The following is a 41,362-nucleotide window of genomic DNA, read 5'->3' on the forward strand; positions in this document are numbered from 1 at the left end:
TTATTGTTGTTGAAAACAGTGTTGCCAAGAGTTGATAAAATGACTCCTTCTTTTTACACAATTATACGGACTTAATCACATAGAGGGCGTCTACGTTAAGGAAGCGCGCAAAAATGGCCTTGTTCCTTCACATAGAGGGCGTCTACGTTAAGCAAGCATGAAAAATTGGCCTTGTTCCTTAACATAGAGCATGTCTATTTTAAAAAAGGATATGAGCCAATGGTGGCCCATATCCTTTAGCTTTTACTTGAGCTGTAAATGTTTTTCCCTGACTTCTTTCGTCGCTTGGACAAGATTTTTAAGTGCAGGAATCGTTTCTTCCGGTTTTCTTGTTTTCAGGCCGCAGTCAGGATTGATCCAGAATAATTTAGGATCAATCACTCGAAGCGCACGTTCAATGCTCGTCTTGATTTCCTCCACACTTGGTATTCTGGGGCTGTGAATGTCATAGACACCGAGGCCGATCCCTTTGTCATACTCATGGTCTTCAAAGGTGGAAATGATTTCCCCATGGCTTCTGGCAGCCTCAATTGAAATCACATCAGCATCCAATTGATCGATGGCATCAATGATTTCATCAAATTCTGAATAACACATATGCGTATGAATTTGTGTGCTATGATCCACATAGCTGGTTGCCAAGCGGAAAGCATAAACAGCATCATGAAGATACTTTCCTTTTTTCTCCTCTTTTAATGGTAACCCTTCGCGAATCGCGGGTTCATCTACTTGAATCATCCGAATATCATTTTCCTCAAGGGCATGAATTTCTTTTTTCAAGGCAAGCGCAATCTGTTTGAAGACATCAAATTGACTGATATCATTTCGAACGAATGACCAATTGTAAATCGTAACAGGGCCGGTGAGCATGCCTTTGACCGGTCGTGTTGTCAGACTTTGGGCATAGGTGCTTTCTTTTACGGTCATTGGAGCCTCCAGATCAACATCGCCAAAAATAATCGGCGGCTTGACACATCTGGAACCATACGATTGAACCCAGGCAAAACGGGTAAAAGCGAAGCCGCGAAGTTTTTCACCAAAATATTCGACCATGTCATTCCGCTCAAATTCACCATGGACGAGCACATCGATGTCCAAGTCTTCCTGAATTTTAATCCATTTTGCGATATTTTGCTGAATGAATTGTTCATATTGGCTTTCCGTCCATTCGCCCTTGCGCCATTTTTGTCTTGCTGAACGAATCTCTTTGGTTTGCGGCAGACTGCCAATTGTTGTCGTCGGCAGAAGCGGCAGTTTCCACTTCTTTTCTTGAATCGCTTGCCGCTCAGAAAATGGCAACGGCCGTTTTGGCATGTCATCCCCAAGCGATTGAATTTCTTTTTTAATTGAATCAATGTTTCGATGCGATGAGTGATTTAATGCCTGTATCGCTTCGTTGCTTTCTTTTATTTCTTCAAGGATGGCATCGCGCCCTTCATTCACGCCTTTTACAAGTGCCACGACTTCTTTCAGTTTTTCATCCGCAAAACTGATCGCATTTTTTAAAACTGGCTCCAGTTCGCTTTCTTGGCGGACCGTGACGGGAACATGCTGTAAACTGCAGGATGGCTGAATCCAAAGCCGTTCCTGATCCACAAAATGGAGGAGATCATTTACTTGTTGTAACGCTTCATCAAGATCGGTGCGCCAAATATTCCGGCCATCCACCACTCCCGCAGCAAGTACTTTATCTTCCGGGAATCCGTATTTTTCAAGTGATGCAAGATTAGCACCGTCATCATATACAAAATCAAGACCAATCCCTTGGACAGGGAGAGCTGCCACGTCCTGATAATGATCAACAGATTCAAAGTACGTTTGAAGTAAAAGATTTAAATTGGGAACAGCTTGATGAAAAGCTTCGTATGTTTCTTTGAAGTAGCCAAGCTCTTTCTTGTCAAGCGTTGTGGAAAGAATGGGTTCATCGACTTGAACCCATGTCGCTCCCGCTGTTTGAAGATCGGTAAAGACTTCAATATAAAGCGGGATAAGGGCGCGCAAAAGATTCGGAAAGTCCTTCTTTTCAAACCCCTTTGATAGTTTTAACAAGGTAACAGGGCCCACAATAACCGGCTTTCCATCGATATTCAGCTCTTTCTTCGCTTCAAGATAAAGATTGAGCAAACGATTTTCAGTAATATAAGGGGTAGTGCCGGCGTTTATTTCCGGGACGATGTAATGGTAATTGGTATTAAACCATTTTGTCATCTCGGAAGCGACCGCATTAGAATTGCCGCGGGCTATACTAAAATATGTATCTAAGCTGACAGCGCCGTTTGTATGGTGAAACCGTTCAGGGATCAGGCCGAAAAGAACAGCAGTATCCAGAATGTGATCATATAAGCTAAAATCACCGATTGGAATCAGATCGATACCGCTATTTTTTTGCTTTTCCAAATAACTTAAGCGCAATTCCTTTACCCGTTTTAAAAACGCTTCTTCAGAAAGCGTTTTTGCCCAAAATTGCTCGAGCGCCTTTTTCCATTCCCTTTTTTCTCCGATTCTGGGGTAACCTAAGTTGGAACTTTTTACTTTTGACACATCGTTCTCCTCCTTGTTCGTGACCCTGTATAAGGGGTTCCGCTGCGAAGTTATGGAAAAATACCGAAGTTATGAAAAATACTGAAGTTATGTTTCTTATTGTATACAGGCTGGTGCCTGAATGCAAGGAAAAATTGGATTCGGTGAATACGTCGGGGGATTATTTTCGAGGGGAAATCGTTCGAAATGCCATCTTAAACGGTAAAACCGTACGAATTATCTTTATGCATTCCAAATAGGCGCGGGAATCCGCTGCATATAAGCGCATGCTGGTCCCGCATATCGCCGCACAAAAACAGGCAGCAAGAATTTTGCTGCCTGTTTTCGGCTTACATATCATCTTTGGAAAACGCGCCGGGGAGGAGTTCTCCGACGGTGGTTAGCCGCCTGTCGCCTTTTGTGTTCACGAGCAGGACCGGCATATCTTTCTCGCAAAATTCGCTCATCACTTGGCGGCATGCCCCGCATGGCACAATGGGTTCATCCGTATCTCCGGCGATGACCATGTATTGAAATTCCCTTTCCCCTTCAGATACCGCTTTAAAAATAGCCGTTCTTTCCGCACAGTTGGATAATCCGTATGATGCATTTTCAATATTGCATCCTAAATATTCCTTCCCGCTTTTTGTAACAAGACAGGAGCCAACCTCAAAGTGGGAATAAGGAACATAGGCGGCTTTACGAATTTCAATGGCATCTTTGACCCATTTTTCAACATCCATGTCTCGCACTCCCTTTCTTATTCGCTTACAATTTGCACCGATCCAGCTCTTTGAACGAGCGAATCCCCGATTACGATTCGCTCACAATTTTTACGCCGGAGCTGGCCCCGATTCTTGTTGCGCCGGCTTCAATCATGGCTTCCGCTTCTGCTTTTGTATGGATTCCGCCTGAAGCCTTGACACCGGCTTTGTCCCCGACTGTTTGCCGCATCAGTTTTACATCCTCTATCGTGGCGCCGCCTGTTGAAAATCCGGTTGACGTTTTTACGAAATGGGCGCCTGCCTTGACAGCCAGTCTGCAAGCCAGTTCTTTCTCTTCGTTTGTCAATAAGCAGGTCTCGATAATGACTTTGACCAATTTTCCTTGTGCCGCTTCCACGACCGCACGGATATCCGCCTCAACGGCTTCTATATCTCCGCTTTTTAATGCACCGATATTGATGACCATATCAATTTCATCCGCGCCGTCCTCGATTGCTTTTTTCGTTTCAAAGGCTTTTGTCTCGGACGTTGTGGCGCCAAGCGGGAAGCCAATGACGGTGCAGACTTTCACGCCTGTTCCAGCCAGCTCTTTGGCAGCCAATTTTACCCAGTAAGGATGAATGCAGACAGATGCAAAATGATATTGTGCAGCTTCTGCTGTTAAATTTAAAATGTCTTTTTCGGTTGCTTCTGGTTTTAATAAGGTATGATCAATATACGCTGCAAGGTTCGTCATAAAATTTCCCCTTTCAATAGGATCGATTATTCTGTAATGATTTTATGAATCAGTTTCGGTTCCTCACCGTGATCGGAGATGGTGATATTGTCGTATATTTTTTCTTTTACTTCTTCGACTGCTTCCCGGTTTGCATAAATCGTGGCGAGCGGTTCTCCGGCTTCTACCCGATCCCCGACTTTTTTCCGCAAAACGATTCCTACTGCAAAATCAATTTTATCTTCTTTCGTGGCGCGTCCTGCCCCCAGCATCATTGCCGCAACCCCGATCTGGTCTGCAACCATTTTGGAAACGTACCCGGAAGTTTTTGCCGGGAGATCGATCGCATATTTCGCTTGCGGCAGTTTTTCCGGATGGTCAATCACAGAAGGATCCCCGCCCTGGTTGGCGACAAATTTTTTAAACTTTTCAAGACCGGCGCCATTCGCGATGGCTTCTTTCAGCATTTTCCTTGCTTCTTCCAATGTCGTCGCTTTTCCGGCAAGCACCACCATCTGGCTGCCGAGTGCAAGCACCAGTTCCGTCAAATCGTCAGGGCCCTCTCCTTTTAGCGTGTCGATGGCTTCTTTTACCTCGAGGGCATTCCCGATGGCATATCCGAGCGGCTGGGACATATCGGAAATCACGGCCATGGTTTTGCGGCCGACATGGTTGCCGATCCGGACCATTGTTTCAGCAAGGCGGATGGCATCTTCTTCTTTTTTCATAAAAGCACCGGCGCCTGTTGTGACATCTAAAACAATGGCATCTGCACCCGCAGCAATTTTTTTGCTCATGATTGAACTTGCAATCAGCGGAATGGAGTCCACCGTTGCAGTGACATCTCTTAGTGCGTACAGCTTTTTATCAGCAGGTGCCAGGTCGGCGGTTTGTCCGATAACGGCAACTTTTTCCCGGTTCACCAAATCAATAAACTGGTCTGTCGTAATTTCAACATGAAACCCTTGAATGGATTCCAGTTTGTCAATGGTACCGCCTGTATGCCCCAAGCCCCGGCCCGACATTTTTGCTACCGGGACGCCAAGTGCGGCTACAAGAGGGGCGAGGACAAGTGTTGTTGTGTCACCGACACCGCCGGTTGAATGTTTGTCTACTTTGATGCCGTGGATGGCAGACAGATCAAGCGTTTCCCCGGAATGGACCATCGCCATGGTCAGATCCGCAATTTCCCGATCTGACATATCCTTAAAATAGATGGCCATGGCCAGGGCGCTTGCCTGGTAATCAGGAATGGTGCCTTCTGTATACCCCTTCACAAAAAAGTTGATTTCTTCCGTTGCCAGTTCTCCGCCGTTCCGCTTTTTTTCAATAATGTCGATCATCCGCATGGCTCGTCACCTTTCTTTTCAGCGTAGTTCGTTCAAAAAGCTGGTCCCGATTTTAGGTGCACGGACACCGAAGTTCTCTGCGATCGTTGCGCCGAGATCGGCAAACGTCTGCCTTACAGGAAGGGCGCGACCTTCTTTAAAGCGCGGGGAGTAGACAAGCAGCGGCACGAATTCCCGTGTATGGTCCGTTCCTTTAAACGCCGGGTCGTTTCCGTGGTCAGCCGTAATAATCAGTAAATCTTCTTCCGACAGTTCCGGCAGCACTTCATCAAGCCGCTTGTCAAACGCTTCAATCGCTTGTCCGTAGCGGATCGGATCACGGCGGTGGCCGTATTTCGCGTCAAAATCGACAAGGTTCGTAAAACAGAGGCCGTGGAACGGTTTTTTCAGTTCGTCCACTAATTTATCCATGCCGTCCATATTGCTTTCGGTGTGGAATCCTTTTGTGATCCCGTGACCGCTGAATATGTCGTTGATTTTCCCGATGGCGATGGAATCCAGCCCGCTATCTTTGATAAAATCCATCACGGTTTCTTCCGTTGGTTCCAGCGTAAAGTCTTTCCGGTTGGACGTTCTTGTAAAATTATCGGCAGACGTTCCGACAAACGGCCTTGCAATGACGCGCCCGATCCGGTAAGGCTCATCAATCGTCAACTCTCGCGCATATGTGCAGATTTTGTACAATTCTTCAAGCGGAATGATTTCTTCATGGGCCGCAATCTGAAGTACAGAATCACCGGAAGTGTAAACGATCAGCTCTCCTGTTTCCATTTGTCTTTCACCGAACTGCTTAATGATTTCCGTGCCGCTTGCCGGTTTGTTCCAAAGCACTTTGCGGCCGCTGAAATCCTCGATTTTTTTTATCAATTCATCCGGAAAACCTTCTGGAAACGTGCGGAGTGGGCTCGTGACAGGAAGGCCCATCATTTCCCAGTGGCCATCCATGCTGTCTTTCCCTGCAGAAATCTCCTGCATTTTGGTGAAGAAAGCTTTCGGATGTTCCTGAACCGGTACCCCAACGAGCGGTTTTTCCGGACGGATATTGGACAATCCCATCGCTGCCATATTCGGGATGTTAAGCCCGTTCATTTTTTCGGCAATGTGGCCGAGTGTGTCGCATCCTTCATCGTCGTACTTTTTTGCATCGGGCGCTTCTCCTATTCCGACCGAATCCAGTACAATAATCGATACTCTTTTAAATTTTTCTGCCATTATTGTTCTCTCCTTTATGCCAAAACATAGTTTGAAGAATCACTTGCTTTCATGCTGGTCACTGCGCAGGTAGCCCGTTGTGAAACAGAAGGACAGCCACAGTGAAAGGTCTACCTGTAAAAACGGCTGGCCGGCAGGTAGCAAGGAAGCTCCGAAAAAACAGGTAAAAGTTTTCACCTGCTGTAATCGCTTCCTTTTGCCCCCATCATAGCCCTCTGTTTTTTCTTTGTCAATATCTGGGACACAGTGATATTGGGGATGCCTGTTTTTTCGCGCGTTGCGTCTATTCGACATTGGTTTCGCTAAAAAGTTGGCCGGTCTGGAACATTTGTCCAATTAGCATTCCTGTTTTTCCGTGAATTCAACGGGTGTGCTATATTGCCTGGCCATCACAACGGAGGAAACCGTTTTTTCCCACGCGTTCTTCTTTTACCGGAAATTGAAACCCTTATTTTATCCCTGTTCCATGCCCAGCAATTGTTTGGCGGTATGTTGATCGGTAATCAATACATTTGCATAGCCGGCTGTAAGTGCCGTGTGGGCAGGAAGGACTTTTCGCCTGCCACCCGCAACGAGGATGGACCATTCCTTTTTGCGCAGCTCCGCAAGTTCAATGCTCACCGTCCGCTTGTTAATCGTTGTGTCACATATTTCCCCGTTTCGGTCTATAAACCGTGAGCACACATCCCCGACAGCTTTTTCCATCAGTTTTTCTTTTTCCGCCTCAGTAAAATAACCAAGTTTAAACAGCAAGGCTTCTTCATCTGCAGCACCGACCGTAAAAATGGCTGCCTGGGCTTCCCTGCCTTTCTCGATAATTTTTTGGATGGATTGATCTTGCATGACGATCTCCATGGCTTCCGCCTTTTCAAACAACAGCGGCAACGGAAAATAGACAGGGAGCGTCTGCAGGGCATTGCCGAAAAGCATTAACGTTTCCCATGCGTACGTGTTTACATGCGAAAAACTTGTCCCGCCTTTTAACTGTACCACTTCTGCCCCTTTTACATGCATTTTCGGAAGTTTTGCCGCGACCTCATAGATGGTCGATCCCCAGCTGATGCCGATGCTCATGCCGTTTCGGATCAATCCGCTTACATATTCGGCCGCCCGAATGCTCACATAATGCAAGATGGTTGCCGGATCTGATGCAGGTGAAAACGCGACACAGGCTTCTTTCAGGTGATATTTTTCAGCCAATTGCTGCTCGAGTTGCTGCAAATCCACGAAAGGGTCCGCAATTTTGATTTGTACATATCCCTTTTCTCTCGCGTATTGTAGCAATCTGGAAACCGTCGGACGAGATATTTTTAAATGTTCAGATATTTGCTGCTGGCTGTAGTTTAGTTGATAATAGAGCTCTGCTACTTCAATGCTTAACTTGCTTTTCTCCATTTCTTTCTTCATCAGGTTCCCCTCCCCGGCCTGATACAAAAATGAGCACTTTGTATAAAATTTTTGTGGAAAATCGTGAAACGCGGCAGCACGGCTTGGAATGCAAACATGCAGCAGCTCTTTCTGCCTTTATTTTAACCGTTCTTCTTTACATTTGGCAATCGGGTTTGTGAAATTATTTTCATGTCTGCGTTTACAAACTTTCGCGAGCATGTTATATTGGCACTAGTATTCAACTTGGTTTGACCTTTTTTTCTCCCTTTTGTACAATTCAGACATGCTGCATCCGGTCATTTTGTACGGATGACAATTTCAGTAAAGGAGCATCATAAAATGAGCACACATATTGGCGCAAAACAAGGCGAGATTGCTGACACGATCCTGTTGCCGGGAGACCCGCTCAGGGCGAAGTATATTGCGGAAAATTTCCTTGAGAACGCAGTATGTTATAACGAAGTGAGAAATATGTTCGGATTTACGGGAACGTATAAAGGCAAAAAAGTATCGGTACAAGGCACAGGCATGGGCATTCCTTCGATTTCGATTTATATCACGGAACTGATGAAGGATTATGGAGTGCAAAATTTGATTCGGGTTGGGACATGCGGCGGCATTCAAAAAGATGTCAAAATCCGTGATGTCATTTTGGCCATGGGGGCATCGACCGACTCCCAAATCAACCGGAAAATTTTCGGTGCAATGGATTACGCACCGCTGGCAAATTTTGACTTGCTGAAAAGCGCATATGAAAGCGGCGTGGAAAAAGGATTGAATTTGAAAGCCGGCAATGTGTTCAGTGCGGATTTATTCTATGATGACTACGCCGAACACGAAAAATGGGCACAATACGGCATTTTGGCCGTTGAAATGGAAACTGCAGCCCTCTACACGCTGGCAGCCAAATATGGCAGAAAAGCACTGGCAATTTTAACGGTCAGCGACCACCTGTTAACAGGGGAAGCGACAAGTGCTGAAGAACGCCAGACCACATTCAATGACATGATCCGCGTTGCTTTAGATGCTGCTGTAAAGTAAGCAAAAAATGTTGCCGGCCGGTTTATCGGCCGGCTCTTCTTTTTCCCGGAATCCATTGCCCTCCCTGGTTTTTCTCCCCTTTCCTGTAAACTGAAAATTTAATCTTTGAAAATAATTTTATGTTTGCGTTTACAATTGTTCAATTCGGTGTTATATTCACTTTGTGAAACAGAACACAGCCACCATGTTTTTGTTTGAACTTTTTCCAAAAACATTTGAAGTTTCAGCATAAAAGGAAGTGTACAAACACACTTACGCCTCCATGTTGAAAGCTTCATAAACGTGTCGTTTATCTTAATGGAAAGAAGGTCTATGCCATGTTCGGATATTTGCTTCTCAACATCGTTGGCATTTTGGTATTTATTGGCGTCGCCTATTTATTATCTAAGGATAGAAAGCATATTCAATGGAAATCCATTTCTTTAATGGTTGTTCTCAATATTTTCCTGGCTTGGTTTTTAATCCGTTTTCCGGTGGGGCGCGCCATGGTACACGGGGCAGCATACGGTTTTAACTGGCTTGTGCAGACGGCTTACGACGGTATCGGGTTTGCCTTTTCAAGCTGGGTGCATGTCAAACAAATGGACTTTTTCGTCAGTGCGTTGCTTCCGATTTTGCTCGTCGTTCCTTTATTTGACATTTTAACTTATTTCAATGTATTGCCTTGGATCATCGGCAAACTCGGATGGATTTTGTCCAAAATTACTGGCCAGCCGAAATTCGAGTCGTTTTTCTCTATTGAAATGATGTTTTTGGGCAATACGGAAGCGTTGGCGGTTTCCAGCCTGCAAATTAAAAAGAACAGCCCGGAGCGGAATTTAACGCTGGCGATGATGTCGATGAGCTGTATTACCGCAGCCATTGTCGGGGCCTATACACAAATGGTGCCGGGGCAGTTTGTGCTCTCTGCCATTCCGCTCAATATCATCAACGCTATTATTGTTGTCAACATCTTAAACCCTGTAAAGATCGATCGGGATGAAGATAAAGTAGTGGAAGTCAAAAAAGAAGAAAAAGAACCTTTCTTTTCTTTCCTTGGCGACTCCATTCTGGCAGCGGGCAAATTGATTTTGATCATTGCCGCTTCTGTTATCGCATTTGTCGCACTTGCCGCATTGATTGACAAACTTCTGATGCTCATCGCACCTTGGCTGACAATGGAATCGATTTTGGGCATCATCTTGTTCCCATTCAGCTTTTTGCTCGGACTGCCGGCAGACCAGGCTTTCCAAATGGCACAATATATGGGGACGAAGCTGGTTACCAATGAGTTTGTTGTAATGGGTGAAATTGCGCCAAAAGTCAACACGTTCGCACCGCATTTCCGTGCCGTCCTTTGCACGTTCCTGATTTCTTTTGCGAACTTCTCGACACTGGGAATGGTGATCGGCGCGTTTAAAGATTTGTCGGACAAAGCAACTGTACACCATATTTCGAAAAATGCAGGCTATTTAATCCTTTCCGGTATCCTTGTCTCGCTTTTGAGCGCCGGCCTTGTCGGTTTGTTTGTATGGTGATAGGATGATCATGTGTAAAATTTTCCCTGAAACCAGGGGGCTTCGTTCCGGAAGAACAAATTTTAAAAACTCCGTGCACCCTTCCTGTTCGCGGATGGGGTGTACGGCTCTTTAGATGAGGTCTCCTTCTCTATCTGATACCTGGACAGATGGTGAAGAGATGTCGAAGGAGCCGCTCGTTTTCCGACTTGTTGCTGGCTTTTCATCTTTCTGCTGTTTGAAAAAACGGTTTCTGTCTGTTCATGCCGGCTGGAGGTGTAGCAAACATCCCGTTCTAAACAGGCAGGAATCGGCGGTTGCCAATAGAACATACAAATAAAAAGGGAATGAATCAAAATGTCTCATCACCAGTTCTATCATGATCGTACGCTGTCTTCCGGCCGGCCATCCTTATGGCAGGCCTTTTCTGATAAATCTATTATAAAAAGAGAAATCACGGCCGGGATGACCGGTTTTTTCGCCATTTCGTATATCATCATTGTCAATCCGATGATTTTGGCGGATGCCGGGATCCCCGTCAATTTAAGTGTATTTGCCACCATCCTGTCTTCTGTAGCAGGCTGCCTGATGATGGGGTTTTGGGCCAATGCCCCGATCATCCTAACGCCCGGAATGGGAGTCAATGCCTTTTTTACGTATACGATTGTCGTCAATATGGGATTGTCATGGCAACAAGCGCTTGCGATTTCCATGCTGGCCAGTGTGCTGTACATGCTCGTTGCTTTTACAAAACTGAGCACGGTGTTATCGGCTGCCATCCCGGCTGCCTTAAAAACCGGCATTACAGTCGGAATCGGGTTGTTTCTTGTTGAAATCGGGCTGGAAAAGGCGGCGCTGATCCAGCCGGGGAAAGCTTCCTTAATCGAGCTCGGCTCTCTCACCAATCCGAATGTCCTTCTTTTCTTGTTCGGCCTTTTTGTCAACTTGATGCTTTTTATCAAAAAAGTAAACGGCGGATTTTTGATTGGCATTGCAGTGACGGCGATTGCTGGCATCCTGTTTGGCATCCACGGCAGCCAGTCCGCGCATGTGTCCTTATCCGATTTTACGAGCTATGGCGCAATTGTTGGAAAAGGGGATTTCTCACACCTGTTTTCTCTCCCGTTTTTGCTCGCAGTCTTTTCCATGTCGATGATCCTCATTTTTGAGTCGATGGGCATGTTGGAGGGCATCCTCCCCGATAAAAGGAACTTTAAAAGGACTTTCGAAGGGAGTGCTACGACAAGCTTGATTTCGGGGATATTGGGCACAAGCCCGACCGTTGCCGCTGCAGAAAGCGCGGCCGGAATCGAAAGCGGCGGCAGAACGGGGATCATGGCGGTAACAGCCGGCATTCTGTTTGCCTTATCGCTTTTCTTTACGCCACTCTTGGGTTATATTCCGCAGGCTGCCATTGCGCCAATTATCGTCATTACCGGCGCCATCATGATGCAGCAGTTAAAAGACCTTCATTTCGATGATTTCAGCAGCTGGTTTCCGGCATTTTTGATCATCGTGCTGATCCCTTTTACATCCAGTATTTCTACCGGCCTTTCTTTTGGCTTTGTAGCTTGGCCCGTTCTGAAAATCCTGGAAGGGAAGGCAAAAACATTACACCCTGTGATGATCTTGTTAGGGGCTTTATTTCTGATCAACTTGATCTGCAGCGCTTTATTATAATAGGAAGAAAAGCGAAAAACCCGTCTGGAAATGAACTTTCCAGACGGGTTTTTTTGAGGGGTTTTGTGCCACCGGCGAATTTCTTTTTGCTTCATTGGCCCTGTGAAAGACGTTTCACGATACAGGCAACAGTCTTTTGTCCTTCATTACCTCGATGAAAGACATTCCGAGCCGCGAGCAAATCTGTTTTGTCCTTCATTGACTCTCTGAAGGACATTTCCGGACTCAACCAAACGCCTTTTGTCCTTCATAACCTCGATGAAAGACATCCCCAGCCACGGCCAACTCGGTTTTGTCCTTCATCCGCGCGGCTACAATTTTTCATATCCCTTAATGCAATGCACCGCCTGTTTCCACTAGATCTTTTTCAATCGTGGCGGAGACGAAAACTGCAATTTCAAGCGCTTTGACGATCATTTCAAGTGACATGCTCGGGGCACCTGTTTCGGTTGTTTGCTCCGGAATATAAGGCACGTGAATAAAACCGGCGCGGGCTGATATGTTGTTTTTTGCCAGATGGTGCATGACGCCGTAAAACAGGTGGTTACAGACAAATGTGCCTGCTGTGTTGGAGACAGCAGCCGGGATTCCCGCCTCCCGCAGCTGCCTCGTGATCGTTTTAATCGGCAGCGTTGACCAATAAGCCGCGGGGCCGTCCGCTTCAATCGGGACGTCAATGGGCTGATGATGCTGATTGTCCGGGATACGGGCATCATCAATATTAATCGCCACACGTTCCGGCGTGATTTGCGTGCGCCCGCCTGCCTGTCCCACACAAATGACAACATCGGGCTTTTCCCGTTCAATGGCCTCAGCAGCGGTCCGGATCGATTCGTGAAATACGGTCGGCACTTGCTGCGTGACGATGCGAATGCCTTCCATATTTTTTCCGTCCAATTGCTTTACCGCTTCCAGGGCAGGGTTTACTTTATCCCCGCCAAAAGGATCAAAACCGGTTAAGAGTACTTTTTTCTCCATTTTCCTCTCCTCCTTCATTAAAGTGCCATGATCTCTCATTTACTCACGAATAGGTATTGATTTACCCCATACCTCTAAATGGATCTCATCCTATTTGACTAACAGATACATCAATACGATGTTAAACGCAAGTGTCAGCAGCGCAGTTGGCACTTGTACACGGATGACATGGTTTTTATCTTTTAAATCCAATAGCGCAGCCGGCACAATATTAAAATTCGCTGCCATCGGGGTCATGAGCGTGCCACAGTAACCGGCGAACATCGAAAGGGCTGCAATCTGGTCCGCATTGGCACCGAACCGCTCGATCAAAAACGGAATCGCAATCCCGGCCGCCATCACCGGAAAAGCAGCGAACGCATTGCCCATAATCATCGTAAAAAGCGCCATCCCAACACAGAAAACGAACACGATCCAGAAAACCGAATTTTCCGGAATCACTTTTGTAATCAGGCCTGACACCACTGTGCCGACCCCTGCTTTTGTAAAAATGGTACCGAGTGTCGCCAGCATTTGCGGAAGGACAACAGCCCAGCCGATTGCTTCCAAAAGACGCCGTGATTCTTTAAACGTGGTTTGCGGACGGCTTTTTGTCAGCATCATTGCGGTAAGGATGGCAATGATACACGCCACTCCAAGCGCGACAAGCGTCGGATTGGATGGGTCCAGCAAAAGACGCGAGCCGATTTTCACATTGACAAGCAATTTTGAGCCCAATACGGTTAAAACCGGGATGAGTATTGCCGGCAGAAAAAGCCGGTTTCCCAATCGTTTGCGGCTTTTTTCCCGCTCATCCGCACCTGCCCCATTGTAGCTTCCCTTTTGCAGGCCGCCAAATGCCACAATCGCCACCATGGCAAGCACCATCAGCCCGGTGTAAAAAGGCGGAATCACTTTTCCAAACAAGAGCGTCACGGCGTAAATCAGGTAAAAAAGGCCGGACGGGATGCGCCTGCTGTTTGCTTGATCAAAAAAAGTGTAGACAGAGCAGAAAAAGCAAACGATTCCCATGATGATATAAATCCACTCAGTTGAGATGATCATTTTTTCACATCCTTGCTTCCGGTTTTTCCAAGCTTGCGGTCCAGTTTCCGGTCAAAGAGGCGGAGCCGGATGGAATGGACGATAAATACGAATATGGCTGTCGGCAACCCCCAAAGCGCCATCGAAATCGGATCCGCTTTAATGCCGTTTTGGTCAAAAAATCCTTTCATTAAAAGAATGGCGCCGACCGCAACAAAGATATCTTCTCCGAAAAACAGGCCGATATTGTCGGCAGCTGCCGCTTGGGCACGAATTTCTTCTCTGTCTTCTTCCGGTACATCACCGTATTTTGCTTCTGCCGCCCCTTCAGCCATCGGTGCGATGAGCGGCCGCACTGTTTGCGGATGTCCGCCCAGGCTGTTCAGACCGAGCGCCGCGGCAATTTCGCGGATCAGCAGGTAAAATGTCAGAATTTTACCGGCCGTTGCTGCTTTGATTTTGGAAACGAGGTGTTTCGCCTGTTCCTGTAATCCGCTTCTTTCCAGAAGGCCGATCACCGGTAAGGTAATAATTAAGATGGACATATAGCGGTTTGTTGTAAAAGCTTCCCCGAATTGCGTAATCAGTTGTTTCAGCGGGAGACCCGCGATCAATCCGGTGACAAGACCCGAAACGGTCACAACGACCAGCGGGTTAAATCTGAGTGCAAATCCAATAATAATCAGTGCGACACCGATCAATACCATACCCGTTCACTCCTTTTCTATATACAGATAACCCCCGCCCGTACTTTTTGTTTTTAAATAAAATAAACATCATTTCGCAGCTCTGTCACCTGCTTGTAAAAAATAGTCATCATGCAAATTGGTGCTCGGGCTTGATGTAAAAACTTAAGTTCATTTTATATAAATCTTCAAGGCGGGGGAATTCACGCGTTATATGGGGAATGTAAATTTCAACGATTATTTGTTAAACCAATCAGGCATATGCCGTTGTGCTGCTTGTTTTCTGTTGGTGGGCTTATCCCGGTTGGCCCTGGTTTTACGAGGGAAAGTTGTGCATTTTCAACGCTTAGTTCATCCATCCATTGCCAATTTAACAGAATTTTAGGTGGGGAGGTTGCGAATTTTCACTCCCTGCAGACTCACAAATATATAGGTATAGGCCAGTCGTTATGAGATTAAGCCTAGGTCACGGGGAGACTGCGATTTTACAGCATAAACTGTTGTGCTGCTTCTCCCGTTACAGCGGGGTGGCGGCCGGAATTCCAGTTGGCGCCACCCTGTTTATATCAGCTCAAATGGCTGATTTTTTCGATCTTGATGCCTTCCTGTTCAAGCGACTGCCGGATAAATGCCGCGAAATGAAGCGCCTGTCTGCCGTCGCCGTGGATACAGATTGTATCAGCACGGACACTCACATCTTCACCTTGCACAGAGGTGACCGCGCCTTCTTTGATCATCCGGATCACCTGTTTTGCCGCCGTTTCACGGTCTTCAATCAAGGCATTCGGTTCACGCCGCGGTGTCAAAGCGCCGTCTTGTTGATAAGTCCGGTCGGCAAAAACTTCGCTCGCCGTCTTTAAGCCGGCTTTTTCCCCGGCTTTTACAAGTTCCGAGCCGGCAAGCCCGAATAAAATGAGGTCGGGGCTGACATCATAGACCGCCTTCGCAATGGCTTCGGCGAGTCCCGTATCTTTGGCTGCCATATTGTAAAGTGCGCCGTGCGGTTTTACATGCCGGACGGTGCTTCCTTCTGCTTTTGCAAACGCAGCAAGGGCACCGATCTGGTAGACGGTCATGTCATAAGCCTCTTGCGGGGAAATCTGTATATTCCGGCGCCCGAACCCCATCAGATCCGGAAGCCCGGGGTGCGCGCCGATCCCAACCCCTTTTTCAGCCGCCATCCGGACCGTTTTCCGCATCACAGTAGGATCACCGGCGTGAAAACCGCACGCAATATTTGCGGAAGTGATCAAATCCAGTATTTCTTCATCTTTCCCAATGGTATAGGCACCAAAACTTTCGCCCATATCACAGTTCAGATCAATGCTCGGCATGTGTGCCCCTCCTTTTCGCCTGGTAGGCAATCGTTCCCTTCAACATGCGAATTTGTTTTTCTCTTTCTATATAAAGCAACTGTGCTTCCTGCAACGTTATTTTTTTAAACCGGAGCTCATCCCCCGGCTTCAGCTGGGCTAATAGCGGCAAATCCACAGAAGCAACCTGGGCGATTTTCGGATATCCCCCTGTCGTTTGCCGGTCTGCCAACAGGACAATCGGCTCCCCGCCGGACGGCACCTGAATAGTCCCGAAGCTGACACTTTCAGATAACATCTCCTGCGCCGCTTTTACCGTCAGTTTCGGACCTTCGAGGCGGTACCCCATCCGGTCGGAATTTTGCGAAAGGCGGTATGATTCACGGAAAAACGTTTCAATACTTTCTGCGGTAAATAAGTCCTCGTGGCGGCCCGGAACGACCCGGATCGTTGGAGATGAACCATAATCCGGTAGTATGTTTTTCGAAACAGACCAAGCTGAGTGGTATTCAAGAGATGCGGTCAGCTGCCTGGACACTTCCCCGGGGGTCCCCGTTTCAAGCACATCGCCCGCCTGGAGTGCCCGGCCGTTGAAACCGCCTATCTTCGCACGCAAGTAGGTTGACTTGCTTTTCAGCATTTCCGGAACGGATATCCCGCCGGAAACCGCCAAATAGACGCGGCAACCGGTCCCGTCCTGCCTGAGTCTGAGTTCACTGCCGCTTTTCACTTTCATGGGCCGCCATAGCCCGACCGGTTTTCCGTCTAAAACAGCATGGAACCCGCTGCCGCAAATGGCAATCAATGTATCGTTCTGAAACTCCAGCACCGGCCCTGTGAGCGTAATTTCCAGTGTGGCTTCATTTTCCGGATTACCGGCAAGCAAGTTTGCGACTCTGTGGGCAAAAGCATCCATTGCCCCGCTTTGGACAACCCCGTATTTTTGGTAGCCGGACCGCCCGAGATCCTGCACCGTTGTCAGCATGCCCGGTTTGATAATTTTAATCATGATGGCATCTTCTCCAGTTCCCGGTATTCTTCAAGGCTCACCGGCCGGAAGCGGATTTTGTCGCCCGCTTGAAGGAGGCTTGGCCCATCCCGATCCGGCCGGAACAGTTTGACGGGAGTCCGACCGATGATTTGCCAACCACCCGGTGTTTCGATCGGATAAATCCCGGTTTGTTTTCCGGCGATTCCAACCGATCTTTCCGGAATTTTGAGCCGCGGCGTTTTTTTCCTGGGCGCTGCAATTTTTTCAGGCATGCCGCCGATATAAGGAAAACCGGGTGCGAATCCGATCATGTATACGGTGTAGTCGCCGGAAGCATGGATCCGGATCACTTCTTCTGGCGTAAGGTCGTTGATGCGGGCAACATTTTCGAGATCCGGCCCGAATTCGCCGCCGTAGCATACCGGGATATCGACTGTGCGCGGTTCCGGGATGAATGCAGGCTGTGCTTTTTCAAGAAGCCGGGTGAAATAGCGGGATACATATCTGTAGGGATATTCGCCAAATTTTGCATAAACTTTGAATGGGTCATACAGAACGGTGACAGTTGTGTAGGCGGGAATATATTCAATCATCCACGCAGGCGCCGCATTTTCGATTAATGAAACGATCGCCCGGACTTTCCTGTGGTTTGCAAGGTTGATTTCTTTCCCTGCTTCAATCAGGATTGCGCCGTCGCCTTCCGGAAACAATTGAAAATCCATATAGACGCCTCCATCCTCGTATTCATTTAAAGATTATTATCATATAATAACAAATGTTTTCTATTTTGTCACTGGAAAAAACCTGTCCGGCAATGCACACCGTTTCGTTTTGATTTGCCGCAAAGAAATAATAGCAGTTGGCAGCTTTAACGATCCCATTGCTTGAATCACACGACTGTATCCGTTTTCAATATCGTTTGTTAAAAATGCATCTTGAATCCAATACGGGAAGTTTGCAGATTGAATAGACGTGCTGATCGGGTTTTGTCCTACGAGAATGCTATTTTAAGATAATTTGGGAAAATCTTTCTATTTTTAACAATTCACTTTGTAAACTTTTATATTTTTAAATATACACCGGAATAAAAAGATAAGGCAACAATTGTGTATGTTTCGTTTCCCGCCATGTTGAAGCAGCGGGCTGCATGCCTTGTTCTGAACATGCACTGTTGTTCGGATGGCGCTGCGTTAAAAATGCACGAGGACTGCTATCCTGCGTTCTCTGCTGCATAGGCGTCTGGGCTGAAAAATTGCGCCGGTAGATTTTCAGACTTTTATGCGTGCTGCATTCTTTGCAGCATGGTGGTGCGCGGGGCACCCTATAGCGTGCATCATGTCAGGTGTAAGATGCGGAGGGACGTGAACGGCTCCCTTTATTTCTGGTATAGAAACACATTGAATATTTTTGCTAAAACGTTCTATAATGAAGTTACCTGCTTTTTACGTTAGAAACGAGGGGGTACTTCCTTTGGATAAACCGAAATTGTGGACGAAAGACTTTATTATGATTTCTTCCACAAATTTTTTTACGCACGTTGTATTTTATTTGTTAATGACCAGTATTGCCATGTACGTCATAACCGCCTACCATGCAAGTCAGGGAATGGCAGGGCTTGCAGCAGGAATATTCGTGCTGGCTTCACTCATTGCACGGTTATTTGCCGGGAAATATCTCGACAAAATCGGCCGCAAGCAGATGCTGGTCGGCGGATTAATTGTTTTTCTGGCTGTGATGTTGCTTCATTTTAAAGCTGATAGTCTCCTATATTTGATGGTCTTGCGTTTTATCCAGGGAGCGATGCACGGCGTGATTACGACAGCCGCCGGCGCCATTGTCGCGGATATCATCCCAAATGAACGGCGCGGAGAGGGTACTGGCTATTATGCGACAAGTATGAATTTGGCGATGGCTATCGGGCCGTTTTTAGGGATTCTGATTACCCGATTTGCCGATTTTCATATGATCGTGCTCGTGTCAAGCATCATTGCGTTCATTGATCTGATTTCTGGCATTTTGTTATCCGTTCCAAAACCGGCTGCTGGCCATGCAAAAGTTACGGAAATGGCTCGTTTTAAAGTAATAGATTACTTCGAACCGGCTGCCGTGCCGATTTCAGGTGCGGTTTTTGCCGTTACGCTTGCCTATTCCAGTGTGCTATCTTTCTTATCTTTGTATGCAAAGGACATTGGACTAACCGGCGCCGCCACTTATTTTTTCCTTGTTTATGCAGCAGCGCTCGTCATCACAAGGCCTTTTACAGGCAGATGGTTTGATGAACGCGGGGCAAATGTTGTCGTTTACCCGCTGTTTATTTTGTTAATTGCCGGTTTCGTCCTGCTCAGCCAGGCGCACAGCGGATGGATGCTGCTTACAGCCGGGGCTTTGATCGGGATCGGTTACGGCACCGTACAGTCCAGCTTCCAGGCAATTGCCATTCAGCTTTCGCCACCAAACCGGAAAGCACTAGCAACTTCGACGTTTTTCATTTTTCTTGACCTGGCAAGCGGATCCGGTCCTTATCTTTTAGGAACAGTTGCCGGTTTGATGGATTTCCGGATGCTGTATCTTGCGGTTTCGGGCTGGGTTGTCCTGTGTATTGCCGTTTATTATGCCGTCCATGGGAGAAGAGCAGCAGCCGGCAAAAACAAAACAGCAGCAGAAAGCAAATTTTAACAGGAGGGGTCACACATGACAGAACATCATTTTCATTTAAAAGCAGACTGGCCGGGGCTTCGCAATGATACAGGGAACATTGCATGCGGAAACCTGGTAACGAAAATTTCTATTCCTCCGGAGATGGGCGGTCCGGGTGTCGGCACAAATCCGGACGAAATGTTGCTCGGGGCTGCCGCAACATGTTATATCATTACGCTGGCGGCGATGATGGAACGCAGCAGCCTGGAGAAAGACAGTTTGACAATGGCATCAGAAGGGATCGTCGATGTAACCGACGGCGTATTTACGTATAAAAAGATCATCCACCGACCAGAAATTGTGCTGAAACCGGACGCATCCGAAAGCGATGTCCGGCTCGCGCGGAAGCTTGCAGAAAAAGCCGAAAAATCATGCATGATCAGCCGGGCCATTCAGGGAAATGTGGAAATGGAGCTTGAAGTTATGGTAAAAACAGCCGGCTAACTGGAGCGGCGGGAGGCTTTGCTTTATTCCCGCTTCCGATTTGCCTTTTTAAAATGTATTACAGAACCCTTCGTGTGAAGAAAGACATTGTTTTTTGCCGGGTATCTTCACGTAGACGTGCTCTATGTGAAGATACCCGGCAATTTTTCTTGCTTTCTTAACAGGGACGCCTTCTATGTTAAGAAAGAGCTGTGATTTTTCTCGCTTCCTTAACGTAGACGCCTTCTAGGTTAAGATAGAGCCGCAATTTCCTTCGCTTCCTTTACATAGACGCACTCTATGTTAAGAAAGAACCCCGATTTGCTTTGCTTCCTTTACATAGACGGCTTCTATGTTAAGATATAGCTGCGATTTTTCTCGCTTCCTTAACGTAGACGCCTTCTATGTTAAGATAGAACCACAGTTTTTCTCGCTTCCTTAACGTAGACGCACTCTACGTTAAGAAAGACCTGCAATTTTTCTCGCTTCCTTCACATAGACGCGCTCTATGCGGAGATAGGCCCCCAGTTTCCCACCGGTTTCTTAACGTAAAGGCCGGCTGTTTCGTCTGGGGTAGCGGGAGGACGGAAGCGGGAACGGTGAAAATGTCTCTTTGGGCTTCCAAAAGGATTTCATTAACAGGCCGGCATTCCCATGTAAAAAAGCAGCTGCCTTGTGCAGCTGCTTTTTTACAACACTTTGTCCAAAAAATCCTGTGCCCGGGTTGTTTTCGGGCGCGAAAAGAATTCATCCGGTGTGCTGTCTTCCAAAATTTTGCCGCCGTCAAGAAACAGGACGCGGTCAGCCACTTCGCGGGCAAAGCCCATTTCGTGTGTGACGATAACCATTGTCATGCCGGTTTGGGCAAGATCTTTCATGACGTTCAGCACTTCTTTGACCATCTCCGGATCAAGCGCGGATGTCGGTTCGTCAAACAGCATCAGTTTCGGTTCCATTGCCAGCGCGCGCGCAATCGCGACACGCTGCTTCTGCCCGCCGGAAAGGCTGTCCGGATATGCCTCTTCTTTTTCGGTCAGGCCGACTTTTCTCAACAATTCCCGGGCTTTTTCTTCGGCGGTTTGGCGGTTCATCTTTTTTACTTTCATCGGCGCGTAAGTCAAATTGTCCAGGACCCTTTTATGCGGAAAAAGATGAAAGTGCTGGAACACCATGCCGATTTCTGAACGGACTTTCATCACATTCGTTTTCTTATCGGTGATTTCTTCCCCGTCAATCCAAATCCGCCCTTTTGTCGGCTCCTCCAGGAAATTCAGGCAGCGTAAAAAGGTCGATTTTCCGGATCCGGACGGGCCGATGACAACGACGACTTCCCCTTTTCCGACCTCTGTTGAAATGTCTTTTAAAACTTCATTATGCCCGAACTGCTTATGGAGATGTTCGACTTTAATCACTGTATTTCATCTTCCTTTCTACTTGTTTGCCAAGCATGGTGAGGATAAAGACAAGCACCCAGTAAATCGCAGCGACAAACAGCAGCGGTTCAAAATTGTGATACGTTTGCGCGCCGACAACCTGGGCACGGCGCATCAAATCGAGATAACCGATGGTCGATACAAGGGCGGACTCTTTTGTCAGAGAAACAAATTCATTCATCAACGCCGGCAAAATATTTTTCATCGCCTGCGGTAAAATCAAGTCTTTCATCATTAAATAATACGGTACGCCGAGCGCCTGAGCAGCTTCGGTCTGGCCTTTGTCCACCGCCTGGATCCCGGCCCGAATGATCTCCGATACATATGCCGCAGAGTTTAAGCCGAATGCGAGAATAGCGGACGGAAACGGCTGGATATCGTAACCGGTCAGCTGTGGAATGGCAAAATAAATGAGCATCAGCTGCACAATGAGCGGCGTGCCCCGGAAAATTGATGTATAAATATCGCCTATCCATTTCAATGTTTTAATATGAGAAATTTTAAAAAGGGCAAAAATCGTGCCGAGCACAAACCCGAAAAGGATCGCAAAAAATACAAATTTTAAAGTTACCCATATTCCTTTTAAAATAAAAGGAATATAAGGCACAATTTGGCTGAAATCCAAATTCATGCCTTACACCTCACTTTGTTTGTTTTGAAAAAACAGCGCCCTGCTCAGCAAGGCGCCTGCATGCATTACTGTTTGTCAAGTTTCCATTTCTTTCTCAGCTCGTCCAGTTTCCCGTTCTTTTCCGCTTTTGCCAGCACTTTGTTGACTTTCGCCGTCAATTTGCTGCCTTTTGGCAAAGCAACGGCCATACCTGGTGAGCTCGAGGTCGGGTCGTCAAAGCCAACCAGGTTTTGCTTCTTGATATAGCCTTCTGCGACTGATTTATCAAGATAGGCTACTTGAATCCGTTTTGAAAGCAATTCTTCAATTAAGTTTGTGGAGTTGTCCAGCTTTTTGACCGTAAAATTGTACTTTCCTTTCAGCTTGTCCGCGCCCTCTTCCTGAATGGTGCCGAGCTGGACGCCGACGGTTTTGCCTTTCAAGTCATCCAGTGTCTTGACGGGGGAACCTTTTAGCGTAACAAACATTTCCCCTGAATGATGGTACGGGGTGGAGAAGTCAACGTTTTTGGCACGTTCTTTCGTTGCGGACATCCCGGAAAGGACCATGTCAACACGGTGCGATTGCAGCGCCCCGATCAGTCCGTCAAATTTCATATCTTTAATTTCAAGTTTGTATCCCAGTTCTTTTGCAATATACTTGGCGAGATCCGCGTCAAATCCGACCACATTTCCTGCTGTGTCTCTTGTTTCAAACGGGGCAAAGTCGGCTGAAGTGCCCATGATGAGCGTTTTTTCTTTTTTCGTATTACTTTTGCTGCTGTTTGTTTGGCCGCAAGCTGCCGCAATCACCATTGAAAATACAATTGCGATGCCTAACACGATCTTTTTCACAATGTTTCCCCCTATGAATATATCAGTCTTGGTAAGTATCTTTATTCAACAAAATGTATTTTAACACGTTGTGCAATGTTTGAAAAGATCCCTATTTTAAAAAATAAATGTCATTTTTTAGCTGTTTACCGGTATTTTTTTAACGTTTTCCGCAAACTCGCTTTTTACTTTTTCCAAAAGTTCCTGGTTTGTGAGAAGGTCAAACCCGGTCATAGCCAAAGCCAGTGCGCCGCTCGATAAGATCTGATGTGCATTGTCCGTAACCGTCATATCGGCAAATGCTTTTGTATGCGCGACAAGCCCCGGGGCATCTAGGCCGATATACGGGTGGATCGCCGGCACGACATGGCTGACATTGCCCATATCAATGGATCCGTATGAGGTTTTTGGCGGATTGACTTTTTTCACTTTTGTTTGTAAAAGGTTTTCCGTGAACCTTTTCGACAATGTCTCGTTTGTGATCATATTGTCATAACTTAGTTCGTAATTGGAGATTTGCACGGTGGCACCGGTCATCATTGCAGCTCCCTGTGCGATTCTTTTCACCTTTTCAACCACTTCGTTTAAAACCGCACGGGCCTTGGCGCGGACATAAAACTGGGCCACCGCCTTATCAGGGACAATGTTTGCGGCAATGCCACCTTCTTTGATAATGCCGTGGATACGGACATCGGAGGTGACATGCTGGCGGAGTGCATTCACGCCGTTAAACAGCTGGATCACTGCGTCGAGTGCGTTAATGCCGTCTTCCGGGTTCGATGCCGCATGGGCTGATTTCCCACGAAAGTCAAACTGGATCGCATCCATGGCAAGCGACTCACCGCTTTCATACGACTCATCGGCCGGGTGGACAATCATCGCGGCATCGATCCCATCGAAAATACCCTGTTCCGCCATCGCAACTTTCGCACCGTTCGTTTCTTCTGCAGGTGTCCCGAGCACCACCACGCGGCCGCCGGTTTCGTCAACCATTTTGCTTAAAAGCACACCCGCACCCGCGCTCATCGTTCCGATCATATTGTGGCCGCAGCCGTGGCCGACACCCGGAAGCGCATCATATTCGCATAAAAAGGCAACTGCCGGCCCTGTTTTTCCGCTGTCATAAACTGCTTTAAAAGCGGTCGGCCTGCCGACAATTCCTTTTTCCACTGAAAAGCCGTGTGACGCAAGGAAGTCCGTGAGTAATTTCATAGACTGGTATTCCTGGTCGCCAAGTTCGGGATGATGATATAAGTAGTCGCTCATTTCCCAGAGCTTGGACTCGATTTGACTCAAATGGTGTCTAAGCTGTTCCTTCATTGGATGGCCCCCTTGTATTGTTCGTGTGCGCCAAAGTTAATATTTATAAATAATATGTTATAAATATACATCACCTTTCCCATTCGGGCAACCCTTTTTTATAAAAAATACAAAAAGACCCCATCTTGCTTTCAGATGGAGCCTTCTTCGTCATATAAACTACTGCTATTCATGAAATGTTCCAGCCATACGGTTTGCAAATGTCCCGGTGCTCACCGGCACGGGCACAGCAACCATGCCGGCCGTCGCGGGGGCCGTAGATTTGCTGGATGTCCCGTGGCTTTTTTGCAATATGCGGGCTTCCTTATGCCATCATTTTGCAAATATCATTTGAAAATGCAACCGGGTCTTCAATCTCGAGCCCTTCAATCAGCCGCGCCTGGTTATACAACAGGTTTGTATAAAGCTTGCATTTGTCCTTGTCATGGGCGAACGCCTCTTTTAATGCGTTAAATACATCATGATGGATGTTAATTTCGAGCACTTTATCGGCTTTTACATTTTGTCCGTTCGGCATTGCGCTCAACACTTTTTCCATTTCAATCGACACTTCGCCGTCCGTTGTAAAGCAGACCGGATGCGATTTTAAGCGGTGCGAGGCACGGACATTTTTCACTTTTCCGTCCAGTGTCTCTTTCATAAATGCAAAGAGCTCTTTGTTTTCTTTTTCCTCGGCATCGGTTTCTTTTTTGTCTTCCGTTTCAAAACCGAGATCGCCGCTTGATACGGACCTGAATTCTTTTTCCTTATAATTCATGAGCATCTTGATCGCAAATTCATCGATGTCTTCCGTAAAGTAAAGGATTTCGTATCCTTTATCAAGCACAAGTTCCGTCTGCGGCAATTTTTCAATCCGGTCAATCGACTCACCGGTTGCGTAATAAATGTATTTTTGGTCTTCCGGCATGCGGCTTACGTATTCATCAAGCGTAACAAGCTTTTTCTCTTTTGAAGAATAAAACATCAGGAGATCCTGCAAATCTTCTTTGTGCGCGCCAAATTCATTGTATACCCCGAATTTCAACTGACGCCCGAATGATTTGAAAAATGCTTCGTACTGCTCACGGTTTTCTTTTAAAAGGTTAGCTAGTTCACGCTTGATTTTGTTTTTGATATTTTTCGCAATCAGTTTTAGCTGACGGTCGTGCTGGAGCATTTCCCGCGAAATGTTCAGAGACAGGTCTTCGGAGTCGACCATCCCTTTGACAAAACTGAAATAATCCGGTAAAAGATCCGGGCATTTTTCCATAATCAGAACGCCATTCGCATACAGTTCCAGCCCTTTTTCATATTCCGGCGTATAATAATCGAACGGAATTTTTTCCGGAATGTAAAGAATTGCATTGTAACGCACGGTGCCGTCAACTTTGATGTGAATATGCTTGACCGGTTTGTCAAAGCCGTAATGCTTTTCCATATAAAATTGCTCATAATCTTCATCTGTCAGCTCACTCTTGTTTTTGCGCCAGATCGGGACCATGCTGTTGAGCGTTTGTTCTTCTTTGACCTCTTCGTATTCATCATCGCTGCCCTCTTTCAGGCGCCTTTCCGTTACATCCATTTTAATCGGGTAGCGGATAAAATCGGAATATTTTTTCACAATGGCCCGCAGCCGGTACTCTTCCAAATACTGATCGTAGTCTTCATCCTCTGTGTTTTCTTTCAGCTTCAATATAATATCCGTACCGTTGCCGTTTTTTTCGCACGGCTCAATCGTATAGCCTTCCGCACCTTTCGACTGCCATTTATAAGCCTGATCGCTCCCCGCAGCCTTGGAAATGACGGTAATTTCATCTGCCACCATGAACGCCGAGTAGAAGCCGACGCCGAACTGGCCGATAAGATCATACCCGTCTTTCATTTCATTGTCATGTTTAAAAGCGAGCGAACCGCTTTGCGCGATCGTGCCGAGGTTTTCTTCCAGTTCCGTCTCCGTCATGCCGATCCCGGTATCAGAAACAGTCAGCGTCCGGTTTTCTTTATCCGGGGTAATTTTAATGTAGTAGCTGTCTTTATCAAATGTTAAATTTTCATCTGTCAAAGCTTTGTAATAAATTTTATCAATCGCGTCGCTGGCGTTGGATATCAGCTCACGCAAGAAAATTTCTTTTTGCGTGTAAATCGAGTGGATCATCATGTCGAGAAGCCGTTTGGATTCTGCTTTAAATTCCTTTACCGCCACTTCGATCTCTCCTTTATATGTATAGATGATGGCAATGTCCCTTTAGCACTCCTAACACCAGAGTGCTAACATCTTATTTTTTAGCACAGCACCGCTTGTTTGTCAATGAAATAGTGGCAGAAATTGTCCTTTCCAACAGGCAGGGGTTGTTCTATAATTAATTACTGACATCTAAATACGGGCTTGGGCGATGGAAACAGGTGAAATTCCTGTACGGTCCCGCCACTGTGATGGAAAACATTTTCCTAAGTCAGATCTTTCTCCCAAGCTGTCGGTTTATTTGAAGCCTACGAGGTATAGGCGAAAAAAATTTTGCCCTTGTATACCTCTTTTGTACAAGGGGTTTTTTATGAAAGGAGAGCGGTAATGGTGGGGAAAAGCGCAAGAAGACTCTTTCTGGGAATTGTTTTTGTTTTGGCATTTGCAGTTCCAATCCACAGTTTTGCAGCAGTATCTGTCTGCAAAGATATAAAGGATACGGCATCATATTTTAAATCTTCCGCTTTAAACTCGGATTTTGCAGTAGCCGCACTGGCAAAGGAGAATTTGCTAACAGCCCATGAGATAAAGCAGTACCGGAAAGTTTTAATAAACCGGGTGAGAGCCAAAGGCAAAGAGTTAACCGGTACGGAACTCGTTAAGACCATCATTGCTCTAAAAGCGATTGGAGAGGATCCGGAAAACTTTCAAGGAGAGAATTTGATCAAACGCGTATACGATACGGCGGCAGAAAGCTCGGTAACCGGATATGCCTATGATTTAATCGCTTTGAATACGGATAATTATGAGATTCCGAGTGATGCACCGAATACTCCTGCTAAAATTGCAGCAAAACTGGTTGATGCGGAACTTCCGGACGGCGGTTGGAGCTGGAGTTTGACCGCCAAAAATTCGGATGTTGACTCAACCGGCATGGTACTGACCGCGCTTGGCACTTATCAGGATAAACATGATAAAGATGTGAACACGGCAATCCGGGATGGCATTAAATACTTGAAGGCAGCAGAAAAAGAAAACGCCAGCTTTGACAATTCGTGCACAACCGCCCAGGCCATCATCGGTCTTGTCTCTGTCGGCGTTGACCCGTCAACCGATGATTTTGTTAAAAAAGGCATGAATCCAATTTCTGCGCTCAGCACCTATAAAGATGCCAAAAACGGCGGGTACAAGTGGCAAACGGCAAGCGAATCTTCAGATAGCTTTTCAACAGAACAGGTTTTCCAGGCCCTTGTCGCCTATGACCTTTTTCTCAAGGGGGATACCCTGTATAACTTCCGGAAAGTAAGCAGCTCCTATTCTGCCTGTACAGACGCAACCGATTCGGGTGCCGGGGACAAGGATTCGAGCAGTAGCAATACCGGGAGTAAAGGTAGCGGCAATTCTCCAAATAATAATGGGACTGGCAAAACCACCAGCCAAAGTCCAGCTGCTGCCGCTGCAAAAGTGGTTGAAAAGCATGCGAAAGAAGTCGTCACCAAAACGAATACGATTACGAAAGATCATACAATTACAAACAACAACACCATCACAAAAACCAACACGGTAGAAAAGCCAGCTGCAACTAAAAATCAAACGCCGGCAAAAGCAGAAAAAGTTTCACATGCAAAAAAAGAGGACAAGCCTGCAGCTGCAACTGACCAGGCAACCCCTGCAGAAGATGTGCAGCAAGAGCCGAAAAAAGTCGTTATTACCAAAACAACGGGTATTTCTCCTGTGCACGGCTGGGTCGGTTCCCTATCTGCGGGTGCAGGCGTCATCCTGCTAATCATCAGTAAAAAATTTCTGGGGGTATGAGCAGGAATGAAATATAAAAGCATGATCATTGATAGTATTGCCGTCTTATTGATTGCATTCGGCGCCTGGTTTTTGATCGACGGTTTCCATTTTGAATCGAAAACCGTTAAAACCTATTCAGAAACAACACAAGTTGCAAACACTGCAGCAAAGGAAAAGAGTACGGCAGCAAAAGAAAATACATCCGGAAAGAAAACGGACGACGCTGGCAGTATCAAAACGGATGAAAAAAGCAATACGGGCGGATCCGGAAGCAACGTGAAAGATTCAGCCGCTCGTTCCAAAAATACTGAGGCTAAAGCTTCGACAGACAGCAAAACGGATGAAACACCTGCCACAAATACAAAAACGGCGGTCACATCCAGCACATCAACAAAAACGACAACTGGGGCTTCTTCGTCCGGTTCCAATGACAGCCGTGCTTCCGACAACACGGGAGCCTCATCTAAAGCAAAGGCCGAAACGGTTTCTTTAACGGTAAAGGGCTATAAAGGGCCAGTTTTCGGCGGCAAATACAGTTATAAAAGCGGAGACACAGCATTTTCCGTTTTAAAAACAGCTACCGCTTCTGAAGGTGTAAGCGTCGATTATTCCGGATCCGGTGCAACGGCCTATGTAAAAGGCATTGACGGCCAGTATGAAGGGGATCAAGGCGGCATGAGCGGCTGGAAATATAAAGTAAACGGAAAAGAGCCAAACGTTTCCGCAGGGACGTATAAATTAAAAGCCGGCGATCAGGTTGTCTGGTTCTATTCTAAATAGGAGTGCATAATATGGGGAATCAGCCGCTTGAAAAAAAGAAGTCAGCGAAGAACGCTTCACGGCTGACAAGGAGAATGGCGCTTCTTGCCATGCTAGCCGCACTGAGCGTGGCCGGACGGATTTTGATGGCGTCAATCCCGAATGTCCAGCCATGCACGGTGATCATCATTTGCAGTTCTTTTGTTTTCGGCATCCGCTTCGGTTTGGCGCTTGCGTTTTTAATCGTTTTCGGTTCCGATATGTTTCTTGGCATGGGGTTGTTTGCGATCATGCAATTTCTTGCGTGGGGGAGTATCGCGGTGCTTTCCGGTCTGCTCGGCAAGAAAGAGTTATACAAAAAAATCCCGCATCTCGTGTTATGTTTGTATGCAGCTTTTACCGGCTTCCTGTTTGGCTTTATGGTTTCATTAAATTATTTGTTTATCGGCGGGCCGTTTGCATTTTGGACATACTACCTCGGCGGGCTGTTGTTTGACAGCTACCATGCCGCGGGAAACTTCTTCTTTTATTTGATCTTAGGGCCGATTTTGATCAAACTGATTACAAAAGAAAAAGCACGGATAGATCGTATTTAGCCCAAGGCTGCCTGTTTCATGCAGGCAGCCTTGTTTGGGTGTTGTGATAGGGATGGATAAAATTGGCAACAAAATGACATAGTAAATTACTTGAAGATTGGCAACGTTTTTAAGATTATACGATTTCATTTATATATTGCATTAATTGTCTTATACTGCGAGTCTTTCGAGCTTCCATTGAATTGCACAATAAACACTAGCACCTCCTTAGTATCCATCAAAGGAGGTGCTGTCCTGTACTTATCAAAATTATACGTACTGATTACCCAGTTCTTCAATCTGTAATTGATATTCCCGCACAAAAGCCCTGGCCATCTTGGTAACTCCCGTAAAATCATTGTTTTCCGCAGGCTTCAACAAGCTTCCGCCAACGCCAATCATTCTGCATCCTACCTTTATCCAATCCCCCATATTATCCAGGTTTATGCCGCCCGAGGGCATAATTTCCAGTTGCGGCAAAGGGGCTTTAACATTTTTCACAAAAGCCGGGCCGACAATGTTACTTGGAAACAATTTAATTATTTCCGCACCTGCCTGCATCGCTTCTTTCATTTCATTAACAGTCATACACCCTGGGATATAAGGAATTTGATAAAGATTACATAGCAAGGCAGTTCCCTTATCGAAAGTTGGTGAAACGATAAATTCTGCTCCAGAAAGATGTGCAATTTGGGCAGTGGTGGAATCAAGAACAGTGCCAGCCCCTATCAATATATCACGTCGATCTTTATATTTCTCTGTAATTTTTCTTATTGCGATATCCGCGTTAGGGACTGTAAATGTTAATTCAATATTTTTGATCCCGCCTTCAATCAAAGCATCTGTAATTGGGGCTTGCTGAATAAGCAAAATTTCTAGATTTGGCAAGGATGCTCACGGCTTTTGCTTAAATTGAATGCAAGGGTTTTATAAAAAATACAGGGAAAAACTTGCACTTGAAACGCACCCTATGTGAAGGAAGGCCTTCATTTTTCTGCGCTTCCTTAACATAGACACCCTCTATGTGAAGAAAGACCTTCGTTTTTTCGTGCTTCCTTAACGTAGACGCGCCCTATGTGAAGAAAGATCGTCCATTTTCCTCGCTTCCTTCACCTAGGGATTGCTGAGAATAAGCAAAATTCCTAGACTTAGCAAAAATTTAAGTTTGCACTTGAAAGCTGATTCAAAGTATAGAGCAGACAGAATCGCATTTTCAAAGATGGTTTCTTCTATATTTTTAGATAAATCTTGTTGACAAATTGGGTACAAACTCAGAGTCGGATTCGTTCAGCAAGTCCTAATTAGGGTTTGCTGAATAAACAAAAATTCCAGATTTGACAAGGATTTTTCCGTCTCCCCTTATGCCCCGGCAGTTTCCTCCGCGTTCCGGTTAATAACTTCAATGATGCCGGGTCGTCCATATTGTCTTCAAAAATCCCGGCAATGCTGACGACGGTTTTGAACGGTTCCTGCCATCGCTGCCTCTCTTATTCGCACCGTAAAAATGTCCATCATAATCACGCAAGCCGGTACACGACAAATTTTTCGTATGGATTATGCTCATATAAAAGTGTTAGCGGGACTTCGAGCTTTTTTTCAAATGGCGTATGGTCTTCAAGGAAGTAAATATAGTCCTGTGACGGATAATATAAAATAATGTCTGTTTCCCGGTGTGCTTCTTCCACCGAGCGTAAAATATTTTGCACAACCTTCATAAAGATTTTTACGGAAAACGGATTAAAAAAGTAAAAACGGTTGTCTTCCGGCAGTATCTTATAATTTTCGGCAAGGCAGCATTTAAAACGAATACAGGCAGGCTGGACCGGGAATTTTCTCTCATAGCGTTTCTTGTTTTCGAGGGCTTCCCGGTACAACCCTTCATTCATTTCAATGCCGGTCACAGTTGCACGAAACAAATGATGGATATAAAAATTGAGCCGCCCTTTGCCACAACCGAAGTCTACCACATGATCGCTTTTGTCCAGTTCATAATGATCGAACAGTTCACAAAGCGCATGATAGGGCGTCGGCTCATAACGATTGTAATGTAGTGATGCATTAAATCCTTTCTGCTCACCGGTTGTTTTAATATGCAAAATTCCGTCAAAGTAGGAATCGTTCATTGTTTCGCTCCTGTTTTTTCTTGATAAAAACCAGCCTGCCGTTTATAAAGGGGCAATTGCCTGTTTCAGCCCGTACGGTGACAAATCCAGATCGGTTTTCCGGCCGAGTGCAAGCCTTGCAAGCTCTGCGCCGAGAAAAGGGCCGACCGTTAAACCGGATGCCCCGAGGCCGTTTGCACAAAGAAGCCCTTCGTAACCGGGCCAGGCACCGATCACCGGCAAAAATCCCGGCGTGAACGGCCGGAATCCGACTTTCACATCCATAAGGGACGCTTCAGCCAAGCCCGGTGCAACCGGCAGCACCTTACTTAAAACTTCGTGGATCCCGCCGGCTGTTGTGCGCAAATCAAAAGCTTCCGTGTTTTCATGGGTGGCGCCGGCAATGATACGGCCGCCATCGAATGCCAGCAAATACTGATCATTCGGCGGCATGACGACCGGCCAGCTGCTTGTGTCCCTACCTTGCAGTTTTAAATGGAGAATCTGCGCTTTTTGGTGGCTGACTTGAAATGCCGCACCGAGCGGTTGGAACAAATCTTTTGCCCATGCACCCGCTGCCACAATCGTTTTGTCCGCATGCAGCGTATGGCTGCCGGCTTCAACCCCGATGACTTTTCTGCCTTCCACAAGCAGCCTGGCACTGCCTTGAATGACTTTGGCCCCGCGTTTGCAAGCAGCATTTAACAGGCAATTGCGCAATGCCTTCCCGTTTACGCGCGCGGCACCGCCTGCATAGACCGCACTGAACCGTTCGTCCAGAATCGGGAACATGTCATGCGTTTCGGCCGCAGACAGGCGTTTCACTTCCCCGATTTCAGGCGCATCTTCCCTTCGCTTTAACGCGCGTTCCTGCATTTTATCGAGCTTTTCTTCATCTGTATGTATGCTGAGGGCGCCGGTCCGTTTATAACCGGTTTCCGTTTCCCCGTCTTTTTCCAATTGGGCAATTAAATCAGGGTAGTATTTTGCACCTGCTTTTGCGAGCCGGTACCAGTTTTTGTTGCGTCGCTGCGACAGCCATGGGCAAATGATTCCGGCAGCCGCCTCTGTTGCCTGCCCTGGGTCAGCCCTGTCAACCAGTGTAACAGCTGCGCCCGCTTTTGCAAGATGATATGCAGCAGAAGCACCGAGCACTCCGCCGCCAATTACAACATAAGATGGCATAAGTCACGCCTGCTTTCTGTAAAATAAGATTTGCTTTGTATATGAAGTAAAATCCTCAAGATGTTTCTCTATGATTTGCTTTAAAATATCCAAATCAATAGCCTGGTCATCGTGAACAGCGATATTCCGAAACCCAACCATTGCCTTTCATTTTGCGGCCGTTTCTTCATTGATTACTCCGTTCGCTTTCAGCAGATCAAAAGCCTCCCTGCCCGTCTGCGGAAGCCCGAGCTGTTCTTTTGCAGCAATGTGCATGGCCAAGTCAATCGATGCTTCACAAGCACGCTGGATATTGAGAATGATGGAGTCCTGTTTCGTAAAGTCCTCTAAACTTGCAGGAGAGCCGCTATACACTTCCCGGACACGTTTCAGGCAGCGCTCAATGGTACTTATCTTGTTCAAGACCACTTCATCTTCCATACACAGCCCCGCTTTCTGCAATGTTTTTTAATATTTCGGCACGTTCCTCATTTAGCTTTGCATACAAACAATACGCCAGCATTCGTTTTACATTCAGGGCATTTTCATTTTTTATATCCATAACGATGCCGGTTGCAAAAATCTGCGCCTGAAATACAGTAGACGCATGGTTCAGGTCAATAAGATCCACGTCCTTATTTAATCTATCTGCAAGTTCCTGAGCATACAAAAAACATTCATAGGGTGTCAGCATACCGCCTTCTTTGTAAAAAGCGATGTCAACATCACTATCCGGCCGGGCATATCCTTTTGCATACGAACCGAACAAAATGATAAAATCCGGATCTATTTTCTCTTTTAAAAAAGCAATGATTTCCCTCCGCAAGTTTGGCGCCCCCCTGTACACGGTACTCATCCTTATTATACGAACAAACCGGCAAAAAAGCGAAAAATCCCCGTGCAAACAGGGATTTTCATTTTCGCTTACTTTATGATGTTTTGCCTGCACTTATTTCAACGACATATCCAGAACCATCCTGCCTTGTATTCTGCCTTCTTCCATTTCCTTAAAAACATCTCCAACTTCTTCCAGTCTGCGCGTTTGCACAACCGGGACGACTTTTCCTTCCGCACCGAACATAAAAGCTTCCTCAAGGTCTTTTCTCGTGCCTACCAAAGAGCCGACGACTTCTATTCCGTCAAGAACCGTCTTCACAATTTCAAGATCCATTGTTTCCGGAGGGAGCCCGACAGCAACGACTTTTGAAACCGGCCGTACAGAGTGGACAGCCTGGTTAAAAGCCTGTTTTGAAACAGCCGTTACCACTGCAGCATGCGCGCCGCCAACTTCTTTTTGGATCCATTCAGCCGGATCGCCTTTCATTTTGGAATTAAAGGTGAGATCAGCACCGACTTCTTTTGCCAGTGAAAGTTTGTCGTCATTGATATCGATCGCAATGACTTTCGCATTAAATACATGTTTGGCGTACTGGACAGCAAGGTTACCAAGACCGCCGGCTCCATAAATGGCAATCCATTCGCCCGGCTTCACATCTGCGACTTTAATGGCTTTATAAGTGGTGACACCTGCGCAAGTAATGCTCGTCGCCTGCCTTGGATCCAGCCCTTCCGGCACTTTTACGGCGTAATCCGCTTTGACGATGCACTGCTCTGCCATTGCTCCGTCGATACTGTAGCCTGCATTTTTCACATCACGGCAAAATGTTTCATTTCCCGTTAAACAGTACTCACAATGCCCGCAGCCTTCAAAAAACCAGGCAACGCTTACACGATCGCCCACTTTAAGAGAAGTGACACCATCCGCGACTTCCCTGACAATGCCGACTCCTTCATGGCCGAGAATGCGTCCCGGCACATCGCCAAAGTCGCCCTTTGCCACATGCAGATCCGTATGGCAGACACCGCAGTATTCGATATCCACCAAAGCTTCCCCATATTCAAGTGGACGCAACTGCACATCTTTGACCTCTACCAGTTTTTGCTTATCAGAACTGACGACTGCTGCTCTCATGCGCATCCCTCCAAAACATATTCGTTGGATATTTCGCAATCTTGGTTTTATTATAATGGCCTCTCTCCGGGCAATCAAGATTTTTTTGAAAAATTTTCCGGTTTTTCCACCCGGTATATGTCTGGCTTACCTTCTTTGAAACAGGGTATAAATATAGAAACCTTTCTGCCATACTGCGATGAGAAAATAGGTGAGTACGTATGAATATGGACAAGCTGAGTCAAGTGACACCTGGTGTTTACAAGATTGAAGAAAATTATGTTGGCGAAGCCATGAAGAACCTTCGGGAAAACCAATTGATCATTCAAGGCGATATTTTTTGGCACAGCCATGAAACAAAAAAAGTGAAACTGTTGAAGCGTGCCAGTTATTTAGTCGGATACAACCCGTTCATGAAAATGGATTACGACTATTTAATAGAATTAAAAAGTTTGCTGGAAATTTTGCTTGAAGACAAAGATCCTGACCTCGTCCACTGCATAATTAAAAATGCCAGATGGATTACAAAAGATTATATATACACGATCACGGATAACAAAATCAATATTGAAGTGAACCTGGCTTAGGTTTCAAGGCAGGACCTTTGTGAAGGTTTTTACAAAGCAGGGGGCCGGGAACTTCTGCACCCCACGTCGAATGACAGATCATGAAAGGGAACGCAGGCAAGACAGGTCGTAATTTAAACATACTTGAATGAACAGACAGGCTTGGTGGTTTAACTCCGGGCCTGTTTTCATTATATAAAGTGAAGTAAGCTTCGGACTTTTAAAACACTGAAACAAAAAATTTATCATTTTTTTGTTTGCTTGCCGCTATACCCTTTGACCAAATGTTCAGCTTTGAACTTACTTTAGACAAAACCTACAGGCCTGGCGGTTTAACCCCAGGCCTGCTTTTCATTATTATAAAGTGAAATAAGCTTTGCGCTTTTAAAACACTGAAGCAAAAAACTTTTCATTTTTTCCATGCTTGTCGTTGTACCCTTTGACTACGTGCTCAGCTTTGAACTTACTTTAGCCACATCCCACTGGCTTGGCAGTTTAACCCCAGGCCTGTTTTTAGGATATAAAGTGAATCAGATTTTGGATTTTTAAACCACCGAAACAAAAAATCATCATTTTTTTATGCTTGCCGTGTACCCTTTGACCAAACACTCAGATTTGAACTTACTTTAGCCAAAACCCACAAGCTTGGCAGTTTAACCCCAGGACTATCTTCATGATATAAAGTGAAATAAGCTTCGAACTTTTAAAACACTGAAACAAAAAATTTATCATTTTTTGCATCTTTGCCGTTGTACCCTTTGACCAAATGTTCAGCTTTGAACTTACTTTAGCCAAAACCAACAGGCCTGGCGGTTTAACCCTGGCCTGTTTTTAGAATATAAAGTGAAACAGGTTTCGGTTTTTTAAACCAACAAAACAAAAAAATTTATCATTTTGTTACGCCTCTTTTTAAGGTCTTGCAGATACAATAGGCCTTATTTTTTTAGTGTGGGAACGATGTCATCCTGCATAAGCTTTCCTGATTGTGATTTTGGCATCTTCCAGTATAGATCCAACTGTATGCAGTTTTTCTCAGGGAAGGTAAGATGTTGTCCGAATAAAAGGTTCATGGATATAGCCGCTCGGATCTGGTTCAAAGGCGGTTCGATCTTTAAAAATCCTGATAAAAAAAGGAAAAACGGTTTTGGTTCACCTAATAATTCTCAAGTTCTTCATCCAAGTCTTTTTTTAGTCTTTCTGTATCTACTACGACTGAATCAACGTTATTCCAAAATATGGATGGCTTAATACCGTCTGATTTCATCCCAGGTAACCATTCGTTCATAAATTCATAAAGGTCAATTTTTTTTGCATGGTACTCTTTCCATTCTTCTACTGCACATTTTTGTGCAATTTTTTTTGGGCCAAAAATTTACAAGCGGACATCCGTTATCATCCTTAGACATCGCCCAGCCATGGTGGTATAGTCCCCAAATTTCTTCATAATCAACACTCTTTTTAATAAAATATTCATATCTTTTAAACACTTGGAGTGTAAAAACTGCTTCAACTTCTTTTGAATTCATAGATTCCACTCCTTGTTAATTTTCATATATCTGATCCAAAGTTATTCCTTTCTGGTTCTTTCTATTGTTTCAATCGTTTCGATATTAATATCAGTCTTCATTTCGAAAGCCGTATTAGCTAAGAATTTATAGGAGAGCTCAAGGTTTTCCCTGTTAGCTCAACAATGTATGTACAACCTGCTACTTGATGACGTTGTGAGTTGCTGCGATGCATGTTGAACGAATCTTAACCGAGTATAAAGCATTATAGGAATGGGGGGAAGCTATAGAACCGGGTGGGAAGGCATAAAATAATGAGGAACTCGATTGTTGGAATAGTCTTCTAGGTAATCACCGGATTACAAGGTTCGATGTGGAGATTGGTTCAAGCTCCACTTTGGATATGGAAGAAGGCTGGAGAGACTTTGGTTGCACATGCTTCATAGAAACTGTTATTCTATATTATGAATAATTTAAATTATTGTAAAGGAGATCTTTTTTATGTCTAAAGTTGCAATTGTAACAGGATCAGCTGGTGGGTTAGGAAAAGGCATTGCAGAAAGATTATGCTCAGATGGTTTTAGTGTTGTTGTTCATGATATTAACGAACAACTATTAAATGAAACCGTCAACGAATTTAAAAATAAAGGTTATGATGTTATTGGCGTCAAAGGTGACGTGTCTAAACGAAATGACCAATTTAATCTTGTTAAAAAAGGTGTTGAGAAGTTTGGCCATTTAGATGTATTTGTAAATAATGCTGGAATTGATGCAGTATCCCCATTCTTAGAAATTACAGAGGAACAGCTGAATAAGCTCTTTAGTATTAATGTAAATGGCGTTGTTTTTGGAACACAAGCAGCAGCCGAACAATTTATAAGCCAGAAATCAAAAGGGAAAATTATCAACGCATGCAGTATAGCTGGACATGAATCCTACGAAATGTTGGGTACATACTCAGCTACGAAACACGCAGTTAAATCCTTTACTCATTCCGCTGCCAAAGAATTAGCCAAATATCAAATTACAGTGAATGCATACTGCCCTGGTGTCGCTAAGACGAAAATGTGGGATCGAATTGATGAAGAAATGGTCAAATATAGTGATGATTTAAAACCTGGTGAAGCATTTGAAAAGTTTTCTTCTGAAATAGCATTAGGAAGATATCAAACCCCGGAAGATGTAGCAAACTTAGTTTCATTCTTAGCATCAGATGACGCTGATTATATAACAGGACAAGCAATTTTAACAGATGGTGGACTTGTATATAGATAATAAAGGTAAGCTATTACTTCTTTTTTATATTAAAGTCATAGGGGAAGCCGCGGTATTACAAGATGGCTTCCCCTATGAGTGACAATAATGCCGTCAACGTTCGGACAAATGATCCCATCAGTTTCTCGCCATTTTAAAGTGTCAGTGACAATATGAGATTTTTCCTACCTTTGCTTGTGTTGTTAACTTATTTTTTAATGTTGCACCTCAAAAGGGTACCCGTTATACAGTAACAGGTACCCTTTTCTTCTCAGCTAATTTCGGTGATGCAAGGATACCAGCGTTTGGTAAGCTTTCAAATGGTAACCTGTGAATGGGGTATGAGGAAATGTAAATGGGTGAATGATTGACCCAACTTACCTGAAGACTAATCTTTCTATCTCATTATCATGATGCAGCGATTACATATACGACGCATGAGGGATTGGGCGGGTTTTCTATTCAATCCGTGTCGCATAGAACGTGATCGACTGGTTTGGATTTGGTGGAGGGAGGAAAACGAAACTAAAGGGGATGGATAAATGATACATATTCTATTTGGTGCAACAGCTTCGGGCAGCTTGAAACATACATTAAGGAAAATGGGACTTGATAAGAAGGATACGGTCATCTCTTTTTGGGATATATTTTCCGTTGGCCCCATTTATAAGTTAAATGAAGAAATCGGAGTTAAATCCAGATTGAAGTGGATGGAAAAGTGCATGAGTGATGAATTTGATGAAATTCCGGATTATCTCAAAGAATTTAAAAGATCACTCGATCAGATCAACTCAGTAGCTGATGAGGAGCATGTAACAATTTGGACCTCTGATAATGCGCACGAACAAGTAGGATTGCGATTCGCTGTGTATCTATTAAAAGATAAAAATATGGATATAACCGTTATAAACACGACAAAGGAGTATGAAAAACGATTCCCGGTAAAAAATGTAAAATATACATTGCTTCATTCAGGCGAAATGATCCCTGAAAAGTTCCAACACATATATGAACATGGCGCTGGAAATCTGTTGACGGACCATGATAGAACAGGTTTGAAAAAAGAATGGCTTAGTCTTGCAGAAACCCGGGAGACTTTAAGGATCTGGCAGAACGGAAAAATATTTAGCGTTTCTGAAGACTATTTCGATGAATTTATTATCGACAAAGTAAAAAAGCTGCATGGTAAAGGCAATGCAAGGAAGTTTATAAATTCAGCCAGGGTCATTGGCGAGGTAATCGGGCATTTAGACCAATACGTGGGGGATACATTTCTTGAATATCGCATCAGAAAGCTAATTGAAGCTGGCGTATTCGAAACGAAAGGCCGTCTTGAAGCGATGCGGTTTTACAGCATAAGACTTAAATGCTGACATGATGGATGCAAAGTATAAGCTGCTTTCTGAACGGAACCCAGACTAGGAACGCCGCAGAATCATAACATAAAAATGTTCCCCGTGATCTTGCACAAAAACTGCATTAGAGAATCGGATTCTAAAAGGGCAGGATGGATTACCAGCAATAGAGGAAACAGAGATCTTTTTTCCTCTTTCCAAACTGGCCTTTATCCTCTAATGATTCCATGAAAACCCCTTCCCCGGTTTTTCCGAGGAAGGGGCTTTCGTATACCCAACTTTTGTGAATTAACGCGGCAGCCTTGCCCGCCTGTCCGGAATCGGGTCCATTGCTCCTTCTGCACTATTTTGATACCAATACGCAACGGTTGACACGTCATCTTCCCTTTCAAATAATTGAATGTCATCATTTCCTATTTGCTGTAATGTTACTTTCAAATTTTCTTTAAACGCAATGGGATCCAGGAGATGCCACCGGTATAATCCATGCCGGGGCAATCCGTCGTCACCAAATGCATGAACCGCATTCAGTTTGCCGGTTTCAAAACGGTCTCTTGTAGCATCCCGATTGGAATGGAATGGATAGCCCAAGAATAATGTTGAGTAATTTTTTGCAGAAGGTCTGCCATATAGATCCTTCTGATGAAAAGCCCAGGCTCCCCCGAAATAATCTTCTGTTCCTGTAGAAGAGATGGTGGGATACTGTTCGTCGCCATCAATATAAAATTTAAATTCACCTTCTCCCCACCAATATCTTTCCAAAGCAGTCAGAGCAAGAAAAGTTCCCACATAATATCCATGTCCATGAATATTGTCAATTACCACATAATCTTTTTGTAATTTGGTTTGTCTTTCCCGATTCCAATATGCATGGAAGTAAAGTACATCATTATCCAATTCATCTACTAAATTATAATTAATGGTATAAAAGAAGGATGAAATATCTTTAGGATGCTCATTTGTAACGCATATTCCGCACGTAAATTTTTCCATTTTAAGATTTTTTTAAAGGAATTTTCTCCTTCTTTGTAGAATTGAATGATTATCTAAACTAGGGGAAGACGAGGAAATTTTTATGTCAGATCAAATTTTAACCTTACATGTGGGGCCGTCTCAACTTTTATCTAAACTGTGTGATGAAATAGAACTCGAAAAAACCATTAATGATTTAGTCAAATGGGATTCTGTCCGTTGTCATATCTCACCCGGAACAAGGATTAAAGCCCTTGTCTTAAACATTTTATGCAGTGGCAAGCCCCTTTATAAGGTTCATGAATTCTATCAAAACCTAGATTCTGAGATGCTTTTCGATACATCGGTTTCACCCGATCAATTAAATGATGATGCATTAGGAAGAGCATTAGATTACTTGTATGAAGCCGAAGCATGGAAAGTCTATTCCACCCTTGCATTAAAAGCACTAAAAAAATTGAATCTTCCTATTGGTGTACTGCATAACGATACAACCTCAATTTCTGTTTACGGAGAATATAAACAACCGAGAAGGAAGATGGACTGCAAATTACGTACGGGTATAGTAAGGCCCATAGGCCTGACTTAAAACAAATCGTTCTGGGGATGGGGGTCACACCTGAACGAATTCCTATTCTTGCAAAAGTAGAAAATGGGAATACTTCGGATAAATCTTGGAATGTGGAATTCATTCAAAAGATGAGAAAAATCCTTTCCCATGAAGATTGGAAAAATCTCATTTATCAAGCCGATTCTGCATTAATCAC

Annotated in this window: 34 protein-coding genes, 3 pseudogenes and 1 riboswitch; of the genes and pseudogenes, 12 read left to right on the top strand and 25 right to left on the bottom strand. The window is 45.2% G+C overall.

The window, feature by feature from the left end:
• Nucleotides 1-243 precede the first annotated feature (243 nt).
• From metE to deoR, 6 genes are all read right to left on the bottom strand, one after another.
• Nucleotides 244-2,541, bottom strand: a complete 2,298-nt coding sequence (gene metE / locus NFR98_RS10430; RefSeq protein WP_251460114.1) for a 5-methyltetrahydropteroyltriglutamate--homocysteine S-methyltransferase — start codon at nt 2,539-2,541, stop codon at nt 244-246.
• 329 nt (nt 2,542-2,870) lie between these two features.
• Nucleotides 2,871-3,263: a cytidine deaminase gene (locus tag NFR98_RS10435; RefSeq protein ID WP_017552288.1), complete on the bottom strand. Its 393-nt coding sequence runs from the start codon at nt 3,261-3,263 to the stop codon at nt 2,871-2,873.
• Between the two features lie 70 nt (nt 3,264-3,333).
• A complete protein-coding gene (gene deoC, locus NFR98_RS10440; RefSeq protein WP_014096979.1) occupies nt 3,334-3,981 on the bottom strand; it encodes a deoxyribose-phosphate aldolase in 648 nt (215 codons plus the stop codon).
• Nucleotides 3,982-4,007: 26 nt separating this feature from the next.
• Nucleotides 4,008-5,309 (bottom strand): pyrimidine-nucleoside phosphorylase, encoded by a 1,302-nt coding sequence (locus tag NFR98_RS10445; protein WP_061087300.1) that lies wholly within the window; start codon nt 5,307-5,309, stop codon nt 4,008-4,010.
• Nucleotides 5,310-5,327: 18 nt separating this feature from the next.
• A complete protein-coding gene (locus NFR98_RS10450; protein WP_017552286.1) occupies nt 5,328-6,521 on the bottom strand; it encodes a phosphopentomutase in 1,194 nt (397 codons plus the stop codon).
• 453 nt (nt 6,522-6,974) lie between these two features.
• Entirely contained in the window at nt 6,975-7,928 is a 954-nt protein-coding gene (deoR, locus tag NFR98_RS10455) for a DNA-binding transcriptional repressor DeoR (RefSeq protein WP_017552285.1), read from the bottom strand.
• Between the two features lie 321 nt (nt 7,929-8,249).
• Between deoR and deoD the strand changes: the two genes are divergently transcribed.
• The 3 genes from deoD to NFR98_RS10470 all read left to right on the top strand — a co-directional run bounded on the left by deoD (nt 8,250) and on the right by NFR98_RS10470 (nt 12,127).
• Nucleotides 8,250-8,951 carry a purine-nucleoside phosphorylase gene (gene deoD, locus NFR98_RS10460; protein ID WP_017552284.1) on the top strand — a complete coding sequence of 234 codons (702 nt, stop codon included), beginning with the start codon at nt 8,250-8,252 and terminating at the stop codon, nt 8,949-8,951.
• 317 nt (nt 8,952-9,268) lie between these two features.
• On the top strand, nt 9,269-10,468 hold the full coding sequence (locus NFR98_RS10465) for a nucleoside transporter C-terminal domain-containing protein (RefSeq protein WP_061087301.1): 1,200 nt from the start codon (nt 9,269-9,271) through the stop codon (nt 10,466-10,468).
• A gap of 336 nt (nt 10,469-10,804) precedes the next feature.
• Nucleotides 10,805-12,127 carry an NCS2 family permease gene (locus tag NFR98_RS10470; RefSeq protein ID WP_017552281.1) on the top strand — a complete coding sequence of 441 codons (1,323 nt, stop codon included), beginning with the start codon at nt 10,805-10,807 and terminating at the stop codon, nt 12,125-12,127.
• 330 nt (nt 12,128-12,457) lie between these two features.
• On the opposite strand, the gene pcp is transcribed toward NFR98_RS10470, so the two are convergent.
• The 6 genes from pcp to pxpB form a co-directional block, all read right to left on the bottom strand.
• Nucleotides 12,458-13,105, bottom strand: coding sequence for a pyroglutamyl-peptidase I (gene pcp / locus NFR98_RS10475; protein WP_026683893.1), 648 nt, complete (start codon nt 13,103-13,105; stop codon nt 12,458-12,460).
• Nucleotides 13,106-13,195: 90 nt separating this feature from the next.
• The gene (locus tag NFR98_RS10480) at nt 13,196-14,149 is read right to left on the bottom strand and encodes a DUF979 domain-containing protein (RefSeq protein WP_026683892.1); all 954 of its coding nucleotides are present in this window, start codon (nt 14,147-14,149) and stop codon (nt 13,196-13,198) included.
• Nucleotides 14,146-14,835 (bottom strand): DUF969 domain-containing protein, encoded by a 690-nt coding sequence (locus NFR98_RS10485; RefSeq protein WP_026683891.1) that lies wholly within the window; start codon nt 14,833-14,835, stop codon nt 14,146-14,148. Before NFR98_RS10485 ends, NFR98_RS10480 begins: the two co-directional genes overlap by 4 nt.
• A gap of 545 nt (nt 14,836-15,380) precedes the next feature.
• Nucleotides 15,381-16,148: a 5-oxoprolinase subunit PpxA gene (gene pxpA / locus NFR98_RS10490; RefSeq protein WP_026683890.1), complete on the bottom strand. Its 768-nt coding sequence runs from the start codon at nt 16,146-16,148 to the stop codon at nt 15,381-15,383.
• Complete coding sequence (locus NFR98_RS10495) at nt 16,135-17,136, bottom strand: 5-oxoprolinase subunit C family protein (protein ID WP_061087302.1); 1,002 nt, start codon at nt 17,134-17,136, stop codon at nt 16,135-16,137. Before NFR98_RS10495 ends, pxpA begins: the two co-directional genes overlap by 14 nt.
• Nucleotides 17,133-17,840 (bottom strand): 5-oxoprolinase subunit PxpB, encoded by a 708-nt coding sequence (gene pxpB / locus NFR98_RS10500; protein ID WP_014096967.1) that lies wholly within the window; start codon nt 17,838-17,840, stop codon nt 17,133-17,135. Before pxpB ends, NFR98_RS10495 begins: the two co-directional genes overlap by 4 nt.
• 748 nt (nt 17,841-18,588) lie before the next feature.
• Between pxpB and NFR98_RS10505 the strand changes: the two genes are divergently transcribed.
• Nucleotides 18,589-19,794 (top strand): MFS transporter, encoded by a 1,206-nt coding sequence (locus NFR98_RS10505; RefSeq protein ID WP_014096966.1) that lies wholly within the window; start codon nt 18,589-18,591, stop codon nt 19,792-19,794.
• A gap of 15 nt (nt 19,795-19,809) precedes the next feature.
• Nucleotides 19,810-20,259: an OsmC family protein gene (locus NFR98_RS10510; protein WP_014096965.1), complete on the top strand. Its 450-nt coding sequence runs from the start codon at nt 19,810-19,812 to the stop codon at nt 20,257-20,259.
• A gap of 668 nt (nt 20,260-20,927) precedes the next feature.
• Here NFR98_RS10510 and NFR98_RS10515 read toward each other — a convergent pair.
• The 5 genes from NFR98_RS10515 to htpG all read right to left on the bottom strand — a co-directional run bounded on the left by NFR98_RS10515 (nt 20,928) and on the right by htpG (nt 26,616).
• Complete coding sequence (locus tag NFR98_RS10515; RefSeq protein WP_014096964.1) at nt 20,928-21,650, bottom strand: amino acid ABC transporter ATP-binding protein; 723 nt, start codon at nt 21,648-21,650, stop codon at nt 20,928-20,930.
• Complete coding sequence (locus NFR98_RS10520) at nt 21,643-22,302, bottom strand: amino acid ABC transporter permease (protein ID WP_014096963.1); 660 nt, start codon at nt 22,300-22,302, stop codon at nt 21,643-21,645. Before NFR98_RS10520 ends, NFR98_RS10515 begins: the two co-directional genes overlap by 8 nt.
• 65 nt (nt 22,303-22,367) lie before the next feature.
• Complete coding sequence (locus NFR98_RS10525; protein ID WP_014096962.1) at nt 22,368-23,135, bottom strand: transporter substrate-binding domain-containing protein; 768 nt, start codon at nt 23,133-23,135, stop codon at nt 22,368-22,370.
• Nucleotides 23,136-23,252: 117 nt separating this feature from the next.
• Complete coding sequence (locus NFR98_RS10530; RefSeq protein WP_014096961.1) at nt 23,253-24,434, bottom strand: M20 family metallopeptidase; 1,182 nt, start codon at nt 24,432-24,434, stop codon at nt 23,253-23,255.
• A gap of 304 nt (nt 24,435-24,738) precedes the next feature.
• Nucleotides 24,739-26,616 carry a molecular chaperone HtpG gene (htpG, locus tag NFR98_RS10535; protein WP_017552271.1) on the bottom strand — a complete coding sequence of 626 codons (1,878 nt, stop codon included), beginning with the start codon at nt 26,614-26,616 and terminating at the stop codon, nt 24,739-24,741.
• 165 nt (nt 26,617-26,781) lie between these two features.
• Nucleotides 26,782-26,929: riboswitch (adenosylcobalamin (AdoCbl) riboswitch) on the top strand.
• Between the two features lie 53 nt (nt 26,930-26,982).
• On the opposite strand from htpG, the gene NFR98_RS10540 reads away from it, so the two are divergent.
• Genes NFR98_RS10540 through NFR98_RS10550 form a run of 3 tightly spaced genes read left to right on the top strand, consistent with a single transcriptional unit; the run spans nt 26,983 to nt 29,747 of the window.
• Complete coding sequence (locus NFR98_RS10540) at nt 26,983-28,410, top strand: prenyltransferase/squalene oxidase repeat-containing protein (RefSeq protein WP_014096959.1); 1,428 nt, start codon at nt 26,983-26,985, stop codon at nt 28,408-28,410.
• A 6-nt stretch (nt 28,411-28,416) separates the two neighbouring features.
• The gene (locus tag NFR98_RS10545) at nt 28,417-29,172 is read left to right on the top strand and encodes a DUF4430 domain-containing protein (protein WP_014096958.1); all 756 of its coding nucleotides are present in this window, start codon (nt 28,417-28,419) and stop codon (nt 29,170-29,172) included.
• 11 nt (nt 29,173-29,183) lie between these two features.
• A complete protein-coding gene (locus NFR98_RS10550) occupies nt 29,184-29,747 on the top strand; it encodes an ECF transporter S component (protein WP_014096957.1) in 564 nt (187 codons plus the stop codon).
• Nucleotides 29,748-29,996: 249 nt separating this feature from the next.
• Here the strand turns inward: NFR98_RS10550 and NFR98_RS10555 are convergent, their stop codons facing one another.
• From NFR98_RS10555 to adhP, 6 genes and pseudogenes are all read right to left on the bottom strand, one after another.
• Complete coding sequence (locus tag NFR98_RS10555; protein WP_014096956.1) at nt 29,997-30,614, bottom strand: bifunctional 2-keto-4-hydroxyglutarate aldolase/2-keto-3-deoxy-6-phosphogluconate aldolase; 618 nt, start codon at nt 30,612-30,614, stop codon at nt 29,997-29,999.
• Nucleotides 30,615-31,243: 629 nt separating this feature from the next.
• Nucleotides 31,244-31,849, bottom strand: coding sequence for a class I SAM-dependent methyltransferase (locus tag NFR98_RS10560; protein WP_014096955.1), 606 nt, complete (start codon nt 31,847-31,849; stop codon nt 31,244-31,246).
• A gap of 42 nt (nt 31,850-31,891) precedes the next feature.
• Nucleotides 31,892-33,013: an NAD(P)/FAD-dependent oxidoreductase gene (locus tag NFR98_RS10565; protein ID WP_014096954.1), complete on the bottom strand. Its 1,122-nt coding sequence runs from the start codon at nt 33,011-33,013 to the stop codon at nt 31,892-31,894.
• Nucleotides 33,014-33,016: 3 nt separating this feature from the next.
• A pseudogene (hepT, locus tag NFR98_RS10570) lies at nt 33,017-33,433 on the bottom strand (type VII toxin-antitoxin system HepT family RNase toxin).
• Nucleotides 33,423-33,818, bottom strand: coding sequence for a type VII toxin-antitoxin system MntA family adenylyltransferase antitoxin (gene mntA / locus NFR98_RS10575; RefSeq protein ID WP_014096952.1), 396 nt, complete (start codon nt 33,816-33,818; stop codon nt 33,423-33,425). The pseudogene hepT and the gene mntA overlap by 11 nt, the downstream one beginning before the upstream one ends.
• 123 nt (nt 33,819-33,941) lie before the next feature.
• Nucleotides 33,942-34,964 carry an alcohol dehydrogenase AdhP gene (gene adhP, locus NFR98_RS10580; protein ID WP_014096951.1) on the bottom strand — a complete coding sequence of 341 codons (1,023 nt, stop codon included), beginning with the start codon at nt 34,962-34,964 and terminating at the stop codon, nt 33,942-33,944.
• Nucleotides 34,965-35,164: 200 nt separating this feature from the next.
• Between adhP and NFR98_RS10585 the strand changes: the two genes are divergently transcribed.
• The gene (locus tag NFR98_RS10585; protein WP_014096950.1) at nt 35,165-35,530 is read left to right on the top strand and encodes a hypothetical protein; all 366 of its coding nucleotides are present in this window, start codon (nt 35,165-35,167) and stop codon (nt 35,528-35,530) included.
• A gap of 1,132 nt (nt 35,531-36,662) precedes the next feature.
• On the opposite strand, the pseudogene NFR98_RS15830 reads toward NFR98_RS10585, so the two are convergent.
• Nucleotides 36,663-37,035 (bottom strand): annotated as a pseudogene (locus NFR98_RS15830) (DUF2750 domain-containing protein).
• Between the two features lie 480 nt (nt 37,036-37,515).
• Here NFR98_RS15830 and NFR98_RS10600 point away from each other — a divergent pair.
• Together NFR98_RS10600 and NFR98_RS10605 are read left to right on the top strand one after the other, a co-directional pair.
• Complete coding sequence (locus tag NFR98_RS10600) at nt 37,516-38,289, top strand: acetoin reductase (protein WP_014096948.1); 774 nt, start codon at nt 37,516-37,518, stop codon at nt 38,287-38,289.
• 521 nt (nt 38,290-38,810) lie between these two features.
• Nucleotides 38,811-39,641 (top strand): DUF1835 domain-containing protein, encoded by an 831-nt coding sequence (locus NFR98_RS10605; protein ID WP_014096947.1) that lies wholly within the window; start codon nt 38,811-38,813, stop codon nt 39,639-39,641.
• Between the two features lie 270 nt (nt 39,642-39,911).
• On the opposite strand, the gene NFR98_RS10610 is transcribed toward NFR98_RS10605, so the two are convergent.
• Nucleotides 39,912-40,616, bottom strand: coding sequence for a glycoside hydrolase family 172 protein (locus NFR98_RS10610; protein WP_014096946.1), 705 nt, complete (start codon nt 40,614-40,616; stop codon nt 39,912-39,914).
• A gap of 82 nt (nt 40,617-40,698) precedes the next feature.
• On the opposite strand from NFR98_RS10610, the pseudogene NFR98_RS10615 reads away from it, so the two are divergent.
• Nucleotides 40,699-41,362 (top strand): annotated as a pseudogene (locus tag NFR98_RS10615) (IS1634 family transposase); the annotation flags it as partial.

The organism is Weizmannia agrestimuris (genome assembly GCF_943193165.1).
In the GTDB taxonomy this organism is placed as follows: Bacteria; Bacillota; Bacilli; order Bacillales; family Bacillaceae_C; genus Weizmannia; species Weizmannia faecalis.

What these genes read in the sequence shown, in the direction of transcription:
- NFR98_RS10470 (WP_017552281.1), top strand. Translation starts at nt 10,805, where the DNA reads ATGTCTCATCACCAGTTCTATCATGATCGTACGCTGTCTTCCGGCCGG.
- pxpA (WP_026683890.1), bottom strand. Translation starts at nt 16,148, where the DNA reads ATGCCGAGCATTGATCTGAACTGTGATATGGGCGAAAGTTTTGGTGCC.
- NFR98_RS10435 (WP_017552288.1), bottom strand. Translation starts at nt 3,263, where the DNA reads ATGGATGTTGAAAAATGGGTCAAAGATGCCATTGAAATTCGTAAAGCC.
- NFR98_RS10585 (WP_014096950.1), top strand. Translation starts at nt 35,165, where the DNA reads ATGAATATGGACAAGCTGAGTCAAGTGACACCTGGTGTTTACAAGATT.
- NFR98_RS10560 (WP_014096955.1), bottom strand. Translation starts at nt 31,849, where the DNA reads ATGAACGATTCCTACTTTGACGGAATTTTGCATATTAAAACAACCGGT.
- deoC (WP_014096979.1), bottom strand. Translation starts at nt 3,981, where the DNA reads ATGACGAACCTTGCAGCGTATATTGATCATACCTTATTAAAACCAGAA.
- deoD (WP_017552284.1), top strand. Translation starts at nt 8,250, where the DNA reads ATGAGCACACATATTGGCGCAAAACAAGGCGAGATTGCTGACACGATC.
- pxpB (WP_014096967.1), bottom strand. Translation starts at nt 17,840, where the DNA reads ATGGATTTTCAATTGTTTCCGGAAGGCGACGGCGCAATCCTGATTGAA.
- NFR98_RS10545 (WP_014096958.1), top strand. Translation starts at nt 28,417, where the DNA reads ATGAAATATAAAAGCATGATCATTGATAGTATTGCCGTCTTATTGATT.
- NFR98_RS10605 (WP_014096947.1), top strand. Translation starts at nt 38,811, where the DNA reads ATGATACATATTCTATTTGGTGCAACAGCTTCGGGCAGCTTGAAACAT.
- NFR98_RS10610 (WP_014096946.1), bottom strand. Translation starts at nt 40,616, where the DNA reads ATGGAAAAATTTACGTGCGGAATATGCGTTACAAATGAGCATCCTAAA.
- NFR98_RS10540 (WP_014096959.1), top strand. Translation starts at nt 26,983, where the DNA reads ATGGTGGGGAAAAGCGCAAGAAGACTCTTTCTGGGAATTGTTTTTGTT.
- NFR98_RS10445 (WP_061087300.1), bottom strand. Translation starts at nt 5,309, where the DNA reads ATGCGGATGATCGACATTATTGAAAAAAAGCGGAACGGCGGAGAACTG.
- NFR98_RS10450 (WP_017552286.1), bottom strand. Translation starts at nt 6,521, where the DNA reads ATGGCAGAAAAATTTAAAAGAGTATCGATTATTGTACTGGATTCGGTC.
- NFR98_RS10550 (WP_014096957.1), top strand. Translation starts at nt 29,184, where the DNA reads ATGGGGAATCAGCCGCTTGAAAAAAAGAAGTCAGCGAAGAACGCTTCA.
- NFR98_RS10485 (WP_026683891.1), bottom strand. Translation starts at nt 14,835, where the DNA reads ATGGTATTGATCGGTGTCGCACTGATTATTATTGGATTTGCACTCAGA.
- NFR98_RS10480 (WP_026683892.1), bottom strand. Translation starts at nt 14,149, where the DNA reads ATGATCATCTCAACTGAGTGGATTTATATCATCATGGGAATCGTTTGC.
- deoR (WP_017552285.1), bottom strand. Translation starts at nt 7,928, where the DNA reads ATGAAGAAAGAAATGGAGAAAAGCAAGTTAAGCATTGAAGTAGCAGAG.
- NFR98_RS10520 (WP_014096963.1), bottom strand. Translation starts at nt 22,302, where the DNA reads ATGAATTTGGATTTCAGCCAAATTGTGCCTTATATTCCTTTTATTTTA.
- NFR98_RS10600 (WP_014096948.1), top strand. Translation starts at nt 37,516, where the DNA reads ATGTCTAAAGTTGCAATTGTAACAGGATCAGCTGGTGGGTTAGGAAAA.
- NFR98_RS10565 (WP_014096954.1), bottom strand. Translation starts at nt 33,013, where the DNA reads ATGCCATCTTATGTTGTAATTGGCGGCGGAGTGCTCGGTGCTTCTGCT.
- pcp (WP_026683893.1), bottom strand. Translation starts at nt 13,105, where the DNA reads ATGGAGAAAAAAGTACTCTTAACCGGTTTTGATCCTTTTGGCGGGGAT.
- NFR98_RS10530 (WP_014096961.1), bottom strand. Translation starts at nt 24,434, where the DNA reads ATGAAGGAACAGCTTAGACACCATTTGAGTCAAATCGAGTCCAAGCTC.
- NFR98_RS10465 (WP_061087301.1), top strand. Translation starts at nt 9,269, where the DNA reads ATGTTCGGATATTTGCTTCTCAACATCGTTGGCATTTTGGTATTTATT.
- NFR98_RS10510 (WP_014096965.1), top strand. Translation starts at nt 19,810, where the DNA reads ATGACAGAACATCATTTTCATTTAAAAGCAGACTGGCCGGGGCTTCGC.
- adhP (WP_014096951.1), bottom strand. Translation starts at nt 34,964, where the DNA reads ATGAGAGCAGCAGTCGTCAGTTCTGATAAGCAAAAACTGGTAGAGGTC.
- NFR98_RS10495 (WP_061087302.1), bottom strand. Translation starts at nt 17,136, where the DNA reads ATGATTAAAATTATCAAACCGGGCATGCTGACAACGGTGCAGGATCTC.